At 47.5% G+C, this 57,671-nt stretch carries 38 protein-coding genes, 2 tRNA genes and 1 pseudogene (2 of these 41 cut by a window edge); 17 read left to right on the top strand and 24 right to left on the bottom strand.

All coding sequences use genetic code 11. From position 1 onward, the window contains the following. A protein-coding gene (locus ABCW45_RS04095) for an Ntn hydrolase family protein (protein WP_009009559.1) crosses the window boundary here: on the bottom strand, positions 1 to 360 show its 5' portion. The gene continues 336 nt to the left of window position 1, outside the view; only the first 360 of its 696 coding nucleotides appear in the window; it begins with the start codon at positions 358 to 360; the stop codon falls past the left edge of the window. A 179-nt stretch (positions 361 to 539) separates the two neighbouring features. Between ABCW45_RS04095 and ABCW45_RS04090 the strand changes: the two genes are divergently transcribed. Next, entirely contained in the window at positions 540 to 1,100 is a 561-nt protein-coding gene (locus ABCW45_RS04090; protein ID WP_020994406.1) for a TetR/AcrR family transcriptional regulator, read from the top strand. A gap of 75 nt (positions 1,101 to 1,175) precedes the next feature. Here ABCW45_RS04090 and ABCW45_RS04085 read toward each other — a convergent pair whose 3' ends face one another. From ABCW45_RS04085 to ABCW45_RS04030, 12 genes are all read right to left on the bottom strand, one after another. Further along, positions 1,176 to 2,084, bottom strand: a complete 909-nt coding sequence (locus tag ABCW45_RS04085; RefSeq protein WP_343220337.1) for a conjugal transfer protein — start codon at positions 2,082 to 2,084, stop codon at positions 1,176 to 1,178. A 16-nt stretch (positions 2,085 to 2,100) separates the two neighbouring features. Next, entirely contained in the window at positions 2,101 to 3,105 is a 1,005-nt protein-coding gene (locus ABCW45_RS04080) for a bifunctional lytic transglycosylase/C40 family peptidase (protein ID WP_343220336.1), read from the bottom strand. Beyond that, on the bottom strand, positions 3,102 to 5,357 hold the full coding sequence (locus ABCW45_RS04075; protein ID WP_343220335.1) for a CD3337/EF1877 family mobilome membrane protein: 2,256 nt from the start codon (positions 5,355 to 5,357) through the stop codon (positions 3,102 to 3,104). Before ABCW45_RS04075 ends, ABCW45_RS04080 begins: the two co-directional genes overlap by 4 nt. A gap of 74 nt (positions 5,358 to 5,431) precedes the next feature. Beyond that, positions 5,432 to 7,882 (bottom strand): conjugal transfer ATPase TcpF, encoded by a 2,451-nt coding sequence (gene tcpF, locus ABCW45_RS04070; RefSeq protein WP_343220334.1) that lies wholly within the window; start codon positions 7,880 to 7,882, stop codon positions 5,432 to 5,434. Further along, a complete protein-coding gene (locus tag ABCW45_RS04065) occupies positions 7,866 to 8,258 on the bottom strand; it encodes a conjugal transfer protein (RefSeq protein ID WP_005427021.1) in 393 nt (130 codons plus the stop codon). Before ABCW45_RS04065 ends, tcpF begins: the two co-directional genes overlap by 17 nt. Positions 8,259 to 8,350: 92 nt before the next feature. After that, on the bottom strand, positions 8,351 to 8,839 hold the full coding sequence (locus tag ABCW45_RS04060; protein ID WP_181984805.1) for an antirestriction protein ArdA: 489 nt from the start codon (positions 8,837 to 8,839) through the stop codon (positions 8,351 to 8,353). A gap of 25 nt (positions 8,840 to 8,864) precedes the next feature. Further along, positions 8,865 to 9,377, bottom strand: a complete 513-nt coding sequence (locus tag ABCW45_RS04055; protein ID WP_343220333.1) for an antirestriction protein ArdA — start codon at positions 9,375 to 9,377, stop codon at positions 8,865 to 8,867. Between the two features lie 110 nt (positions 9,378 to 9,487). Continuing rightward, positions 9,488 to 9,709 (bottom strand): hypothetical protein, encoded by a 222-nt coding sequence (locus ABCW45_RS04050; protein WP_002570387.1) that lies wholly within the window; start codon positions 9,707 to 9,709, stop codon positions 9,488 to 9,490. A 51-nt stretch (positions 9,710 to 9,760) separates the two neighbouring features. Next, positions 9,761 to 10,942 carry a MobT family relaxase gene (gene mobT, locus ABCW45_RS04045; RefSeq protein ID WP_425518588.1) on the bottom strand — a complete coding sequence of 394 codons (1,182 nt, stop codon included), beginning with the start codon at positions 10,940 to 10,942 and terminating at the stop codon, positions 9,761 to 9,763. Positions 10,943 to 11,135: 193 nt separating this feature from the next. Beyond that, positions 11,136 to 12,533, bottom strand: coding sequence for an FtsK/SpoIIIE domain-containing protein (locus ABCW45_RS04040; protein WP_343220332.1), 1,398 nt, complete (start codon positions 12,531 to 12,533; stop codon positions 11,136 to 11,138). A gap of 35 nt (positions 12,534 to 12,568) precedes the next feature. Beyond that, a complete protein-coding gene (locus ABCW45_RS04035) occupies positions 12,569 to 12,946 on the bottom strand; it encodes a YdcP family protein (protein ID WP_343220331.1) in 378 nt (125 codons plus the stop codon). A gap of 21 nt (positions 12,947 to 12,967) precedes the next feature. Further along, on the bottom strand, positions 12,968 to 13,282 hold the full coding sequence (locus tag ABCW45_RS04030; protein WP_343220330.1) for a YdcP family protein: 315 nt from the start codon (positions 13,280 to 13,282) through the stop codon (positions 12,968 to 12,970). A gap of 229 nt (positions 13,283 to 13,511) precedes the next feature. Between ABCW45_RS04030 and ABCW45_RS04025 the strand changes: the two are divergent. After that, positions 13,512 to 13,739: pseudogene (locus ABCW45_RS04025) on the top strand (manganese catalase family protein); the annotation flags it as partial. A gap of 84 nt (positions 13,740 to 13,823) precedes the next feature. Here the strand turns inward: ABCW45_RS04025 and ABCW45_RS04020 are convergent. From ABCW45_RS04020 to ABCW45_RS04000, 5 genes are all read right to left on the bottom strand, one after another. Next, complete coding sequence (locus tag ABCW45_RS04020; protein WP_021903995.1) at positions 13,824 to 13,994, bottom strand: DUF1540 domain-containing protein; 171 nt, start codon at positions 13,992 to 13,994, stop codon at positions 13,824 to 13,826. 123 nt (positions 13,995 to 14,117) lie between these two features. Further along, positions 14,118 to 14,534, bottom strand: coding sequence for a CBS domain-containing protein (locus ABCW45_RS04015; protein ID WP_015553710.1), 417 nt, complete (start codon positions 14,532 to 14,534; stop codon positions 14,118 to 14,120). Positions 14,535 to 14,545: 11 nt separating this feature from the next. Further along, complete coding sequence (locus ABCW45_RS04010; RefSeq protein ID WP_117484350.1) at positions 14,546 to 15,142, bottom strand: lactate utilization protein; 597 nt, start codon at positions 15,140 to 15,142, stop codon at positions 14,546 to 14,548. Between the two features lie 650 nt (positions 15,143 to 15,792). Then, a tRNA-Glu gene (locus tag ABCW45_RS04005) sits at positions 15,793 to 15,864 on the bottom strand. A 4-nt stretch (positions 15,865 to 15,868) separates the two neighbouring features. Further along, a tRNA-Pro gene (locus ABCW45_RS04000) sits at positions 15,869 to 15,942 on the bottom strand. A 957-nt stretch (positions 15,943 to 16,899) separates the two neighbouring features. Between ABCW45_RS04000 and gpmI the strand changes: the two genes are divergently transcribed. Then, entirely contained in the window at positions 16,900 to 18,444 is a 1,545-nt protein-coding gene (gpmI, locus tag ABCW45_RS03995) for a 2,3-bisphosphoglycerate-independent phosphoglycerate mutase (RefSeq protein WP_343220329.1), read from the top strand. Positions 18,445 to 18,670: 226 nt separating this feature from the next. Beyond that, positions 18,671 to 18,928: a TM1266 family iron-only hydrogenase system putative regulator gene (locus ABCW45_RS03990; protein WP_117470367.1), complete on the top strand. Its 258-nt coding sequence runs from the start codon at positions 18,671 to 18,673 to the stop codon at positions 18,926 to 18,928. 202 nt (positions 18,929 to 19,130) lie between these two features. On the opposite strand, the gene ABCW45_RS03985 is transcribed toward ABCW45_RS03990, so the two are convergent. Further along, positions 19,131 to 19,889, bottom strand: coding sequence for a LytR/AlgR family response regulator transcription factor (locus ABCW45_RS03985; RefSeq protein WP_343220328.1), 759 nt, complete (start codon positions 19,887 to 19,889; stop codon positions 19,131 to 19,133). 230 nt (positions 19,890 to 20,119) lie between these two features. On the opposite strand from ABCW45_RS03985, the gene ABCW45_RS03980 reads away from it, so the two are divergent. Continuing rightward, on the top strand, positions 20,120 to 26,947 hold the full coding sequence (locus tag ABCW45_RS03980; RefSeq protein WP_343220327.1) for a YDG domain-containing protein: 6,828 nt from the start codon (positions 20,120 to 20,122) through the stop codon (positions 26,945 to 26,947). Positions 26,948 to 27,263: 316 nt separating this feature from the next. Continuing rightward, on the top strand, positions 27,264 to 31,343 hold the full coding sequence (locus ABCW45_RS03975; protein ID WP_343220326.1) for a hypothetical protein: 4,080 nt from the start codon (positions 27,264 to 27,266) through the stop codon (positions 31,341 to 31,343). A 233-nt stretch (positions 31,344 to 31,576) separates the two neighbouring features. On the opposite strand, the gene ABCW45_RS03970 is transcribed toward ABCW45_RS03975, so the two are convergent. The 3 genes from ABCW45_RS03970 to ABCW45_RS03960 are packed head-to-tail and all read right to left on the bottom strand — an operon-like array spanning position 31,577 to position 36,333. Then, positions 31,577 to 33,505, bottom strand: coding sequence for a sensor histidine kinase (locus ABCW45_RS03970; RefSeq protein WP_343220325.1), 1,929 nt, complete (start codon positions 33,503 to 33,505; stop codon positions 31,577 to 31,579). A 3-nt stretch (positions 33,506 to 33,508) separates the two neighbouring features. Continuing rightward, complete coding sequence (locus ABCW45_RS03965; protein WP_343220324.1) at positions 33,509 to 35,608, bottom strand: hypothetical protein; 2,100 nt, start codon at positions 35,606 to 35,608, stop codon at positions 33,509 to 33,511. Further along, a complete protein-coding gene (locus ABCW45_RS03960; protein WP_343220323.1) occupies positions 35,605 to 36,333 on the bottom strand; it encodes a LytR/AlgR family response regulator transcription factor in 729 nt (242 codons plus the stop codon). Before ABCW45_RS03960 ends, ABCW45_RS03965 begins: the two co-directional genes overlap by 4 nt. Before the next feature lie 330 nt (positions 36,334 to 36,663). On the opposite strand from ABCW45_RS03960, the gene ABCW45_RS03955 reads away from it, so the two are divergent. From ABCW45_RS03955 to nspC, 7 genes are all read left to right on the top strand, one after another. Further along, entirely contained in the window at positions 36,664 to 37,053 is a 390-nt protein-coding gene (locus ABCW45_RS03955) for a hypothetical protein (protein ID WP_343220322.1), read from the top strand. Continuing rightward, positions 37,022 to 37,408 carry a response regulator transcription factor gene (locus tag ABCW45_RS03950; protein WP_343220321.1) on the top strand — a complete coding sequence of 129 codons (387 nt, stop codon included), beginning with the start codon at positions 37,022 to 37,024 and terminating at the stop codon, positions 37,406 to 37,408. Before ABCW45_RS03955 ends, ABCW45_RS03950 begins: the two co-directional genes overlap by 32 nt. A 68-nt stretch (positions 37,409 to 37,476) precedes the next feature. Next, positions 37,477 to 44,541, top strand: a complete 7,065-nt coding sequence (locus tag ABCW45_RS03945; RefSeq protein WP_343220320.1) for a YDG domain-containing protein — start codon at positions 37,477 to 37,479, stop codon at positions 44,539 to 44,541. A gap of 527 nt (positions 44,542 to 45,068) precedes the next feature. Further along, positions 45,069 to 46,523: an aminotransferase class I/II-fold pyridoxal phosphate-dependent enzyme gene (locus tag ABCW45_RS03940; RefSeq protein ID WP_343220319.1), complete on the top strand. Its 1,455-nt coding sequence runs from the start codon at positions 45,069 to 45,071 to the stop codon at positions 46,521 to 46,523. Between the two features lie 94 nt (positions 46,524 to 46,617). Further along, complete coding sequence (speE, locus tag ABCW45_RS03935) at positions 46,618 to 47,472, top strand: polyamine aminopropyltransferase (protein ID WP_015553676.1); 855 nt, start codon at positions 46,618 to 46,620, stop codon at positions 47,470 to 47,472. Between the two features lie 2 nt (positions 47,473 to 47,474). Next, on the top strand, positions 47,475 to 48,734 hold the full coding sequence (locus ABCW45_RS03930) for a saccharopine dehydrogenase family protein (protein WP_118606946.1): 1,260 nt from the start codon (positions 47,475 to 47,477) through the stop codon (positions 48,732 to 48,734). A 207-nt stretch (positions 48,735 to 48,941) separates the two neighbouring features. Next, positions 48,942 to 50,075: a carboxynorspermidine decarboxylase gene (gene nspC, locus ABCW45_RS03925; protein WP_343220318.1), complete on the top strand. Its 1,134-nt coding sequence runs from the start codon at positions 48,942 to 48,944 to the stop codon at positions 50,073 to 50,075. 66 nt (positions 50,076 to 50,141) lie between these two features. On the opposite strand, the gene ABCW45_RS03920 is transcribed toward nspC, so the two are convergent. Further along, complete coding sequence (locus ABCW45_RS03920) at positions 50,142 to 51,953, bottom strand: AAA family ATPase (protein WP_343220317.1); 1,812 nt, start codon at positions 51,951 to 51,953, stop codon at positions 50,142 to 50,144. Between the two features lie 172 nt (positions 51,954 to 52,125). After that, complete coding sequence (locus ABCW45_RS03915) at positions 52,126 to 52,905, bottom strand: type III pantothenate kinase (RefSeq protein WP_117470381.1); 780 nt, start codon at positions 52,903 to 52,905, stop codon at positions 52,126 to 52,128. 195 nt (positions 52,906 to 53,100) lie between these two features. On the opposite strand from ABCW45_RS03915, the gene coaBC reads away from it, so the two are divergent. From coaBC to pepV, 4 genes are all read left to right on the top strand, one after another. Continuing rightward, positions 53,101 to 54,294: a bifunctional phosphopantothenoylcysteine decarboxylase/phosphopantothenate--cysteine ligase CoaBC gene (gene coaBC, locus ABCW45_RS03910; RefSeq protein ID WP_343220315.1), complete on the top strand. Its 1,194-nt coding sequence runs from the start codon at positions 53,101 to 53,103 to the stop codon at positions 54,292 to 54,294. A 275-nt stretch (positions 54,295 to 54,569) separates the two neighbouring features. Beyond that, on the top strand, positions 54,570 to 56,195 hold the full coding sequence (locus ABCW45_RS03905) for a peptide chain release factor 3 (protein ID WP_120040281.1): 1,626 nt from the start codon (positions 54,570 to 54,572) through the stop codon (positions 56,193 to 56,195). An 85-nt stretch (positions 56,196 to 56,280) separates the two neighbouring features. After that, positions 56,281 to 56,730 (top strand): GatB/YqeY domain-containing protein, encoded by a 450-nt coding sequence (locus ABCW45_RS03900; protein WP_117484362.1) that lies wholly within the window; start codon positions 56,281 to 56,283, stop codon positions 56,728 to 56,730. Positions 56,731 to 56,933: 203 nt separating this feature from the next. Next, positions 56,934 to 57,671 carry the 5' portion of a dipeptidase PepV gene (pepV, locus tag ABCW45_RS03895; protein ID WP_343220314.1) on the top strand. It continues 666 nt past the right edge of the window, so only the first 738 of its 1,404 coding nucleotides appear in the window; its start codon is at positions 56,934 to 56,936; its stop codon lies beyond the right edge, outside the window.

Below are 57,671 nucleotides of genomic sequence, written 5' to 3'. Positions count from 1 at the left end.
AAACATAGCCTGCATAGTAGTGTCAGGTGCATAAGTAATTTTCTTTTTTTTCACTATTTCCAATGAATCGTCAAAAGAGAGATTGCCTTTTATAAAGTTTTCTGTCAAATCAGCTATTGTATAGCATGATTCATTACCGCAAAATTGTGCATTGTCATTTCCATGTACATACAACAATGTGCCAACATTCCCATTTCTATTGATTCCGTGAAAAGAGTGGTACTTATTATCGGACATTTTTATCCCTATAAAAAAACGGTCTTTTTCGGCAATTACAGTATGTTCCCATTCAGAAAGGTCAATATCAAAATTGAACCCAACAATGGTTTCTTTTCCATTATACACAAATCTTGTACACATATTTGTATTTCCTTTCGTAAACTAATTTGAATAGCATAAAAACTAATTACATTAGTAATTTTAAATATTATAAGACTGTTTGTCAATACAAGAGTTCATTTTTTCTAACCAAATTATTGACTTCATTAATTTGATTACTTAAAATGAAGTAAATGATGTGTAGAAAGAGGAAAATGAATATGCGAGTTACAAAAGCCGAAGTTATAAAAACTGCTTCTGATATGGCTGATAGAAATGGACTTCATAATGTTTCTTTGAAAGCTATTGCTGAAAATTTAGGGATTCGTACCCCCTCCTTATATAATCATATAGGAAGTTTGGATGAACTTCTTAGGGAGATAGCACATAGTGGTATGCGTACTATGAATGAAAAAATGATTCGTGCAGCAATCGGTAAGACAGGGGATTCAGCATTAAAATTAGTGGCAGTTGAATATCTTAATTATATGATTGAACATCCCGGTGTTTATGAAATAATTCAATGGGCTAGTTGGAATGGAACAGAGGAAACAGCAATCATTTTTAATGATTATCTATCTTTACTTAAAACACTTATTTGCTCATGTGGCTTTAATCCAGATAAGACCACTGAAATTTTGAACATGGTAACAGGTATGCTTCATGGTTATACAACTTTACAATTAAGATATGCTTTTTCTAATCCTGATAAAGTAAGAAAAGAATTATCCGAAGCAATTGACACACTACTATTGGGAGCTAATCAAAAATATAAAGACTAATGATAAATTTTAAAAAGAAATACTTTATAAGAGAAACGTGCAAATCTCAAATGAGAAATGCACGTTTTTCTATAACTATTTCATAATCTTCCAGTTTTCCCCGTTCTTTTCCAGCACAAGGTCAAACTGCGATACCTGTGTTGTCATGGTCTGGTTATCCAGATATTTCACTGCAAGGGAAGCTGTCACCTGATTTCCGCTTCGATTGTAAACTGGATTCACCAGTTCCGAGAAAATGTATTCTTTCCCCACAGGTTTCAGTACGCCCTCATTCACATAATAGGTCAGCTCCTTTGCGGTTGCCGTAGGGTACAGCTTGAAAAAAGTGGTGAGAAATTCGTTGATTTCTTCCGTAGTAATGGAATCCACCGTACCGTCACTTTGTACCGCTTTTGGAGTGTAGCCGGATTTTATGGGAACGCTGGTGATGGTAGGATTTTGAACAATCGTCAGGTTTCCAGAGCCGTCCACATAGACCGTCACCTGATAGGCGGAACGGACAGTTTTACTGGATTCTCCCTCTGTGATACGCTGTTCCACCGTATAGGTCACTTGATAATGCTGCTCCTTTTCTTCTGTGATTTCCCATATCTGAAAATCAGTCAGGGCAGACGATACGGGGATGTCCTTTCGGACAGTATCTACATTCAGGGCTTGCAGTTCTCCGGTGAGATACCCTTTTAAAGCATTTGTCCGGTTATCAATGGAAGCGGCGGACTGTTCCCATGAATAGTAGACTTCTGCGAAATTCTTCACAAAATTCTCTATCTTGTGGGTGTCGAGGATTTGTTCCTCAATTACTTTGGTTTCATGGATAGTATGAATGTCTATCGCCGTGAAATTTTTATAGACGGCAAACAGGAAACTCACTGCCAGCAGCACCCACAGGGCAATCACGGTTTTTTTGCGGGTATTGACTTTGTAGACTTTCAGTTTCTTTTCTTTCTGCTTTTTCTGGTTTTCCTCTTTTCTAATCTGAATCATATCGGTTCATCCTTTCTTATTTTTTGATTCGTCCGGCTCCGGCAAGGTGCTGTTGCCAGTAGGAGCCTGTCAGGTCTGCGTAACCAATGGGATTTCCGGCATGGTACATCTGGTTATTTCCCACATATAGCCCCACATGGGTGATGTAGGTTCCGGCATTGTAGGTGGAGTGGAAAAAGACCAAATCCCCTGCTTTTGCTTCGGACAGGGGGATGTGCTGCGTCACATTGTACTGTTCCTGTGCTGTCCGTGGCAGGGCGATTCCTGCCTTGCTATAGCACCACTGCACCAGTCCCGAACAGTCAAAGGAAGTGGAGGGAGAATCGCCCCCGTACACATACGTCCAGCCCTCATACTTTAAGGCTTCCTCCATGATAGCCTGCACTGTTTCATCATCAAACTGTGCCACGGTCAGGTATTGCGATACCAAGAGGACATAGAACATATTCCCATAGGAATACCGCCAGCCCCCGTTTTTCTCTACCGCAACAGGGTTGGTGTAGGTGACTTTCTTTCCGCCGGATTTGTCCCTTGCGAAGCTCTCTGCCAGTTCAAAAGTGTACTTTTTCCCACGTCCTGCCACATAGTCTAGGAAACCGCCGCCGTAGTTATAGGACTGAATCACGCTGTTTAAGTCACAGCCCTTTGTTTCTGCCGTTGTGAGCAGTTCCGAGAAATACTTGCAGCCCTGTTTGATGGATTCCTCTGTGCTAAGGGAGTTCGGGGGAAGCCCCAGAGATTCCGAGGACTGCATAACGTCTTCCAGTGTGCCGCCGGATTCCACCTGAATGATGGCGAGCAGTACATTTAAGTATTCCTCTATGCCATATTCCCTTGCATACTTTTCCAGCATAGGCTTATGGGCGAGGACTTCCTGTGATACGCTCACGCCCCCATAGATAAGGTTTCCGCCGCTTCCTCCGTCTTCCTCATCCGAGAAGACAATCACCACCAAAAGGAGCAGGGAGAATATCATCACGAACACGCCGGAACAGGCAAAGAAAAGGTGTCTTAACTTCATGGTTTCTCCCCTGTCTTTTGTTTGGCAGCCGCTGTTATCGTTTTTGTCCACTCCTTTCTGGCGGTGGTACGCCGGATGGTAAAGTTCGATTCTTTTACCGCAGGGGCAGCCCGTTTTCTTTCCGGTATCACAGGAGCCGTATTTGTCTTTTGTCTTTCCTCTGGTTTGTCTGGGGAAGCCGGAGGGACTATCTGGCGTTCTGTCCTTACAGGCGGTGTCTGTTCATGGTGGATGGAAGCTGCTTTTACCACCGGAACCGAAGCCCGTTCCGCCACAGTTCCCCCATAAGGAACCTGTCCCCGTTCCCTGATGGATGGGGAAGCTGGCTGCATGGCTGGTTTTCCTGCATGAGTGGTATCTGCATGATGTCGAAAATCTTCTGGTTGCTTTGTAGTAATAGGGCGTTCATGGACAGGAGCCGCCCCTTTGGGTATTTCGGAAGCTGTCTTTTGCGGCTGTTTTACCTGTTCCAGTTCCGCCCTGCGTTCTGCAATGGTCTGTCTGCGGCTTTCTGCCTGTGCGTTCCGCTGTTCGGCTCTGGCAGTTCGGGTCTGGGTCACGCTGGAAGTAAAGTCCCGTACTCCCTCTGATACCTGTGTTTTCCCGTGGTAAAGGGCATACTTTGCATTGACGGGCAAATCCTTTGCCTGCTCCCGAAGCTGTCCGGCAGTATCGGCTATCTTATCTTTGGTATCTGCCACCGCACCTACCGCAGAGCCAGCCCGTTTCCATGCGGATTCCTTTTCCGGTGCTGCCTGCCCGTCTGGTCTGCTGTGGTCTGCCTGTGTCCGTTTGGAAGAACCGGATGTTGAAACAGTTCTCTGGTCTGAGCCAGCCTGCTTCCCTGCGTGGTATGCAGCCGTACCAGCCCCAAGAGCTGCCACAGAACGTCCCAACTTATGCTGTAAACGGTGCATATGGGCGTGCATGAGCATACGGGGTCTTCGCATGATACGGCTTCCCATGCTTTGGGAATCCCCACTCTGTAAGGAGAACATCCCCATCAAATCCCCCAGCTTGAAATAAATTCCGGCAAAGGTCACTATCTGCAAGAACGCCGTCAGGAAGAACGGATATTCCCCAGACAGGTTGTAGAGCATGGTGGAAATACTGAACGCTACCGTGATAATCAGGGTGATTCCGGCTCTGGTAAGGATGGTATTGAACAGTTTCGTAATGGCACGTTTGGACATCCCCTCAAAAGAGGGAACCATGCTGAGGAGAAAGCTCACAGGCAGGAACATGGCGTAAATGATAAAAAGCACCTGTGAAAAAATCATTATTCCCGTGAGCAGGAATACAAAAACGGAGATACCGATATTGAACATGAACAGGAAGAAGACGGTTCCCAAGCGGTTAATGGTCTTTGTGATGGTAAGGTTGGTATTTTCTTTGTCTTCGATTTCCTCCACCACGATTTCTTCCCTGTCCTGCCCGTTGTTTTCGTCTGGGCTGGTTGAGAGCAGGCGTTCCACACGGTCAGCCCCAAGGCTCTCCACATCCGAGTTGCCGTATTGCAGCAGGAGCCACGGCTGCTTGACCTGTATGGAAAACAGGCTGTCCCGTATCAAATCCACGCTGTCTTTTCCTTGACTTTCCGAGTTCGGCAGCACAATCTTTGTGCCAAGGGTCAGGCTGGCATTGCTGATGTCTGCGGAAAATTCATTGATTTTCCCGATATAATCAGGAGCATAAGCGATAAAGGCAGCGGACAGCACGAACACCACCACGAAATTCACAACGGCATGGATGGCTTTTGTGGTTTCCCGTTTGATAAGCCCTGTGTAGGCAACGTAAAGCCCCACCACCAGAATGAGAATCAGAAGGAACCCGATATAAAATCCCTCCGAGGACAAGCCGCCTGTGGTAACGCCTGCAAGGGTCTGCATATTTTTCCCAATGGAATCCGCCGTAGAGGAAATGAAGTCCAGCGAGTAGGATTCCTGAATCAGATACCCCGTGGCGTTGGAAAGGTACAGGCTGATTGTCCAGATAAAATTTGTGATGGCATACAGTCCGTACATCACCTGTTTTCCGATACCGTCCAGCCAGTTCCACGGGAGCCAGTCCCATCCGCTGTCCACATAAAAATCAAGCTGGTAGTTGTCCAGAGGGTATTTGCTGTATTCGTTGGCAGCGTCCACCGTATCATCCACCAGTCCGGCAGCGTGGGCGGCTGTGCCGAAGACTGCAAGCAACAGGAGGATGAGCAGGAGTGCCAGAAGCACCCTGCCAATCACTTTTCCTGCCATTTTCCAAGACAACCCCTTTTTGACTGAATAGGGAACAGGGAGTTGCTGCCCGTTGGAAGTTCTATGTATCACCATCATTCCACCTCTTTTCTCACGGGTGGTCTGGTATCAAAGGCATGGAACAGGTCTTCAAAGATAGGATGGAACTGTATCACGCCCACACGCCCGTACAAATCACTGATAAGGCACTGTCCGTTTTCCAAGTCACGGAGCCGCTTCTGGTTGTTTTCATCTTCGGAATCCACCCCGAAAAAGGCGAGGGTCTTCTTGATTTCGTTGATGTCTGTGGAACGGAACGCAAATTTCAAGCCCAGATTGTTTTTCAGCTTTTCATCCAGCAAATCGTCCGTGTTCTGGGTGACAAAGTAAACGCCTGCGTTCATGGCACGTCCGGCACGAACCAGCTTCATAGAGAGAGTCTTGCCCTGTGCCACCTGTAAGAAGCTCCATGCTTCATCCAAATCCACAATCTTAAACACGCTGCGGTCTGTATGGATGAAGTCGAGGGCAAAGGTACTGATTACAATGAGCATTGCTACGGAAAGCAATTCCATTGTGGTGTATTCTTCAAACGAGGTTTCCTTATCCGGCAGCACCAAATCCGCTACCTGAATGATGTTGAGCTGCTTTTCAAGGCTGATGGACTGTGTGACATCCCCATCCGAAAAGAGCAGGTGTGCAAAGTCATAGTCCGTAAAGGATTCGATATGGTCGGCTATGCTGGTGCTGATGGCGGTTCCCTCCGCCCGTAGTTCCTCAATCACTTTGAAAAGCCCCCGTTCTTCACTGTTTGTCACCGCACGGATGGCTTTCCGAAGAACAGGGAACTTTTCCCCGTCACGGCTGGAAATGCCCGTTAAAAAAGTCAGGATGTCGATTGCCAGTGATTCGGAATCCTTTGGGTTCTCCATAATCACATACGGGTCGAGTAAGCCCCTGTTCTGTTCCTCCGAGGTCAGGTTTACGATATTGATTTCATGGGCGATTTCCGGCAGGGTTTCTTTCCAGCGTCCCCGTTCTGCTTTCGGGTCAACAATGAGTGCCTGTGCCCCAAATAAAACGGAATAATAAACAATCATGTTGTTGCTGAATGATTTTCCGCCGCCGAGGGAGCCGACAAAAGCGGCAGCAAGGGCGTTGGTGACGGAGCCTTTTACTCCTTGACTGGCAAGGGCAGGCTTTAAGTACACGTTTCTTCCCGTATCAAGGCTGTACCCGATATAAATACCCTCCGGTTCCCCCAACATCTGGGTTGCCCCGAAGCCAAGACCAGCGAGGAAGTCACTGGTGACATACTGGATGTAATCGTTCAGATACCGTTTGCTGGCAGGGAGAAATTCCCCATGCAGCCCCAGCATATCCCCAAAGGGGCGAACCAGCTTCACGTTCAAATCATCATAGAAATCTTTCACCTCATTGCAGCAGCGTTTCAGTTCCTCTAAGTCGGGAGCCGTCACACGCACCACATAGGACAGCTTATACATGGATTCCTTGCTCTGGTCTAAGGTGGATTCCAGCTCATTCACGCTGTCTAAAGCGTCCACCACGTTTGTACTGGTTTCACTGTCATTCTGCCATGCGTGGTTGTCCAAATCTTTCAGCTCTTTTTTCTTGTTCCGCACCGTGGAGAGGGCTTTCCGGTTTGTCACAATCTCCACATTCATAGAGGTATCAATGGGAAAGGTAAATTGCTGCTGCTGATAGTAAAAGATTTCAGAGGATGGAAAGTCCAGTTCCCCCACAATGCTGTTGATGGTGAAGTAGGCGGCATAGACCGTCCCGTCTTCCTGTTCGATTTTCAGATACCGCTGGTTTTCCTCTATCAGACAACGGGTGGGTTTGATAAGGTCATAGTATTTCACCAGCGTTTCCTCCTGAAACCGTTTTTTCGGAAGATAATACTCATAATCTTCGTAGGCGGTTCCGGTCTGCCCGTATAAATGCTCAATCAGATAGCCAAAATCGTCCTTGTTAAGCCGCCGGACTTTGAAGCGGCGTGAGATTTTATTCTCTAACAGTTTTTCCATCTTCTGAAACCGCCAGATTTCTTCATTGCTCATGGAAACAAAATCTCCCATGAGTTTGTGGTTGACTTCATGGAGAAAATCGGAAACGGCGGTCTTTGCTTCCCTGCGAAACTGCTTCATGGTGACTTCCTGCTCATTGACAAGCAGCTTGAAGCCGATAAAAAAGCGGTAGTCCACCTGATTTTCCCCTATCATGGAAATCAGGGCTTCGGTCTGTGCGTCAATCTTTGCACAGGCAATATCTTTTAACTTGCCTGTTACTTCCTGTTTGGAGCGTTCCTGTGCTGCCCGTATGCTGGATTCGGTGCTGATTTGCAGGGCGTGAATCTTCCCGTCCCTGTTCTGGGCGATAAGCTGCCGGAACGAATCGTGTACCTGATATTTCTGTTCAGGGCTTAAAAAGGAATAGTTGTAGGGAAGCAGCTCATAGTAAGCGAAGCACTCCCCGTCATGGTTGAACACAAGGTTATTTTCGATATATTTAATCGGATATGCCATAAATATCACTCCTTACTGCCGTGATGGGCTGTGCCGGATATTCCTTTTCCAGCTTCACGGGCTTTCCTGCATAGGTCAGTTTCGGGCGTACCAGATATGCCAGTACGGATTTCAGGAAGCCGTAAGGCTTCTTCCCGTCAAAGGTCTTCTGGCACATGAACCAAGTGAGGGCAAAAGGTACGCCGAAATATTTCAAAAATGCCCCGTCAATGAACGAAAGGGGAGGGAGGTTCCCCAAGAGCATAACTGCAAACACCGATACCACGAACCACGCCATCTGTGTGAACGTGATGGGGAATGGCAGCTTAAAATCATTGATGGAATAGAGTACCTTTTCCACCGACCAGATACTGGTATAGCTTCGTATTTTCTTCATGTTGTCCGTCCTTTCTAAAAGATGGGGACAGCAAAAGAGCCGCCCCTGAATAAAAAATCCGCCTGCATTTCCTGAAAGAGATACAGACGGGTCTACCGTAAGATTTCATATACGCCGTGGTTCGTGACAACAAAGGTTCCCTCCAATTCCATGTCACGCCCATAGGCAGCATAGTCGATATAGTTTTGTAAGTGTGCCGGAAGTTCCCCAAGCTGTCCGCTTTCTTCCAGATAGTAACGAGCCACATCCGCCATATCGTCACAGCCGGAATGGCAGATAATATCGTCTTCATGCTCACAGAGTTCTTCGATACTGCCAAAATAGGATTGCAGCTCTGATAGTTCCTCCTGAATGTACTCCGGTAAGTCCTCCACCATTTCACACAGGCGGTTGACTTCCTCAATGGGGGTATATTCGTCAATCGCAAAGGGCAGCTCATAATCATGGATGGCATATTCCTCATATTCATCATTCAAACCGATACGTTCCTTGACTTCCTCAAAGTCCACAGGCGGCGTGAACCATGCCCCGACCAGTTCGCCCTCATTGTATTTGCCTAAGTTGGCAATGTAAATCCGCATTTCTTCCAAGTTCCTCCACCTCCTTTTATCGGTAAGAAAAGATACCATTGTCTGTAAACAGGTAGTTTTCGCTGGCTTCCAGTTCCCGACCAATGGCAGCGTAGTCGATATGGTTCAACAGGTCTGGATGTACTTCTCCAAATAGCTGTACCTCCTGTACCAGATAACGGGCGAGGGATTCCCCGTCCTGCACCGGATAGCAGCGTATTTGGTCTTTGTGGTCGATAAATTCCGTAAAGCTGGAAAACCACCGCTTTTGTACCACATCCATTTCATAATAGAGGGGCGTTCCCTGCATTTCCTGTACCATCCGGCAAAGGGCGTTGATTTCCCAGAGCCTTGTGTTGCCCTCCAATGGAAACGGCAGCTCATAGTCTTCAATTTCGATTTCTTCCTCACTCTGAACCCCAAGACGTTCCCTGATTTCTTCAAAATCCACGGGGCAGGAAAACCATGCCCCCGGATATTCCTCAAAATCCTCATGGTAAAACCGTGTGGTGTTCAGGATGTAGATTTTCATTTCCTCAATCTGTATCACGTCCTTTCTCTGTCAGGTTTTTGGGGAGTTACGCTCCCCAAGCCCCTAGTGGACTTCCGCCATGAAGCAATCAGAGCTTGCTCCATAACGGAAGTGTAAAATGGGTTTTTCTATGCACCGATAATCTTATTGAACAGTTCCAGTAAGATGTCCTTTACACCGTCCGCATTGAAGACCAGCCCAACCGCTACAAGGGAAACTACCAGAAAACCGATAAGTTTGGAAAATTCCCTCTTAAATCCGAGGTACAGTCCAATTACCACGATTGCCAGCAGCACAAGGGACTGGGCGTTGGATAAAAACCAGTTGTAAAGATTCTGTCCGAAATTCATAAAAGCTCCTTTCTTTCCTGTAAGAGTTCTTAGGTTCCAAAATTGCCGCCGTTAAAGCACCACCTCCTTTGCAGCGGCGGCTTGCTGCTTCAGGATTTTTTCGTGCTTCTCCGTCAGCTTTGCATGGGTGATGATGTCATGGACAATCTGGGTGTGGTTCATCTTATCCAGACGGAGAGCCAGCTTTAATGTGGGGGCTACCTGATGGGAGAGCCAGTGCAGAGTACGTTCAAAGGAATAGGGTTCCGGTTTGGTTGTCAGCTTCATGCTGCCCCTGTGTTCCCCAATGAACCACGCCCATTCCTCACTGATACGCCAGTCAGAACGGGGTTTCGTATCGTCCCTGTCCACGAACCGGACATAGCGGTTGATGATTTGAAAGGCTGTCCGTTCTGGATTGTCATGTTCTAACAGGTCACGGATGGCGTAAAAGGCACGCTCATTTTTCAGCCGGATTTCAAAGCGGTTCTTTACCTCTGCGTCTTCAATGGGAATATCGTGCTTTTTGTACTGCTCATAGTCCTTTTCGTAAATGCAGAAATATACCTCACTTTGGAGGGAGCCGATATACAGGGTATTCCCCATACATTCTTTTTCCTCACGCCGTACCAGTTCACCGCTGCGGTAGCTTTTGAAGCTGCGGAAGACCGAGATACATTCCTCATTCCGGCACTTCTCTGTCAGATGGGGAATGTTCAGGATTCCCGTTTTATCATTGATGGCAAGGTCAAGCCGCTTCATCAAGCCGTCTTCCATGAGAACATCCATGAAAAATTCATACCAGCTCCGTTCCTGTGCCAGCAGATAGCTTTCAAACTGGCGGCAGCCACGCCCTTTCAGTTCCAGCAGTACCCCTTTTTCCAGTTCCGGCGATACCAGAACGAAAATATCCCCCAGATAGTAATGCTCTGTGTAAGAATAGAAGCCGTAGTCTTCATGGATAAAGTAGGGGAGCTTTAGCCGAAGCACGTCTTCCACGATATGCTTCACATCCGTAGTGGGAAAACGAATCCGAACATAATCAAAGAGCATTTCAAGAGGAGCGTCTGGATTGAAGCGTTCCAGAGCTTCCGTGATGGCTTCCTGTAATGCTTCGGATGGGTGAGCCTTGCCCGTTTCAATATCGCTCAGGTACGGACGGGTGATTCCGGCAGCTAGGGCAAGTTTTTGTTGTGAGATACCGTAAACTTCCCGTTTTTCTTTGATGTCCCGTACCCATGTTTCTTCATTCAGTGAAAATCCCTCCTGTCTAAAAAAGCGTATGTCAACTTTCAGAGCCTTGTTGACACACGCCGGATATGGGAAAATCCCTTGTGTACCGTGGGATTCTGCCCTGTTGTTTGGTTGTTGCCTGTCGATTTGTACCCCTCTGTTAGATACGAGGGGTTTATGCTGGCGTGCCTTACGGCACACCAGCCACAGCAGGTCAGTCCGTTTCTGCGGCTTTCGCTTCGCACGCCGCCTGCACTCCCTGCCTGCTGTCTGTCAGTTTTTTTATTTCTTTGAGGAAATCGTGTCCTTTTGGTACAAGGGGCGTGTAAAACTCCGAGATAACGCTGGTTCCCACATCCACATAGCCACGCCCTTTTATCTGCTTTAGGAAGAAATCCTTTGTGGTTTCCCCGAACATCATCCCATAGCCCATTTCCGACATCCGCCCCAGAGCCACACGGAAATTGAACTGGTCACGAATTCCATCTCCCAGATACTTTGCGTCCGGACGCTGGCAGGCGAGAATCAGGAAGAAGCCTGCCTGCCGCCCAAGCATAACGATTTGTTTTAACTTGTTGAGGACGGCGGCATTTTCCTTTGTGCCGAGCATTTCCATAAATGCCACATATTCATCAAAGATAAGGAAATGTGCCGGAAGTCCCAAGTAAGCGTAGTTTTCCCCTGTCCGGTAATTCTCCATGAGCTTCATGTCTTCGCTGCGTTTCATCATTTCCTCATAGAAACGGTCAATACAGGCGAGCATATCTTCCTTTTTGTAGTACACATCCGGCATAACCGCCTGTAAATCTGCAAGGTCGGCGTTTTTGGGGTCTAATACGAACAGGACGGCGTTGGTGCGGAGCAGGGCTTCAATGAGGGTCAGGATAAAGTAGGTCTTTCCGCCGCCGGTTCCTCCGGCAATGAGCATATGGGGGAGCTTGTCATACTCCCACCAGACATTTTTCATAAGCCGGAGCCTGCCGTCCTTTGCCTGTACGTCCTCAATGGAAATACGGTTGGCAATGGTATCATAGAGCAGGGTGTATTCCACATAGGAATCTTTTAATTCCTTATCCGTCAGCTCACAGTACAAGCCGCTTTCCAGCTTTTTCTCCAAGTTTAAAAGCTGCTCCTGATATTTCCCCAAGGTGATTTCCACACGGATATGGAGCAAGCCCTGTTTCATCCGGTAGTAGATTTTTGGAAAGTAAGTGATGGCTTCTTTGGAACGGCTGGAAGACAAGTCCTTGAAAAAAGTGCCTTCCTTTCTCTGTTCCGATTCATACCACTTGTTTTCCAACACCATCCTTGCCAGCTTTTGGCGATGGATGAGCTGTTTTACTTCGTCCCTGCGGTATCGCCAGAACAGAAGAACGGCTGCAAGACACACCAGCCCTGCCACGCCCATACTGAATAATAGGTAAGGGAGATTTACATCCTGTATTATCTGGGAAAGGGACACTTCCTGCCAGTTGGTTCCGGCAATCTGCCGGATATGAAACAGCAGGACAACCAGCAGGAAGACAGGGAACAGGGCGGCAAGGGCAGTATGGAACACAAGGTCTTTATCCGTGGGGCGGATACGTTTTCCACGGGGGAAAAGCTGCTTCATGGGAATAATCCTCCTTTCGTTTTTTTATGTTCCTGTTATTTTACAGGGGGAGCGTCTTTCTTCGGTGGCTGCGGATTCATGGCAGCCCCTTTTTTCAGGACAATATCCTCTGCCTTGATGTACCAGTCCACCTCTGCTCCCTGAAAGGTAGCCGTTGCCACGGTATCTGCCACTGGATGGATAAGTTCCACCTCTGCGTTGTAATCGAACTCCTTTAACGGCACGCTGGCAGGGATGGAAACCTGAATCATACGCCCCTGTCCTCTGGATTTTAAGTCATAGGTACGCTCCTTGATTTCTTCTGATACCGAGCCGTCTTCATTCTGGAGGTGAACCTCACGGCGGAGGGCAGAAAATTTCAATGCACCGAATGTTGCTTCCTTGTCAATCACGATTCCGTTTGCTAATCTCATAGTCTGATGTCCTCCTTTTCCTTACGCTTTTACCATATCGTCAGCGTGCAAAATGTAGTTGGTAAAGCCCCTTGTGCCGATTTTATAGCCCTCTGCGGTGATACGGGGATTGACGAGCTTCACACGTTCCTCAAAGTCAAAATGTTTTTCTCCGGCTTCGGCAGGGAGGATAACCACAATATCATCCGCCCTCTGTACGTCTGAATACAGATTGAAGCTGCGGGAGAATACCGCCATGCGTCCGTTGATTCTTCTCTGTTCTGTTTTGTCTTCTCCGGCAAACTCCAAGTTGCCGAATGTCTTTTCCATGTTGGGGATAACAAATTTTAATTCCATATAGATGTACCTGTCCTTTCTGAATGTTGTGTTTGATGGTAGGTTTCGGGTTCCGGTCTGAAAGCCGGAGGGGAACGCTCCGGCGGTGGTGATTTCTTCGTGGTATCACGTCCTTTCTGATTTTAGGGTAAAAAAATAGACGCTCATTTCTGAACGTCTGAATTGATACACTGGAAAGGCGGAATATCTGCTTTACCCTCTATATTTTTGTATATGTTGTACTTACAAGGTCGCCCCAGAACAGAAAGCCCGGAGCACCTACGACAACATTCTTCGTGTCGTGACAGATCCCGATGTCTGCGAACCGATCCGTTTCTTAAGGAAGCGTGAGATCGTCCACTTCCAGCGTTTCGGAGAAGCTCTTCGCGGTCTTCAGGAGAAGCTGGACTCCAGAAACTTCTACGCCTTCAACCCGAGCTTCGATCCGCAGCCGGCTGCGGTGGGAAATTCACGGTAGAAGAATAGAAAAAGAGATCCCGTTCCTTTTCCATAAAATTTATGGGAGGAAGGGATCTCTTTTCTCGTCAAACATCAGACCGGACTACATCTTGCACTGGAAGGAATCACAGTCGGTACATTCCTTTTTTGTAGGATTGAGTTCATGCGTTCCTACATGGATACGGTCTAAGGTGCAGTAATCCACATTTTCCGCATGATGCACGCAGTTATGGATCGAGCACTGGATGCTGTCGTTCTTTTCCTGATTCATCATTTCTCACCACCTTTTTCTGGGATGGTATCAGTATAACCGGACGGCAGAAAATGATGCTGGAAGAAAATGACAGGAACTTATGCGACGGTCTGAAAAAAGCCATTTCACCCGGAATCCAATAACTTAAGCATTTCCTGTTTTCTTATAGGAACCGGAAAAATATTTCATGATATCACGTCTCGTGATAATTCCGATAAAGGATTTATTGTCATCGAGTACCGGGACGAAGTTCTGCTGCATCGCCTTATCCAGCAGATCTTCCATCTTTGCTCCGGCGTTTACCGGGCTGTTGTCCTGACGGCGCTTTACCTCCATGACGGAGATCAGCTCCATATCCTTTAAACTCTGGTTCAGATGGCTCTTCATGTACCAGAGCAGATCACCTTCTGTCAGCGTTCCCGCATACCGTCCCTGCTTTGTGAGAATCGGCAGGGCGGAATAGCCGTGCGCCTCCATCAGGTCGATCGCTTCTCTGAGGTTCGCGTCGGAATAAATAAATGCCACATCATTCTTTGGTGTTAGAAAAAACAGAATATTCATGTGTCTCTCCTTTAATATCCAAGATCTTCATTGATAAATACCATTTCAACTTCCATTCCGGTACAGGGGCGTTCTAAGATCAGGATCGCGTTACAGATCCGCTCCGGACTGTTGCAGTCATAGCACTTTTTGCCATCGGACACGACGCATGGAGTCTTCTTATTAAAACGCGCCGCGTTCTTTGGACAGGCGATATTTCTCGCGCGGTCCATTGCGGAGGACAGATCCGGCGCGATCTTATTTTTTCCGATCACATAGTATACTCGTTTCGGTCCAAATAAGCTCTCGGAAAGACGGTTTCCGCTTCCGTCAATGTTGATGATCTGACCGGTCTCTGCAGCGGCATTTGCGCTCAGTATGTATACGGTAGATTCTTTTTTTGCCCGGATCCTTGCATCCGGTCCCTGTTCCCAGTGCCAGATCACTTCGTTGTTTTTTTTGAGGATCTCAAAGAGATCCATCTCTTTTGCGGTCATACAGCCACCGAAGCCAACGGTCTCACCTTTGATCTGCTCAGCAAGATAAGCTGCAGCTTCCTCCTTTGTCTCAAAATATGATGTATGGAAACGATGGTTTTCGAAGTTCTTTTTTAATACAGGGTAATCCATAAGTTCGCGATGTTCCTCCTTCTGGTACAGACGGCAGCAGCCGCCGGGTCAGTGACGCAAAAACCGGTCCCAAAGCAGCAGCGGATCAGCTTTTTCTTGCGTAAATAGAGTCATGATACTTTACCATGACTCATTCATAGATATTATAGCATAAATTGTAACAAAAAGAGGAAAGAAAACATGAATTATTTGTGAAAAAAATTGAAATAAGTCATAGCGTATGGAAATAGGTTTCGGTCTGGAGTTCTTTGGATGGGTGATTTTGATATCATATTGACATTTAAAAAAAAATAGAATATGATGTAGGCAGCTAAGAAATGTGGTGAACTTTTCTCATGCGACGCAAAAACCCCAGAGGCTGCCACCTCTGGGGTTTTCTTGTTCGTTACGGTGAACCACTCCGCATAGGCTGTTGCTGCCTATTTATCTCTGTCCAGCCATTTGCATATGTAGCAGCTAACTACACCTGCTATAACAGAGACAAGAAATGTGGTGAACAATTCTGTCATGGACGCACACCTCCTTTCTGCTGGAGGTTCGGCAGCGTTTACAGCATATCACATTTTATATTGATATTCTACAATTTTCTATTAATGAAAACTATGATAGATATAAAAAAAGAAGCTGTATGGAAGTTCCATACAGCTTCATGACCTGTCCGGGAATCGAACCCGGGTTTACGCCGTGAGAGGGCGTCGTCTTGACCGCTTGACCAACAGGCCAGAATCGAGGCGACAAGATTCGAACTTGCGACCTCTGCGTCCCGAACGCAGCGCTCTACCAAACTGAGCCACGCCTCGATGTCTTTAAGGCTTTGCGTTTTGTGCTGTTCACCAGCGACTCGTATATAATAGCATGACCTTGAAAAAAATGCAAGCGTTTTTTTGGGAAATTTCAATTTTTTGAAAAAAAGTTATTTCGGAGAATCTTCCGGGTTCGGGGAATCCCCACAAAGCCTTATTTTATAAGGAAAAACAGCGATTGAAGAGCATTGGCATCGCGTCTTACAATCGGGAAGAAAAATACCCGGAAAGTTCACAGAAACCGAAAAAATGAAAAGAAACATGAAAATTTAATTCAAAGATCGATAAGAACACTATGATCCTGACGGCAGATCCTAAATGCAAGCATTTGCAAGCAATATGAAGATGCAAAAATCATATTTCAGTACAGTCTGTTATACAGAACTGTAGTTCAAGCGATTGATGGAACGAATAAAAAGGCTGCCGCATTTCTACTCCTGCGGCAGCCTCAAAAAGAGGAGATTTATATTGTAAATGTTTTTGAAACAAAAGGGAGGGACCGACAGAACGCTCTGCCGGTCAAGTATGAAAAAGTATATTTTGTTCCAGGCTTGCTGTCCTGTTACGCTTTACAGGATACTGGAAAAATGTGTCGAAATATTGTGTTTGATGTGAAAAAATTGTGAAATCGCTGTAGGATAGAATGCTCACCTGGAAGGAAGCTCCTTTTTTCGGGTATGAGTTTTCTGGAGTGGAAATTCCGGAGAGAACGAAGGCGGGGAGGATCGTGTAGATCAAGACTGATAAATTTATAACAATTTCTCCCTCCAAAACAGTTGCAGGAACGATATAATTGGTATAAAATATAGGTGTTTCTGCGATGATAGTACCAATATCAAAGCGTTAGACGGAAAGCTCCGTTCCGACCGCAGAAAATGATTGCATTTATAAAGAACGCAGGAAGCTTCCGTTTGGAGCTGGCTCCTGCAGTCACGCAATAAAGGAGAAAAAATCATGAGCAAAAAGCCAGTAGTGTTAATGATCCTCGATGGTTACGGACTGAATAAAACACATGAAGGAAATGCGGTATATGAGGCGAAGAAGCCGGTGATGGACCGCTTAATGAAGGAGTGCCCGTTTGTGGAAGGTCAGGCCAGCGGACTTGCTGTCGGACTTCCGGACGGACAGATGGGAAACTCTGAGGTCGGACACCTGAACATGGGCGCAGGCCGCATTGTTTATCAGGAACTGACAAGAATCACAAAGTCTATCCAGGACGGCGATTTCTTCAAGAACGAAGAGTTCCTTGCAGCTGTTGAGAACTGCAAGAAGAATAACTCCGCGCTTCACCTGTTCGGACTCTTATCCGACGGCGGCGTACACAGCCATATCACCCATGTTTACGGACTCTTAGAGCTCGCAAAGAGAAACGGTCTCGACAAGGTATTCGTTCACTGCTTCTTAGACGGCCGTGACACTCCGCCGGCATCCGGAAAGGATTTCGTCGCAGCGTTAGAGGAGAAGATGAAAGAGCTCGGTGTCGGCAAGGTGGCATCTGTTATGGGACGTTACTATGCGATGGACCGTGATAACCGCTGGGACCGTGTGGAGCTTGCGTATAAGGCACTGACAGCAGGCGAGGGCAATAAGGGAACATCCGCGACGGAACTGATTCAGGCGTCCTACGATGACGGAAAGACGGATGAGTTCGTTGTTCCGGCTGTCGTGACAGGAGAAGATGGAAATGCGATCGGAACCATTAAGGACAACGATTCCGTGGTCTTCTTCAACTTCCGTCCGGACCGCGCAAGAGAGATGACCCGCGCATTCTGTGATGACGAGTTTACAGGATTTGCGAGAGCGAAGAGGATCAAGACCACCTATGTATGCTTTGTTGATTACGATGAGACGATCCCGAACAAACTTGTCGCATTCAAGAAAGAGACGATCAAGAATACTCTCGGTGAGTTCCTTGCTGCCCACGGGAAGACTCAGGCGAGAATTGCCGAGACAGAGAAATATGCCCACGTTACCTTCTTCTTCAACGGCGGCGTTGAGGAGCCGAATCCGGGTGAGGACCGTATCCTTGTGAAGTCCCCGAAGGTCGCAACATATGACCTTCAGCCGGAGATGAGCGCACCGGCCGTTTGTGAGAAACTGACAGACGCGATCCGCTCCGGAAAATATGATGTTATCATCGTAAACTTTGCAAATCCGGATATGGTAGGCCACACAGGCGTTGAGAACGCGGCGGTCAAGGCCATCGAGGCTGTCGACGAGTGCGTTGGAAAAGCAGTTGAGGCAATCAAAGAGGTTGATGGCGTGATGTTCATCTGTGCTGACCACGGAAACGCAGAGCAGCTGATCGACTACAAGACAGGAGAGCCGTGGACCGCTCACACAACAAACCCGGTTCCGTTCATTCTTGTAAACGCGGGCGAGGGCTACGGCCTCAGAGAGGGCGGCTGCCTCGCGGATATCGCTCCGACCCTGATCGAGCTTATGGGAATGGAACAGCCGAAGGAGATGACTGGTAAGTCACTTTTAATAAGAAAGTAAGAGAACTTTACCGCGATAAGATCATGTAAAAATAAAAACAGTTCCGGCGATATGGACAGAAGAGTCTGTATGCCGGAACTGTTTTTATGTAACAGAAAATTCCTACCCGTGTGCAGTAACGCCAAAGATGTGTTATAAGAACAATTTCACAGTGTATACTTGACATAGAGAATTCTCTGACATTAAGATAAAAGAAATATTTTCGGCAGGACAAAAGGAGAAGGTTATGGAACAGGAAACAAGAATCGCAGTAGTGGGAATCATTGTAGAAAATAAAGAGGCTGTGGGGGAGGTCAACCAGATCCTTCACGATTACAGCCCCTATATTATCGGAAGAATGGGACTTCCATATGAAAAGAAACATGTGAACATCATCAGCGTTATCGTAGACGCTCCGGCCGACCGGATCAGCGCGCTTTCCGGGAAGCTTGGAAAGATCAGGGGGATCAGTGCGAAAGTGATGTATTCGAAGAATGGGCAGTAGGTGGAGAATCGCATGCTCCAAAGCTTCCCTGCATGGCATTATTCCCGTATGATATCAAGCAGGGTATCATCTCTGGTTTCGAACCATTTCATAAAGGCATACCATTTTTTGCCATAAGACGTATGCTTCCGAACAAAAAATGCATAGACGATCATGATCACCGCTATCTCGATTAATAGTGGTATGTAGAAATAAGCCCGCCTTACTCATCGGTTATCATTCCCTTCCGCATACAGGTAAACAGGTATTCCATAAATGCTTCCTTTGTCTCTTTTTTCTTTCGACGGCTGCAGAAAAGGCAGGAACCATTTTTCAGACGGACAGAACCATCCTCCTCCACAGAGATCACCTGTGAAAAATTGAGGAGGAGACTGCGGCCGCTCATATAAAAACGTCCGCCTTTCGGCAGCAGCTCCATTAGATCCGAAAAGGAGAGACGTGTGGCAACATCCCCCTTTAACGTGTGGATGATCAGGCGGTGATTCTGCGTTTCCGCGTATAAAAAATCATCCAGAAGAATCCGCTGGCAGGATGACTGCCCCTGTCCAAGGACAGCCTGAATCTCAATGTAAGCCGGTTCGGAAAGAAAGGTGCGGATCTCATTGAGGCACCAGTCCAGAGCGTCTGCATCCACCGGCTTTAAGAGATAGTCAAGCGGATGTACCCGGTATCCCTCAAGGGAATAATCCCGCTCATTGCTCACAAAGATAAGAGGGATCCGTGCGGCAACAGTTCGAAGCTTTTCGGCTGTTTCAATCCCGTTCAGACCGTTTTTTGCAAGCATAATATCCATAAATACAGCGTTGAAAAGACCGGGGCGGAAAGCCTTTAAAAAGGCTTCACCGCTCTCATAGCAGGTAAAATCAGCCATTTCTCCATGTTTCTCGAAATCCTTCTGTATTAAATCGATCAGATGCTCCTGATCGAAAACGAAATCTTCCACAATAGCAATATGCATCATCACTGCAGCACTCCCTTCACCACGATGCTTCTGAACCAATTAGGTCGAGGTTTGACCATTTGCGTCGAGGTGGTTTTCAGAAAAACACGTAATTGATATACTATTAGTATAGAAGATTATGCGAAAAATGTAAATATTGCGGGAATCTGATGTTTATCACAGTCGAGAAGACTCCCGCCTCTTTCGGGTGGTGAGTAATAGCAAATTTGTCTCAGTGGGAGGAAAATGGTATGAGAAAAAAATCAAAACGAATTTTAGCAGCTGCATTGTCAGCTATATTAATATGGAATACATGTGAATGGCAGCCGCAGGCATTGGCGGCCGGTTCGCTGCAGCGGATCGGGGCTGAAACGGGAGCAGATGATACTGCGGAAACAGCAGAAAAAGAAGCTGCATTAAAAAAATCTGCATTAAAAGCCTCTCCGTCGGATGCTTCTCCGTCGAATGCGGAAGTAAAAGATAACCGTGGCGAGTCAGGTACAAACAAAGCAGAAGCAGGGGCAAACGGAGCAATAACAGGAACCGAGGCCGGAATAAACGGAGCACCAAACGGAACAGCAACAGGAGCAAAGATAGAAGCGTTTCTGGGGCTGGATGAGGCTATTGCGGTACAGAAGCTCTCTCTGGGTGCCAAAGAAAGCGATATCATCCTTCCGGATACTCTGGAGGTTCGGATGAAGCAGGAAACCTCAGAGGATGCTCAAAAAGCAGAAGGCGAACAGCAGATAGATGCGAAAGCTGACACCGAAAAAGAAAGTGCAGAAACGGAAGCAGATGAGGATATCAGCAGGATTTCCGGCGTGACCTGGAAGCTGGATATTGGTGAAAGCGACTACCCGGAATTTCACGGTGGGATCTCCCCGCAGGAATATTTTGAAGAATTTAACGAGGACGGAGAGCCTATCGAAACCTCCGATAAGACTTGGAATGGCTATTATGAGGCGAATCAGGACTACAACGGCTGTGCCTATGTCTACACACCGGTTCTGCCGGAGGAATATTCACTGGGAGAGGAGGCAGAGCTTCCGGAAATCTGCGTTCTCGTAGGAGAGATGCAGCTGATGACTCTGGCAAGTGGAGAGCATAAGCTGAATAATAGCCCTCTGCTCATTAATAGCGGTAATGTAAATCAGCTTAATGGAATAACCATAATCGGTTCCTATTGCCCTACCACGCGGCCGGATAATTCTCAAGACATCAAGGGCGGTATCACAATTGATAATGTTACGGTCGATCTGACGATTAAAGATGTAACGATCCAATCTGATGGAGCCAGTGGATGGAATCTGGCCGGTATTTACTTGAAAGGCAATGCCCAGCTGAATCTGACCTTAGAAGGAACCAATACACTTGTGGGACTGGATGAAGGAGCCGGAATTGAGGTGGAAAAAGATGCAACACTGGTTATTACGGAGAATAGTACCGGAAGACTGAAGGCAGTGGGAGGTGCCTATGGAGCTGCCGGTATCGGAGGAAGTGCCGGATCAACAGGTTACGAAGGCAGAAAACTTGAGACAGGAACGATTATAATCAAGGGCGGAACTATCGAAGCTGAAGGTGGAGCTTATTGGGTTTCCTATTCGAGGGATTATCATGGAGGAGCCGGAATCGGAACCGGTCGGTATGGAATCGGCGGAACCATTGAAATACTGGGTGGAACGATAACCGCAGAAGGAGGAAAGCAGACAGGAGCCGGAATCGGAGGCGGAATGGGTGGAAGTGTAGACACGATCGTGATCGGCGGGGCGGAGGGCAAAGCTCCCAATATAACCGTATCTTCTTATAATGATGGCAAATCAGGATACCTGGGAGCTGCCATCGGCAGCGGATGGAATGGAGTGACTGATTTAAAATTATCCTGTGGCGATATCCGGATATTAAGTGGATCTGTGAAGGTAACGGGTGGAAATATTGGTTATGGAGTGTTAAAGCCTCTTGATGGAAATGGCATGGAAGGCGGCAGTATCACTATTTCCGAGAAGGTGCAGCTGAAGCTGCCGCTTGAAAGCAAAATTGAGCCCCGGGGAGAATGTACCTACGGGAAGAAAACATTCCGGATTGCCGCTTATGATAACCAGCTACCAGAAGGAACCTATCAGGCGGACATATTCCTGTATCGGGGAAATGATACAGGAAAAGCCTCTCCGGTTTATCAGACAAAGGCAGAAATGACCGTCTCCGGATTCAGGGGAACGATATCGGATATAACCCAGTGGATAGGCTATTCCGGGAATATGCAGATGGTTGTAGCGCTGAAGTCTTCCGGTGGCGGGACAGTTAAGACGATGGAGGGAGCAGTTGTTCTAAACAAAGGAATGGATGAAACCATCTCCGTCACGCTTGGAGAAACCGCCTACCAGAAGACAATGGATCTGACTATCCATGATGGCCGGTTGAGAGATGGTAAGAAATATACACTGACAGCTCAAATCGGGGTAGAAGCAAGCGAAGGCGGCACTGCACCGGATGTAGTAACCTATTCATCTCAAAAAGCTTCCGGTTATCAGATAAAGACTGGTAATGTCAGCTGGTATACGCCTCTGTCCGGAGAGGTTCCGGTATCGGTTCAGATACAGGAAGAAGGAGGGGAAGGAGAAAATACAAATAGCTTTACAGTAACAGGATCCCTCTCGATGGAGTCAAAGGAGGAAACGAATCTTTCCCTTACCATCGGAGAACCTCTGTATCCTGTCCGGTTCCACTTCTATTCATCCAAGGTGCGGGCGGCAGAGAATGTATCCCTGACAGCCGGACGGCAGGATGGAGCTGCTCCAGAAACTCCGGTGGAATTAAGGCAGGACAAAGGCCAGTTTGCCTTTGACGGGAAGCTGACAATCGATGCAGAAGCAGGCAATCATGCACATGCTCTGGCATATCTTCCGGCCGGAAATTACCGGTTTGTGATAAATACAGGCATCACAGAATTAGGCAGCTCCGGCGGAAGATTTATTCTGGACAGCGAAACGGTAAAGGCAGCGGCTGCAGGAACGGATATCATCGTATTAAATGCGGCAGAGGCACTGGAGGGAGAGCTGGATCTTTCCCTTGGAGATATATCTTTTTACGTGGATAATGGTCAGTTGGCGATTTCCTATTCTAAAAAAGCAGCCGATTCTGATCAGGTGGTTAGTGAGAAGTTAATAGACCAGTCCTATGATAAATGCTATCGGATCACTTCATCTGGGAATAATGTGGAGAATTATCATCTCTCTGTGAATACTCCAGCCTCCATGGAACTAAAGCTCGTATTAAAGAACCTTACGATTACACCGGCAAAGGCTATCGCACCGATTCAGATAAACGGAGCGTCCCAGGTGATCACCTATCTGGAAGGGAAAAACAAGATTTCGATTAATACATCAGAGAATTCTTCTTCATCTGCCGGCATCAGCGTGGCAAAAGGTGCGAAGCTTACGATTGACAGTGAACCGGAACAGCAGGGCTCCATAGAGGTGCTCAATAACACAAAGGTAAGCAAGACGGGTGCAGCAATTGGAGGAAATGTAGGACAGGATACAGGAATCATTCACATCAAGGGGGGAACTGTAATTGCAAAAATGACGGATTACAATCCTAGGGGAGCTGCCATCGGTGCTTCGGCAGGAAAAAGTGTAGAAGAAATACGGATTAGCGGAGGAGTTGTAACTGCAGAAGGTAGTTGGGGTGCCGGAATCGGAACAGGAAGTGCTGATAGCCAGGAAAGAACCGGTAAAATCGTGATAGAAGGCGGAACGGTGAATGCAAGCTCGGAGAACGGTGCCGGAATTGGAAGTGGTATTGGATATGCCCGTAGTAAACCGGCGATAACTGCCGAGATTGAGATTCATGGCGGAATGATTACAGCCTATTCTGAACGGGGAGCCTGCATCGGAAGTGGTTTGGATAGTTCGTCGAAGGTGCTGATTGACGGTGGTACCATATGTCTGGATAAAAAAACGACAGGGTATAGGAAAGTAGCACATATTGGGATGGGAGAAAGTAGTAATACACAGGTACAAACTGATGTGACGATTACGGGTGGAACGATCTGTTTGAAGGAGGCGGATGGATATATACCGCGACCGATCATTTATGGTTGGGAAAAGACTGCAGATGGAGCATGGCAGAAGAATACACCAAAAAATGCGAAGGGTAACCCGGTTTATTACACCACAGCGGATCTGACCGGTATCTATGAGAATAATACACTGGTTGAAAAAGCAGGTATTGAAGGAAGCTCCTACGGCTTTAAGGATGTCCGGACAGATTCCAGCGGAAAGCTCTATATGTACCTTCCGGCTTCGGAGGCAGTGAAAGCCTCCTTTGGCGGTGTGGAATTTACCGGAAAGGTTGAGGCAGGCAAGGATGAGAATGTATTAGAGCGTGAACAGACTTCTATTGATTATCAACGGGAAGTCCTGAAAAATACGGCTCTGTATGAGCTCGAATATGCACAATCCAGGGATTCTGAATTTTGGACAAAGATCCCGGCAGGTGACGAGGCGTCTCTGACGGAAATTCTGGACAATCAGCCGGTGAGTGCGACAGAGATTACTTTGTATGTGCGAAAAGCAGCTACAGGTTCCACAGCAGGAGGTTCCGCAGCAGGCGAAGCAGCCGCAATAACGATTCCGGTAAGACCGGCAAAACCGGATAAGATAACAAAGGTAACGAAAACCAGCTACTCTATCAAAATTGTCGAGCTGATTGATGCCAAGTATGAGTATGGAATTGCTGAATCTGAGTCGGGTGCGCTTCAATGGCAGATGGAGAGGACGTTTACGTCACCGAAGCCGACTAACACCTATTATATAACCCGTCGTGTGAAAGCAACAGACAGCAGCTTTGCATCGAAGCCGGCTGATCGCTTGTCGGTGACAACACCGGATACATTACTGATCGACGGTCCCGCCGGCAAAGTATCCTTTGAAACGAAAGGAACCTATGGGCAGACTCTTGCGGAGATTCCGGTACAGCTGGCAGCGGGATTTCAGGTTGTTAATTATAGCAGATCACCGGTTTCTGGAACATGGAGCTTCAGTAAGGATCAGAAAGGAACGCTCGCTTCATCCATTTATCCGGAGGTAAAGGGAACAACTGCATATCAGGTAGAATTTATCCCGGATGGAGCGTCAGAAGGGCAGTATGGAGAAACTTTGACCCAAAGTGTGATTCCGGAGATATCTCCGATAGAGTTGCAGGCAGTTGTTAAGACACCCATTGAAAAGTCCTATGACGGAAGTACCGATATCACATTAAAGGCGACGGTAGAGATAGGAACTCCGGGTCAGATGTATACCATCAGTGGCCTGAAAGGAAGCTTTGCAGATGCCAATGCCGGAACCGGTAAGACGATAACCGTTGATTCCTCAGAGGCAAGGGTTGAGACGGGCGAGAGTGCAGTGAATCTGCAGAATTACCTTATCACATATCCAGCCCAGACCGGAACGATCCATCAGATACAGGGTTCGGTTTCGATCGATCCGCAAACATGGACCGGAGAAAAAACCTATGGAGACGACAGCTTTCCACTGACAGGTGTGAAGAGAGTGGGAGATGGAGTTCTGAACTATACAAGCTCTGATGAAAATGTTCTCACCGTGGACGCACAGGGACAGGTGACCATTAAAGGTACCGGTTCTGCAGATGTAAGCATCACCATGGCAGAGGGAACGAATTACCTTGGCGCAAGCACACCGGTAAAGGGAAGGATAACCATTGAAAAAGGGACACTCACCCTTACCTTAACCGCTGTGAACCGGAATACCGGAGCGCAGCAGTCGGAAGGGATTCTCGGAACCTACGAGGATGATTTTGATATCATTGCAGGTATTCAGGGAGCGTATGGTGACAGACTGCAGGGTAAGATCCGCTTCTATGATAATGGAAATCAGGTTCCGGATACGATCCCTGTAGGGGAAACTGGAACTGCGGTTCTCAACCTGACGAAGCCGGGAGTCGCATCCGTAGGAACGCACCGGATGACAGCCGAGTTTGATTTTGACACTTATGATGAGTGGGCGGCCAAATACGACACGCCTGCTCCGGCTGCGTATACCTTCGCGATCGGAAAGGTGGCTGCACCGCAGATCACCTGGCCGACGGCAGCGTCGGTGAAGGCGGGAAGTCCTCTGAGTGGCTCTGTCTTATCAGGAGGAAGCACCGAATACGGAAGCTTTGCCTGGAAGAATCCGGCCTTAACGGCACAGGCGGGCACCCATAGCTACGAGGTGGTATTTACACCGAATGAATGGGCATCCGCTCGTTATGAGATCGCAGCGATGACCGGTATGGCAGAAGTGACAGCAACGGAAGAAAAGCCGGGCGAAACAGGCAAACCGGGCGAAACGGAAAAGCCGGGAGAAACGGAAAAACCGGGTGAAACGGAAAAGCCGGGAGAAACGGAAAAACCGGGTGAAACGGAAAAGCCGGGTGAAACGGAAAAGCCGGGCGAAACAGGAAAGCCGGGTGAAGCAGGCAAGCCGGGAGAAACGGGAAAACCAGGCGAAACAGGCAAGCCGAATGAATCGAACAGAACGGATGATTCAGATGCTTCGGATGAGCCGGAAATACCAAGTCGCAACAACCCGTCCTCCGGTAAGGATAAAACCTTCGGCAGCGGTGCAGTCAGCCACGATTCAGTCAAAGGAACGATCGACAGTATAACAGGAATTATCACAGGAGAAACAAACAGCTTTGCCAATGACGGAAAGAGCCATTGGATGCTGAATGAGCATGGCTGGTGGTTACGCTTTGCAGATAATACCTATCCGAAGGGCATTGTACGTGATTCCGGTGATATTTCGCATAGCTGGGAGCAGATCAACGGAAATTGGTGGGCCTTTGATGAAGCTGGCTATGCCAAGACAGGCTGGTTAAGAGATGAAGATTACAGCGGGTGGTTCTATATGGACCTGGAACGCGGCATGCAGACCGGCTGGGTGCTTCTCGATGGAGCATGGTACTATTTTAACCCGAATTCCGATGGAAAGAGAGGGATTATGTACGCCGGACAAAGGACACCGGATGGATACTATGTAGATAAAAACGGTGTCTGGGACGGAAGAAGCAAGCAGTAAAGCGAGTTTCAAGCCGAACCTCCGTGAGACTTGGCGCGTGATTCTGGTCATCGAAGCTGACATGCTTCTATCAGAATCACTGCGCATCTTCGCGGAGAGATGCTCTTGCACTAAGTATAGAATAATCCGGAATGGATCCGCAGGCTTTGGGAATACTTCCGGATTTCTATTTATTTTTTTCGTGCCAAAAAACAACAATTCGTGTGCATTTGCTTGACAAGTTGCTCTGATTATTAAATAATGAAAGTAGAGCAATAGGCTGACTATATGAGCGTATATTAAGTATGAAAAGAAATCAGAAAGGGGCGTTGTGTTAATGAAAAATACACGAAAAGCAGCGGCGGTCTGGCTGGCCATGTCGTTGGCAATATCGACAGCTTTTGGGAATACAGCATGGGGAGAGATTCGGCCGGATACAGGGAATAACCGGTGTGTCCATGTGCATACGGCAGAGTGCTACAAAGATGCAGACGAAACAGCAACTCCATCCCAGATCGGAAAGGAGCCTACGGAATGTACCCACATTTGTAGCGTAGAAAGTGGCTGTATACGGGATACAGAGAAGGAAAATAATGAGAATGCCGACACGTTGGATGCTGTTGCTTCCAATACAGGCAAGAATGATTCTAAGAAAGAGCAAGCTGGAGAAAAAGCCGCAGACCGGAAGGATTCTTCTGGTAATACAGATGAAAATAAAAACTTAAACGATGTGCCTGCTCAGAACGGGGCAGCACTTTCTGTTAGCACGCCATCCAATGCGGAAGATACCACAACCACAGGTGGAACCGTCACACCGGTTTCACAGACGAAGATCTTGTCATGGTCATGGTTTGATCCGGAGGAAAATCTGCTTGATGGCAGACTGGAGCTCACCGGAATCACTGAGGAAGCGCAGCCATCCTTTACAGAGATCATCGAGTATTTACCAACGGCCATTATTGCTCAGGTAGGAGAAGGTGAAGACAGGGAAGAAAAGAATCTGCTGATCACCAACTGGAGCTGCCCGGAGTATGTGCAGGACGAAGAAGGCCGCTGGCCACTGGAAGGCACCTATGAGTTTAAAGCAGAGCTGCCGGGGGGGTATGAGCTGGCAGAGGGCGTGGATGCGCTGGTGGTGGAAGTGTCCGTGGTGGGAGACCAGGCAGCGGTGACGGCAGAAACGCCGTTAATGACAGTAGTGAAGGATGGAACTGAAAAATCTATTTATTGGAGGGAAAATAACTATTCAGTTTCGGATAATGAACTAGCGAATATGGGAATCCGTCTTAGTTACGCAAATGAATGTCATTATTTAACTTTGAAAAATGTAAACATGAATAGTTTATATTTGGGTAATTGGTCAAACTGGGTCATTACGTTAGAAGGGACAAATACCTTAGATGTAACAACTTTAAGAGCTAACGGCTCTTATGCGCTCATGATCACTGAAGGAACGACAGTAACGATTAAAGGGAATGGTACTTTAAATGCGCGTGGAAGGAATACGGGATCTGGTATCAATCTTGGAGGAACTTTAATCATTGAGAGTGGCACTATTAATGCAAGTGCATCAAAGTCACTTGGAGAGGAGGATGATGGAAAAACATCGGGAATTCTGATTGGGTCGACAGGAACGTTACTGGTTAAGGGTGGAGATATTACTGCAAGCGGAACCAAGGCTGGGGGAAAGATTAGGTATGGCATGTATGTAAAAGGCCGGTTTAGCATGACTGGTGGTGAGATGAAAGTAATTGGAAACGATTGTCAGGGATTGTATACAAGCGGCTATTTTGAATTATCCGGAGGCGATATGGCCGTTTCTTCAGAAGCTGGTCTCTTAGGGTTTGTTGCTAATGGAAATTCTACAGTGATTAATGCTCCAGGAACGTTAACGGTGGATATTCTTGATATTGCTCCTGGAAAAACGGTGACGGTAAAGGAGAACGCAACTCTGACTGTGGATGGAGTAAAGCTTGAAAAAGGAAGTACGCTGATAAATAATGGAAATTTAACTGTAAATCGGGAAGTGGATGATCGGGACGGTGGAACATTAGAAAACAATGGCACAATTAGTGGAAATGGACGTATACCAGATTCTGCAAAGCAGGAACCGACAAAAATAGCAGATTTTGAAGAGAATATACGTGATGTATATAGCGAAAACACATCGATCAATGTTCAAAAGCTTGCAAACATTCAGAAACCGGCTAAAGCCGGAAATCTGCAATATGAACTTGTTGAATATACAGGAAGTGAATCTAAGGGTGAAGGAACGATTGACGAGTCAACAGGTCTGCTGACGGTAAAAAAGGCTGGTGTTTTTAAAATTAAGGTTAAGACACTGGCAAGTGGAATTTATCAAGAAGGTACTCCGGTTGAGATAACATTGACTGTTGATAAAGCAGATTTTCCTAATACATGGACAGTGAATGTAGATGCTGTTAGTGGTGTATATAATGGCACTGAGGGATATCCGGCAGCTACAATTACATCGACTCGTATACCAAAGGATGCGGAGTATAAATATCAACTGGCCGCAACATCGAAAAGTAGTAATTTACCAGATCAGTGGCAGTCAGAGTGCCCTAAGATTGTAAATGTAAATGAGTCTGGCCAGTATGTATTTGTAAAGGTGATAACAGATAATTATAAGTCGAAAGTATTTTGTTCCAATAATACAACGCATATTACTCAGCGAAGTTTTACGGAAAGCGTAGAAGTAGCGATTGATTCAAGTGTTTATAATAATAAACCACAGAATCCGAAGATTAAGGTGCTTGAAAATTGGAAAGGCACATTAGGAAGTGAATTAACAGAAGGTATTGATTATGAAATTTCTTTTTGGAAAAAGGAAGATAATAATCAATCAGTTACAAAATTAGAGGACGCTGGAACGTATATCGTTTATCTGTTGGGAAAGGGAAATTACGATGGTTCCCTGAAAACGGCTGCTTTTACAATCAACAAGTGTAAATTAAAAGCACAGATAACAGGAGATTCCTTCGATAAAGTCTATGATGGGACTACGGATATTACAGAGGAGCAGGGGCTGGCAATTCAGCTTTGCGACGACAATCATAAAACTCCTGAGCTTCAGGATGTTCGTGCAGACCAGATTGATTGGGCGTATCAGAGTGCAGATGTTGGAGAGCACGATATAGATGCGACGATCAGCTCGTTAGCAGGTGATCAGGCAAAGAATTATGAGCTGACAGAACAGACGATATCACAGAAAGGAACGATCAAGCCACGTGATTTCGCGTCCATGACCGTATCCGCAGCCCCGCTTACCTACAACGGTACCGAGCAGCAGCCGAAGATCAATGCTTCTGTGGAAACCGGTCTTGAAAATGTTAGCCCGGATGCGGTATTTACCTACTCGAAGGACGGTGTCGATTACCAGAGTGAGATCCCGGGCTTTACAGAGGCGGGAACGTATCTGGTATATGTGAAAGCATCTATGGCGAATTTCAATGACGAAACGAAAACAGTTGCTGTGACTGTGCAGAAAGCAGCTGCTCCAACCGTATCTGCTATGTCAGAATCATACAGCTACAAAGAGACTGGCGAGAGACAGGTGGCATTGCCAGGATTTCCGGAGAACTGCGGAACCATTGGGAGTATCACGGCGCAGATCATTTCCGATGAGGGACAGATCTTAGATAGTGCGGCAGTGGATGGCATGAATCTGGTACTTCGTCTGAAAGGCAGTTCTAAAAACATGGTTGGCAAGACTGCCCAGGTTGTCGTGAAGGTGGAGACTAAGAATTACGAGGATATTCAGATTCCTGTGATCGTGACTCTGACTGCAGATTCGTCTGACAGTAACTCCAACAACAACTCTGGAAATAATTCCGGCAACAATGGCTCCAATAATGGTAATTCCAATGGCAGCTCCAGTTCAGACGGGGACAGCTCCGATTATGATGATCCGAATGAAAGTAGTGTTAAAGTAACCCCGGATCCGTCCAACAAGGTTACGAAAGACAGTCAGAAGGGCTACAGGAATGTGGAACAGGGCGTCATCACCGGCACAGCCAATCAGACCGTGAACGATGGCTACAGCCATTGGATGAAAGACGCCAAAGGCTGGTGGCTCCGCTTTAGTGACGGTACATGGCCAATGGCCGATCGTACTGGTGCATATCACTGGGAGCATATCAACGGAAAATGGTGGGCCTTTAATGAAACGGGTTATGCTAAGACAGGCTGGTTAAGGGATGAGGATTACGGCGGCTGGTTCTATATGGATCTGGAACACGGCATGCAGACCGGCTGGGTGCTTCTCGATGGAGCCTGGTACTATTTTAACCCGAGTTCCGATGGAAAGAGAGGGATTATGTATGCCGGACAAAGGACACCGGATGGATACTATGTAGATAAAAACGGTGTCTGGGACGGAAGAAGCAAGCAGTAAAGCGAGTTTCAAGCCGAACCTCCGTCAGACTTGGCGCGTGATTCTGGTCAGAGAAGCTGACATATTCCTGCCAGAATCACTGCGCAGGAAAAAATCTGCTAAAATTAAGCTTGTCAAGCGTTTCGGTGAACGCTATAATAAAAAGCATTAATCGGCATCGGAAACAGAAAAGCAATTGAATTGAAAGGATTCGATTGCTTTTTTTAATTTGGCATCCCCATCCCATAATAAATTTATATTACACATTGACTTTTTGAGATAAAGGGACATTCTATTGTGATCCCGACAAGGAACGTTTCTTCCCCGGGTACGAGATCAAGGTCACCGCCATGGTTTTCAAGGATCCTTCGGACAGAGGAAAGCCCGATTCCATGATCTGCAGATGTGCCCTTTCGTGAGCGGAATGTTTTTTCCTCCGGAAGGATCAGACCATCGTATGTGTTTTCAATCTTTAAAAAGTACATATTGCCTCGAATCTCACCTACAACCAAAATGCGGCGTTTCCCTTTCGTTTGGCGGCTGCAGGCTTCTACTGCATTGTCTAAAAGATTGCCCAGCACCGTACACAGCTCCACGTCAGTAAGCGGCATCGGATCGGGAAGATCGAGCCGCACCTGAAATTCTGTCCCTTGTGTCTGCGCCATGCCGTAGTAGTATTCGATCAGGGCATTGACAACAGGATTTTTGCAGAATGCAACATGGGAGTAGGCTAAAGATGCGGCAACCTGTTCCTCTACCTGTAACAGGAAGTCACAGATCTCCGTCTGTCCATGCTCCGAGGCCATGCGGTCTATGGCACGCAGATGATGTTTGATGTCATGGATCAGCCTCCGGTTTTCCGCTGCGGCCTCAGAAAGCTGACGGCTGTATTCGGTCTGCATAGAAAGCTGACGGATGACCTGCTTACGCTCCTCCTGAAAGATCAGGCTGTTTCCGTATCCTTCCACCACATCGTGCCAGAGAGAGTAACCGATCGCTGCTGCGATAAAGAGGCTGCCCCACTCCACAAACCACCCGCCGATGACCGGCTCATATACCGGCAGAAGCCGATCCCATATAAGGGCGCAGGTGGCGGCGGCTGTGGCATAGAAGATCGGTCTGCGTCGCTTTTCTCCCCGGTGGATGGCAAGAATGGATATGATAAGAAGATAGAGTGCCGATGCCGCTTTATAGCAAAAGACGGCTGCCGAGAAGAAACGAATGGCTCCAAGGGAAAGGCGGGAAGCCATCATACCATATCCCAGTGCATATATAAGGAAGGCAGCGCCTGCTCCGTTACTGATGGCGGAAAGAAGGAAGCCCGGGCGGCAGATCCGGTTTTGCAGAATTATGATCAGCAAGGTGACCAGATAGATACAGAACAGCTCGAGCGTATACCAGGGGAAGACAGGAAGTGCCATCAGCATGTGGAGTGCAGGATAAGAGGACAGACCACACATAGCAAGGCAGATAAGTCCAAACAGAAAGGCATTTTTCTGTTTCATCTGGTGACTGAAGTAAAAAGACAGCAGGGCACAGACGAAGGTAACAGTGCAGCTGAACAGGCAGAATGCAAACCGGATCCCCCGGGAGGTATTTACTGCCAGCATCGTCCCAAAAGCAGGCGGATAAACGATCCCGCCATAAAAGTGGTCATAGTTGCTGACCGCTATGGTGAGTGTGACCGGCTTTCCTCCATAAAAAGTGACCATTCGGTTTTGAACCAAAGGGATCCTTTGCTCCGGATCTCCCAGCTGCAGGATCCGGTCATGGTCGAGATAAAGGGTATAGGAAGAAAATACTTCCGGGAGTTCAATGGCATACGCCTCTTTCCGTTCCGGCAAAAAGAAGGTCATCCGGTAAGTTCCGCAGCCGTAGGGAGAAGAATCTGCCGGACTGGAAAAATTGCTCATCTCGCCAATGGAAAGATAGCGCATATAGTGGTCGGAATCCTGTATTTCTTCCGGAGTCAAAAGAGCATCCGGATAAAATTCCCAGCCGGATACCAGAAATCGTACCGGTGACTTTTTCAGATCATTCTCGGAGAGAGCCAAAATGCCGTTTGCCGCCTGGATCGTATTCTGACTATATTTATTATCGAAATGATACAATCCAAGAAAAAACAGGGATGAACACAGGCAGACGATACATAAGGCAGCATATTTTCTTATAACAGAAGACATCAGCTATTTCCACCTCCTACGCAGAAAAAGTACACCGGCGGACAAAAGAAGCAGGGAAGCCGGGAGCAAAAAGAGCAGAGGGGATCTGCCGCGCTCGGCGTCCGCAGTCAGAGTCGGGGAAGCAGGATCCTTCCCGTCTGCCATAGCCGAGGAGGCAAAATCCTTCGTGGCTGTCTGGGTCGGGGAATCAGGATCCTTTTCGCCTGCCGGAGCCGAGGACTCGGAATCCTTAGCGGCAGTCCGGGTCGGGGAATCGGGATTCTTCCCGCCTGCCGGAGCCGAGGACTCGGAATCCTTAGCGGCGGTCAGAGTCGGGGAATCAGGATTCTTCCCGTCTGCCGGAGCCGAGGACTCGGAATCCTTAGCGGCAGTCCGGGCCGGGGAATCAGGATTCTTTTCGGCTGTCTGGGCCGGGGAAGCAGGATCCTTCGAGGCTGCCATGGTGTAGGTTCCGGTATGATCAATCGGAAAGAAAGCGGCTTTTGCTGCATCATCATAGTCGGAAACCGGGATTTTTATGCCGCTTTCGTCACAGAGATATAAGCTATCCGCTGCCGTCTCTTGCGGATAGGGCAGCATGACAGAGGCACCCGGCAGAGAGTCAAAGGAAACTCCGTTGATGCAAAAGGAAAAAGAAAAACTGCGGTCAGAGATTTTTTTGATGATGACCTCAATCTGATCGTTATTTTGGATGTCCTTTGGTAAAGAAGCTCTTGGGACGCGGATGGTGATGCCCTGTTTGGAAAAGCTTGCTTTTTGTCTTCCCGTTTGAAGCATCATCAATAAGCGCGTGCCGGAGATCCGGTCAGTGGTATCATCAAAAAATTCGGTAAAGGCTATTTCGGAGGAGGAAGGCTCTTCAGGATCTGAAGCCGCCTCTGCTTTAGAGAGCGGCTTCATAGAGGAGGCGTTCTCTGTCCGGTCGGTTGGATCGTTTTCCCGATCGGGATTCTTATCCTTGTTCTCGTCCCCGTTCTGTTCAACCTTCTGCTCGGGCGGAGGCTGTGTAATGCTGTCAGACGGATTTCCTTTTGCGTCCCCTCCATCGCGATCACCCTTATAATACCCCTCAAGGACAAGCTCATCTGAGTAAGTGAAGGACAGGATGCCGGTCTGTCCGCCATCGTAATCGACCTGAAGACGGTAGCTGTTACCCGATGTCAGCAGATACGTTTTGATCGAGAGCATTTCCTTCCCTGCATAAACGCCATCTTCCAGCTGTTTCCATGGTTCATCGTTTTCGGATAGCCATACGTTGATCTTATCCGGATCACCCGGCGGTGTGACCCATGGAAAGCATAGATTTCCTCTGGCAGCTATAACACAGTTGATATCCGGTCTGCCGGGGGCCTGTATAGAAACGGGGATCGATATTTCCGGGAAAACGATCCCGTCCGCAAATTCCGTATTTTCAGGTGCGGCAAGCCGTCCCTTTGCCTGATACAGTCCCACAGTATCGAAATCAATATCGGAAAGATCCCATTCCACCAAAGCGGAATAGCTGATTTTGTTTTCTGTATAGCATTCCAGATGATGCGGGGAAAAACGAAGCAGATGGTTCAGCGTTTCTTCTGTACTGCCCTGTGGAAGTGCAAAAGCGTCCGTATAAGGATACCATTGTTCTATGGAAATAATGACAGCAGGAGGTGTTTTTTCTACATGGACGGAAATCACAAGCTCCTTTAATACATTTTCGCCAAAGCAATATCCCTCTGGCAGCTCGATCCTGCCGGTAGCGGCGTAATCCCCCAAAGTGGTCTGGTCAATGGCCGAAAAATCCCAGCAGACGGAAAATCTTTCAGACCGGCTTTCATTATTTTCAATTACAGTGGCGGAAACCGTTTGGTATTTAAGGGCAAAGAGATAAATGGGTTCCATGTCATCGTCGGAGGGGCTGCTTTTAAGGGGCAGCGTAAAATCCGGCAGGGCGAGAAGCTCATCTTCATTTTGTATTTTTGTGATCCTGATCTTATCGGCATCTGATGGGGTGGCAGTCTGAAGAGCAAAGGCGGATATGCTGCCGATGAAACAGAAAAGGCAGGTCAGACAGCAGATCAGACAGAAGACGGGAAATCGTTTTTGTTGTGTCCGCTTTATTATCATACAATTCCCTCCATTCCGGAGAAAACATACTGGCGGTAGACCTCACGCAGCTGTTTTCTGTTTCGGAGGGAGATCGGAAGTTCCTCTCCGTTTATCAAACGGAAGGTCTGACTGTCAACCTGGCTGATGTAATCCATGTTGATTAAAATGCCCCGGTAGCAGGGCAAAAAACGCTTGTCCTTCTGCAATGCGGCAGTAACCTCCTGAAAGCCTCCGCTTACCGGTATCACGCGTTCCGCCGTATGAATCCGTGTCATACGGTTTTGATAATCTATGTATAGAATCTTCTCTGTGGGAAGTTCCAGCTTTTGACGGTCAGCCATAACCGAAAGTGTCATCACTTCATAGGGCGGTTTTAGCTGGCACAGCTCCATCGCTTCTTCAAATTCTGCCTGATGGAGCGAAAGCGGCTTCAGCAGATAATAGCTGGCGGACAGGCTGTACCCCATCCGGGCATAATCTTCTGTAATGGTCAGAAAAACGATCTTACAGAGCCTGTTTTTCTGGCGCAGCCTTCTGGCGGCCTCCATTCCATCCATGTTCTCCATATAGATGTCCATAAAGACAAGCTGAAAATTGACCTGGGCGGCAGCTTTCAGAAAATTCTCTCCGTCCTCAAATTCTGTCAGCGTATAGTCCAGCTGATGCTTTTTCATATAATTTTCCAGGCAGACAGACAGTTCTGCTCTGTCATGTGCTCTGTCATCCACAATCGCAATCTGCATCGCGCCATCTCCTTTGCACAATAATCCAATATTAGTATAACATAAAACCGCAGGAAAAAACTTGCGTCTTAAACAGGAAACCTGCGTCTTAAACAAAGTCGGTTGCATTTCCCTTGACAAGATGCTACCCTAATTATACTACATGACTTTTAGGTGAGAAGGTCTGATTTTTTGATTTCATAGGAAAGTTCGTCCTATGAAATCAAAAACGCTCCGCGAGGATCGCACTGCGGCGGAAAGGAAGAGTGCCGCTGTCGCGCCCCGCCGCAGGCGGAGAATCCTGCAAGCAGGATTCTTTTTCATTTTTCTTTTCGGGAAAGGAGGCCCGGCATGAAAATCGCACTTTGTACGGAATTAAGAAATGCAGAATGGTTTGAGAGCAGACTGCGCTCCCTTTTTGCTGGGGACGGACAGCTTGTCATCGACGAGCTATGGAATGAGAAGCAGCTATCTCAGGCACTGCGGCGGAGCCGATATCATGCGGTTGTCATCGCAATGACCGGGGCAAGGGGATTGGAGGCTGCCATTCAGGCAAAGCAGCTGGCACCGGAAGTACCACTTGTCTGGTGGAGTGATGATGAAAACTTCGCCCTGATTGCGTATCAGCTTCGTATCCCGGCATTCCTCTCCATAGATTGTAGTGATCAGGAGCTATATGAGGCGATGGAGCCCATCAGGAAACGGAGGTATGGAAATGCGAATTGCGCTATGCAGCTATAGTCAGAAGGAGAAAGAAACGGCGTTACTGATGAAGCTTGGCAAAGTAGACCGCTTTGACAATGGCGTATTCTGCGTCTATGCCATGCAGCGGGAGGGCCCTTATGACGCTGTGGTGATAATGGAGGATGGGGCCTGTGGAATGAATTTCTGCATGAGCATACGAGGCTACAGCAAGGATGTCCCGCTCCTTTGGATCAGCGATCAGGCAGAATTTGAACCCCAAAGCCGCAGGCTGCGGGTAGATGACTTTTGGGTGAAGCCCGTTGCAGAGCATCAGCTGGGGGAAGCAGTCTCCCGGCTTCTTCAGGGAAAAAGGGGAAGTAATGAATCAGGTGAGGAGGAAAAGTATGAATAAAAAATATTACCGGAGAGAACAAAACCGTCACGCTATATAGAAAATAATGACAACAGGAGGAAATGGATATGAGGTATAAAAAGAAGAAACGGCAGATCGTATCTGCGGCATTGGCGGCAATGATGGCGATGCAGTTATGCATACCGTCTGCAACGTTTGCTGCAGTTCCTACAAAAAAGTTGAAAGTGATCACGGGATTTACGGAATTACCGGAGGAGGTCGCGCATATTCAGATCCCTGCGGATGCCGGAGAAAACCTTGAGGATTATCTGGATTTCCCGGAGACGATCGAGGCTTCGGTGGTGGAATATAAGAACGTGGATCATCAGAAAAATAATGCGGATCGCGATAAGGGCGCGGAAGATGGGAAAGCGGCAGCAGACAACCGTGATAAGAAAGAAGAATCGGAAATTGCTACCGGCAGTAATGCAAAGAAAGAAAATCTGAATGAGGAGGAAACTCCGGAAACAGAAAATTCAGAAAACGTGCCGGATAGCAATGATGAGGAAGAAGCAGATAAACAGGAAGTCCAGGAGAAAGACCTGCAGGAAGAACAGCAGGGTAGGTATCGGATCGCGACCGACAGCAATGCCGGGGATTTTCTTGAGGATAATGAGTTTGAAGATGAGGAAATCTCAGAAGATATCCCGGTGCTGACGGATATCAGCGTTACTTGGGAGCCGGATGAGAACCGGGAAGATGAAAGTGGTTTCTATTATTATCTTCCGGTTCTTCCGAGTGAGTATATTTTGGCAGCGGGCGTGGAGCTTCCGGAGATCGAGGTCAGCATGGACGGCGGAATCGCTTTGCTGGCATCAACAGATACTTATGATATTGCGAATGGCGGTATCAGCATCAACAGCAAAACATTGGAACAGTATAATGATGCGACTATCACGGGAAGCAGTATGACCAATGTTATTCTGGTTAGTGGTGTGGAGGCTACAATCACGATTTCGGATCTGGATATCCAGATTCCGATCGATAAGAACGCTACGACAGCAAGTAACTGGATACCGGCGATCCGACTGGTGAATGATGCAAAACTGAATCTGATTCTGGAGGGAGAAAACACGCTCAAGGGCGGTGATATGTGTGCGGCTATTGATGTGCCGGAAGGCTGCACCCTGACGATCAGCGGAGAGGGAAGCTTAAAAGCAACCGGTGGAGAAGGCGCCGGAATTGGTGCGTCGAGCAGGAGAAATGGTTCCTTGGGGACGATTGTGATCGACGGAGGCGATATCAAAGCTTATGGCGGCGAGATGGCAGCAGGTATTGGCGGCAGTGCAGAGGGCGACAGCGGTACCATTATCATCAACAACGGAACTGTATATGCCAAGGGCGGACATGGAAGCTACTACAAGGATATTAAAAATGTATACGGTGGAGCAGGAATTGGCGGTGGAGCGAACGGCTGCGTGGATAAGATTGAGATCAATGGTGGCAATGTGACAGCCTATGGAGGATATGCTACGAACGCGGGAAGACACCCCGGAGCCGCAATCGGCTGCGGCGGTGGTGGAGCAAAAGCGGTAGAAGGCGGATACAAGTATGGTGAGATTGCGATCAAAGGTGGAACGGTTTTAGCCATTGCATATCAGAATGAAGTGTATGCCATTGGTATCGCAGTAAAGCCAGGTCAATCGTTGCCGGGTGGTACTTTGGATGGCTCTATTTCTATCAGTAATGAAGCCACAGTAAACTTAAATGGCGGCGATTATTTCCCGAAAAGTGAAAATTTCGAACTGAAAAAGTATACCATTCAGGGCACGATTGCGGATGTACGATTCATCGAAAGCACTTATCCGGTGACAATCAGCGTGGGAGAGATTACCTGGGATGCAGGGACGATGCAGGTGAGCGATTATCAAGGTACACTTAAGGCATCCAATTATCTGAAGCCATTAACGTCAGGGAAACCGGTAACGGTAACGGTGACGGTTGGAGACTATGTTTATCGGATGGAAGCTGACATTGCTGATGAGAATGCAACGATCACTTTGAAGGCCGCAACTCCTCTTTATGAGACAAGATTAAAATTTGTTTCCACGGCGATCACGAGCGATCAGATATTACAGGCAACCGATATCACGGTCAGGCAGGATGATGAACCGTTGATCAATCAAGAAGGTCAAAGTGCAGCTATGGTCATTCCTTCCATGCAGATTTCGTATGATGAAGCGAACACGGGACATCTGACGGTATATCTGCCGGAAAATAGGAATAACACAGAGATTTCGGTGACGGTACCGGGCTTAAATGACGGCAATCCGATCACAAAATCAGGTGAGACGATTTCGACAACAACACTAAATGAAATCGAGATGTTTCATGATGATACCGTTTGTAGTCATGAGTACTATAATGCAGATGGATTTTGTGAAGCATGTGGTGCATATCAGAAGGCAAACAAGTCGGGGGAATATTATGAGATTTATAATGCCGGTCAGCTTTTCTGGTTTGCGGAGCGGTTTAATAGCGGGATGATCCCTGATAACAGCAATCTGAAGCTGATGAAGGATATTGAGATTCCGGACGGTCATAACTGGACAAGCATTGGAAACATAACTGATAAGTTTTTCAAAGGGAATATTGAGGGAAATTATCATGTAATTTCCGGACTGCGACCTGCTAATGACAATACAAGTTATAAGCGGGGACTGGTGGCAAGGATTCAAGATGGGAAAGTACAAAATCTAGGGCTGGTGTTGGAAGATGGTTGGACTTTCGGGTTGTGTCATACCGCTGTTCGTACCAATATTCAGAATTGTTTTGTAGTAGGAACAAATTTTTTAAATAATTCTTCAAACGGAACGGTGACTAATTGCTTGGCTGTATCAGGAAAACTGGAAGGAACTAAGTCCTCGATGAATAATAGGGCTAGTTTTACGAACTGTTATGAGACAACAAAAGGCATATTTAGTAGTAATGGTGGAATTACTACTCTAGATAGCGAAGAAAAACGGAAATCACTGAAATCCGGCGAAATTGCCTATAAATTAAACGGTGAAAAATCAGATGGTACGTGGGGACAGGTGATCGGAACGGAGGATTACCCGCATTTCCGCAAGTACAGTAAGACGGTATATTATGATCCAGCTACTGGTACATATTCTAATAATAAGGCGGCAAGTATCACTTCCGCAGCTGTCACGGATATTAAGACGATTTCTGACGCAAAAGCGACTGCTACACTTAAGGCAACAGGAACTCCAGGAGCAGAGGTTAAGTTTTTATTAACCTCCGGCGAGGATGAGCAGACAGGGACATTAGATGAAATGTTCTCGAATGGAACGCCACTTACGGAAAGTTCTTCCGGAAACTATGAGTGTACTATTGAGAATTTAACTCCGGATACAGAATATCATGTCAGACTGATGATTAAAAAGGATGATAAATTATCTCTTGATGTAACCTATGTAAATTTCCGGACAGAAAAAATGCGGCAGGAGGCACCTAATGCTGCTGATGTTTCTATCAATTACGAACAGGAGACTTTAGAGAATAAAGCTTCCTGCGATCTGGAGTATGCTGCTTCTAAGGATGCACAGTCATGGACAACTATAAGACAGGGTGGTATGGTTCGTCTGACAAGGCTGCTGGATAACATTCGTGAAAGTGATGGGTCTGTACCATTCTATATTCGCAGGAAAGCATCCTCGTCCATGTCAGCCAGTGAAGCGGTTTTGGTGGCGAATTTGCAAACACAGGCGATTCCGGAAGAATCGAACAAGCCGAATATTGATTATCGGAAGGAAGAAATCACAATTTCCTCATCTTTACAGTATGTGATTGTAAACGGAACCAAGACCTCTCCAAACTGGACCTCTGCAAAAATGGGCAGTGGATCAGGAATTTCGATTACAGACATCATTTCTTCCGATCATGAGAGTACGGTTTATTATCGGTATGCTGCAAGCAACACGGATGAGAAATTTGCCGGAAAACCTAAAAGTATCACGATTCTTAAAAGAACGGCAGCACCGGCTGCAATAACTGAGGGTGAGGTGACTATAACCGGTACGACGATTACCATAAACAGAACGAATCCGGAAAATGACATTGAGTATGGATACCGTGATGTAGATTCAGACAGAGCATTTACATGGATTGACGGTACGAAAATTCAGGGATTATATCCGGCACATGGATATCAGGTAACCAGCAGAATAAAGGCGAAAGAGAATGCATTTGCTTCTGAGAGAACGGAACCGCTTCATGTGTCTACCAAGGATACACTGAGAATTGTAGGAAACGGAACACAAAAGTGGAATGCGAAGGGGACTTATGGGGTTTCACTTGCTCAGATTCCGGTTTCCCTGGCTTCCGGTTATGGTGTGTATAATGGTGCAAATCAACTGGTAGCCGGAACCTGGAGCTGGGAACCGGAAAATAGTAGTTCAGCATATGGTATTTATCCGAAGGTAAAAGGTAACAAGGCTTATACCGTGAAATTTACACCGACAGATTCAAGTGCTTCATACGATAGGACATTAACAGATTCCGTGGTACCGGAAATTTCTAAGTACCAACTGCAATTATCATCAGTTGCGGTAGAAGATAAGACCTATGATGGCACGACAACAGCAACTGTACAGCAGCTACTCATGATAGACACTGGTGTGAATACAGGTGCCGGAAATGAAAAACTGCAGATCACAGGCTTAACAGCCGCTTTTAAGGATGAAAATGCCGGAACCAATAAAGAGGTTGTGATCGATGCTTCGAAGGCAGTGATAACAGGAGCAGCAGCGAGCGGTGGCGGAGCAACAGCTGATCCGGATAACTACCAGGTCAACATTCCTTCCAGTGCAACCGCAACGATCGAAAAAGCAGCATCTTCGATCACGATCAATGATGCAGAGTGGCCGGGAACGAAAACATATGGCGATCCTGATTTTCCATTGACTGGAGTTACCACCGTTGGAGACGGAGCGGTGACCAAGACAAGCGACTCTGCGAATGTACTGACGGTTGATGCAGATGGCCGGGCAACGATCCATGGCGCGGGTACGGCAACGGTAACGATAAGTGTGGCAAGTGGCACCAATTACACGGCAGGTAATAATTCCAGACCGATCACCGTTCAGAAGGGAAGCATTTCCCTGAATTTGAAAGCCGGAAAGAAAACCGGTCTGATGCAGAGACTCCGGGCTGCTCTTGGAAATGTGAAAGATACTTATGTTCTGACTCTGGAAGCGAAGGGAGCTTATCAGGATGTTCTGACCGGAACGGTAATATTTTATGAAAATGGACAGCCGCTCAATCAGACGCCGATCCCATTGACCAATGGAACCGCATCCATGGAATATTCGGGTCCTTCTGTTGGTACGCATGAAATTTCGGCAGATTATGTGCTTCCGGCTGACGGCGCAGAGCAGCAGAATTACAATAAGCCTGCACTGGTAAGCTGCAGCTTCGAGGTCGGAAAGGTAGATGAGGATCAGATTCAGATCAAAGAAGTAGACGGGAAACTCTACGGAGATGATCCATTCGAACTGGAACTTACCGGACAGAAGGGAACCGGAGCTGTGAAATTCTCCGTTCCTGACGGAAATGGAGTTCTGGAGCTATCCGAAGTGAACGGAAAAACAGAGGCGAAGATCATCGGAGCCGGAACGGTCCTTGTGACGGCTGAGGTTGCCGGGGATAGCGACTACAATGGAACGACGGTGACCAGGGAAATTACTGTTGGAAAAGCACAGGCACCGGAGATCTCCGTGGCAGAGCCGAAGATTGCACCGGTTCCGGCAGATGCACCGGAGGAGGTAAAAGAGATTGCTAACCTCTTGGAAGAGAAGGCCCCGGAGATTACCGGACTGGATACTGTGGCAGCAGATCTGATCCGGGAAACAGAAAACGGGGATGTGATCGTAAAAACAGGAGAAGATCAGACGATTTCCGGAGTGGAAGCGAAGGAAAAACTTCAGAAGGAAGGAGTCGATACCGCAGGAAAGAAGGTAAGACTGGTGGTTGAGCCGTATATGTCGGTGGAAGTAAAGGGTGTGACCGAAAAACAGGGAGTGAATGTGATCACTTTTGAAATCACCGCATTATACAATGTAAAAGCCACAACAGCCGGAAAGAATGAGACCATGCAGGAGGAAGGAACCGGTAGAAATACCGTTCTGATCGGCTCAGCGATCCCGCAGAAGGTCGGAACCCCGGTTACGATCACACTGCCGCTCCCGGCAGATTATCCGACAGAAGATCTCTTTATCCGACATCTGTTACATAGCGGAAAAATTGCTTATTATCCGGTAACAGTAAAGAAAACGCAGGGAAGTGTCGTGGCTGAATTTGTCAATAAGGATGGCTTCAGTACTTTTGAGCTGCTCTCAGACAGCCGAAAGGGAACGGTTGTATTTGATCATGGAGTCGGAGAACGGAGCTATACCCTGGAGCAGATGGATGAAGCGCTTCCGACAGTCAGCAAGGATGGAGCTGTGTTCAAGGGCTGGAAGATCAACGGTACATTGTATACAACTGTGAACGAAGCACTTCTGGATGCGCTGGATCAGGCAGAAGGACATCGTGTGACGGCGCTGGCAGTTCTGGAAAGCAACAGTCTGGAAACTCCTGATGATCCGAAAGGTGACAGGAACACCGGTTCTGACAGTGACAGAGAGGATACTGACCGGAATGTGACCAGAAATGCATGGGAAACAAAGAAAGTCAATGGCGTAGTCAGATGGAGATACTATGATAGCGATGGACGTCGTGTATTCAATGCATGGAAACAGCTTTTGTATGAGGGAACCATGTTCTGGTATCACTTTGGTGCTGACGGGTACATGGATACCGGCTGGTTTAAAGATGCGGATGGAAACTGGTATTACCTGAATCCGGTATCTGATGGCACGCAGGGAACCATGAAGACCGGCTGGCTGAAAGACGCAGACGGAAACTGGTATTATCTGAATCCGGTTTCCGACGGTACGCGGGGAGCGATGAAGACTGGCTGGCTGAAAGATGCGGATGGAAGCTGGTATTATCTGAACCCGGTATCTGACGGTACCCAGGGAGCGATGAAGACCGGCTGGTTTACAGATCCGCAGGATGGACATCTCTATTATCTGGATCCAAAGACCGGTGCAATGGTGACCGGAAACATACAGAATGATAGCGTGTGATTCTGTTTCATGGGGATCCATCAACTTTTATGGTTGATGGATCCCTGCTTTTATCTTCTCATAGGACAAATGGAAATTTTTACTTGACAGTTCTATGTTTTTTCATGTATGATAAAAATAGTGTGAAGAGACATTTATCGTTTTCATGCAAATGTATGTAATGACCACTCCCGCAGAACAGACTACGGAAGTTAAGCCCATCGGACAGGCGGGTCAAGCGCCGCGTGGGGTTAAGCCCACATTATTGATTGAGTTAAAAGCTCAAATTTATAAGTTGATTACTTTATAATCAGTGTTTGAAAAACACATCATCTTGTGAATCGGTCAATAAGTGCAGGGACAATATATTTGCGATTGCAGACTTGGAGGAAAAAACGATAAAGGTCAGAGGCAGACGGGAGCGGAGTGACGCGCCCCAGACCCCAATGGAATAGAATCGTTTTGAGCAGATGATGGTTTTGGCGTCATCTGCTTTTTTTTATGATTCAGATGATGCGCAATCAATAAAATGCATGAGGAACAAAACCATGGACAGAGAGAGACAAAAGAAAGCCCCGATCTATGAAGCGCTCGAGGAATTTAAAAAGAAGAGAGTTGTCCCGTTTGATGTACCGGGACATAAGAGAGGACGCGGAAATCCGGAACTGGTACAGCTTTTAGGCGAAAAATGTGTATCTTTGGACGTAAACTCCATGAAGCCGCTTGACAACCTCTGTCATCCGGTCTCCGTGATCCGTGAGGCGGAAGAGCTTGCGGCGGAGGCATTCGGAGCGGCCAGCGCCTATCTGATGGTAGGCGGAACGACATCTGCGGTCCAGAGCATGATCCTCTCGGTGGTAAAAGCCGGAGATAAGATCATCCTGCCGCGAAACGTACATAAGAGCGTCATCAACGCTCTGGTGCTCTGCGGCGGAATCCCGATCTACGTAAATCCGGAGATGAACCAGAGACTCGGTATTTCGCTGGGAATGCAGGTCGAAAAAGTAAAACAGGCCATCGAGGACAATCCGGATGCGGTTGCGGTGTTCGTCAACAACCCGACCTATTACGGCATCTGCTCTGATATAAAAACGATCGTACAGCTTGCCCATGCGAGGGGCATGAGGGTTCTCGCGGACGAGGCTCATGGAACCCACCTGTATTTCGGAAAGAATCTTCCGATCTCCGCAATGGCAGTGGGAGCCGATATGGCGGCGGTATCCATGCACAAGTCCGGCGGAAGCCTGACCCAGAGTTCGCTTCTTCTTTTAAATAAGGGAGTGAACACCGATTATGTGCGCCAGATCATCAACCTGACCCAGACTACAAGCGCATCCTACCTGCTTCTTTCCAGTCTTGATATCTCAAGACGAAATCTGGCTCTCCGCGGTGAGGAATCCTTCGCGAAGGTCGTTGAGATGGCAGAATACGCGAGACGGGAGATCAACTCCATCGGCGGCTATTATGCTTATGGAAAAGAACTGGTGAACGGTGACAGCATTTTCGATTACGATGTAACGAAGCTCTCCGTATATACAAGAGACATCGGACTTGCAGGAATCGAGGTCTATGATCTTCTGCGCGACGAGTATGATATCCAGATCGAATTCGGTGACATCAGCAACATTCTGGCTTACATCTCCATCGGAGATCGTATCCAGGACATTGAGCGCCTTGTTGGTGCTCTGGATGATATCGAGCGTCTCTACAAAAAAGACAGTTCCGGACTGCTCTCTGGCGAGTACATTTCTCCAAAGGTTGTTATGTCCCCGCAGAAAGCGTTCTACTCCGAGAAGGTCTCCGTTCCGGTGGAAGCGTCTTCAGGAAGAGTCTGTGCGGAGTTTGTGATGTGTTATCCGCCGGGAATCCCGATCCTGGCGCCGGGGGAGATGATCACGGACGACGTGGTCCAGTATATCCTGTATGCGAAGAAAAAAGGATGCTCCATGCAGGGAACAGAGGATCCGGCAGTGGATCATCTGATGGTGCTGGCAAACATATAGCATGAATTTTTAAGGCGCCGGAGCTGGCTGCAGGCAAACAGGCTGTCTGCCCGCATACAGGCTTTGGCCAATACGATACAAGGAGTCACGAGATATGGAATTCTGGTTTTCAGAACTGCACACCGGAAATGTCAAGCTGTCCATCAAAATCGAAAAGCAGCTGTTTTCCGGGGAGAGTGAATATCAGCGGATCGATGTGTTCGATTCCGAGGAATTTGGAAAATTTATCTCTCTGGACGGGGAGATCGTATTCTCCGAGAAGGACGAGTTTATTTATGACGAGATGGTGACCCATGTGCCGATGGCGGTCCATCCGTGTGTGAAGGACGTACTGATCATCGGCGGCGGCGACGGCGGTGTCGCGAAAGAGCTTTTGCAGTATGACTGCGTGGAACATATCGATGTCGTGGAGACGGATGAGATGTTTGTGGAGGTTTCAAGAAAATTTTTCCCGGAGGTAGCCTGTGCCTTAGATGATCCGCGTGTCGAGGTCCACTATGATGACGGTCTGAGATTTTTAAGAAACAAGAAGGCAAAGTATGACCTTATCATCAACGATTCCACAGACCCCTTCGGCCATACTGAGGGACTGTTCACGAAGGAATTCTACGGTAGCTGCTACAGCGCCTTAAAGGAAGATGGAATCATGGTCTACCAGCACGGAAGCCCATTCTACGATGAGGACGAGCTGGCCTGCCGCAGCATGCACCGCAAGGCATTCCGCTCCTTCCCAATCAGCCGTGTGTATCAGGCGCATATTCCAACCTGTCCGTCCGGATACTGGCTCTTCGGCTTCGCTTCAAAGAAATATCATCCCATCAAGGATTTCAAACCCCGGGAATGGGATGCATTAAATATCGAAACCTGGTATTACACGACACATCTTCACATGGGAGCATTCATGCTGCCGAAGTATGTTGAGGATCTTTTAAAAGAGGAGGAAAAATAAACATGAGCAGATTAATGATCATCGGCTGCGGAGGTGTTGCGTCCGTAGCGATCCACAAGTGTTGTCAGAACAGTGATGTATTCACAGAAATTATGATCGCAAGCCGTACCGTATCCAAGTGCGATGCTTTAAAGGAGAAACTTCAGGGAACGACAAAGACGAAGATCACGACCGCGAAAGTGGATGCTGACAACGTGGACGAGCTGGTGGCTTTAATGGAAAGCTACAAGCCGGATGCAGTGTTAAACGTTGCACTCCCGTATCAGGACCTGACGATCATGGATGCATGCTTAAAGGCCGGCGTAAACTATATCGATACCGCAAACTACGAGCCGGAGGACACCGACGATCCGACATGGCGCGCAATCTATGAGAAACGCTGCAAGGAAGAGGGCTTTACCGCATACTTCGATTATTCCTGGCAGTGGGCATATCAGGAAAAATTCAAAGAGGCTGGACTTATGGCACTCTTAGGAACAGGTTTTGACCCGGGCGTCACAAGCGTCTTCTCCGCGTATGCGTTAAAGCACTATTTCGATGAGATCCACACCATCGACATCTTAGACTGCAACGGCGGCGATCACGGCTACCCGTTCGCAACAAACTTCAACCCGGAGATCAACCTCCGCGAGGTATCCGCAAACGGCTCCTACTGGGAGAACGGTCACTGGGTAGAGACAAAGCCGATGGAGATCAAGCGCGAGTACAACTTCCCGCAGGTCGGCGAGAAGGACATGTACCTTTTACATCATGAGGAGATCGAATCCCTTGCAAAGAATATTCCGGGCGTAAAGCGCATCCGCTTCTTCATGACCTTCGGACAGAGCTACCTGACCCACATGAAATGCTTAGAGAACGTTGGAATGCTTTCCACCTCCCCGATAAACTTTAACGGACAGGAGATCGTTCCGATCCAGTTCTTAAAGGCTCTTCTTCCGGATCCGGCATCCTTAGGTCCGAGAACCGTCGGAAAGACAAACATCGGCTGTATCTTTACCGGTGTGAAGGACGGAAAAGAGAAGACGATCTATATTTATAACGTATGTGACCATCAGGAGTGTTACAAGGAAGTCGGCTCCCAGGCCATCTCCTACACGACAGGTGTACCGGCAATGATCGGTTCCATGATGGTCGTTGACGGAACCTGGAAGGGCGCAGGTGTATTCAACGTTGAGGAGTTCGATCCGGATCCGTATATGGAAGCGCTGAACAAGTGGGGACTTCCGTGGGTTGTGGATGAAAATCCGGAGATCGTGAAATAAAAATTGAAAATGAATGACTGTTCGGCAGATTCGTGCTGTCCGTGGGAAAAATACGGAATGTGGAACAGTTTCAAGTACAGAAAACACCTCTGGCAGGAACGAGTTGTCAGGGGTGTTGCTGTATTGTGATACGGCAGTAAAAATGAACTTCGTTTTCTGGTAGGACTGAAATGTGTATCGGGAACGAGTCAGCAATTGGAGAACAAGATGAAGATTAATGAATTACCCACTCCATGTTATGTGATCGATGAAAAAAAACTTAGAGAAAATCTGGAAATCTTAAAGAAAGTCAAGGACGACACCGGTTGCAAGATCCTCCTTGCGCAGAAGGCATTTTCGAACTTTTTTGAGTACCCGCTGATCGGGCAGTATCTGGACGGTACCACAGCCAGCGGTCTTTTCGAGGCAAAGCTTGGATATGAAAAAATGGGAAAGGAGAATCATGTGTTCGCTCCGGCCTTCAAGGAATCGGAGATCGGGGAACTCACCGATATCTGCGAACATCTGGTATTCAATTCCTTTTCCCAGCTTGAAAAATACGCGGACTTCTGTAAGGAAAAAGGCGTCAGCATCGGCATCCGCGTAAACCCGGAGTGTTCTACTCAGGGTGACCACGCGATCTATGATCCATGCGCGCCCGGCTCCAGACTCGGCGTGACTCTGGCAAATTTCCGGGAAGATCTCGTGGAAAAGCTTGACGGGATCCACTTCCATACCCTCTGCGAGCAGAACTCGGATGATCTGGAGACGACTCTGAAGGCAGTGGAAGAAAAATTCGGAAAGTATCTGAAGCTTCCGAATATCAAATGGCTCAACATGGGCGGCGGACACCATATCACGAGAAACGATTACGACATCGACCGCTTAGAGCGCTGCATCCGCCATATGCAGGAGACATATGATGTCACTGTCTATGTGGAACCTGGGGAAGCCGTGGCGTTAAACGCGGGATATCTCGTGACGGAAGTCATGGACATTGTGGATAACGGGATCAAGACGCTGATCTTAGATGCCTCCGCAGCCTGCCATATGCCGGATGTGCTGGAGATGCCCTACCGTCCGCCGTTAAAAGACTCCGGCGAAGCAGACGAAAAGCAGTATACCTACCGCCTCTCCTCCATGACCTGTCTTGCGGGTGACGTGATCGGTGATTATTCTTTCGACCACGAGATCCGGATTGGTGACAGACTTTATTTCGAGGACATGGCGATCTACTCCATGGTAAAAAACAACACCTTCAACGGCATGTGCCTGCCGTCCATCGCGCGAATGGATGAGAAGGGGGAGTGCAGTGTGGTGAAAACCTTTGGATATGAGGAATTTGTGAGAAGACTGGGATAAAATAGAAACATGATTATAGAAAACGGGGCTGCCGCTTGCCAAAATTGGTGCGGCAGCCCCTTCTCATTATTTTCGTTTCACAACGGCTGTTTTTCCACGAAAAGCAATCCCGATTTTTATGATCGGCCGGACACCTGCATCCCGCAATTCCGTGTCATATTTTTTCACATCTATTTGTTGGAGGGCGCGATCTGCCAGCGCATCCAGATCCACATGATCATCATTTGTGTGTTTGAATTCAAACAGGAATCCCGGAATTCCTTTTACTAATGGATTCAGTTGAATATCAAATCGGCCAAGCCCCGATTCTCGATTGGAACGAATCTGGTACCTGTTTCCAAGGATCGCACATAATCCAAGCATCATGCCATGATAAAAACTTTCATTTGCCCCATCCATAGAAGAAATACTCTGCAGCATAAAACTCTCCAGCAAAGACTGAAGCTTTTTTGCATTTCCGGAGAATATCGCCTGATTGATAGAAATCGCGACGCTGTTCTGATTCGTCCGATTCAAAATTTCTTTTTCATAAACACAGGCAATCTCTTTATTTGGAATTGCAACATCGCACATGAAATTTCCATCATTCTGTGGATAAATTTCTGCAACTTTTAAGTAACCCGCAACAAGAAGAAAACTATAAATCGTGTATGGATTATTCTGGATCTCCGGATAGATCACGCTGGTATCTATATACGTAGTGATTTTTTCACCGCAGAGCAGTTTATGAAGTCCTTCCGTTATCTCGGGTGTAGCTGTCGCGATAATCTCACCAATGATTTCGTTGCTGCCGGTAGACTGCCAGAACGCCTTTGGGAAGCACTGATCGGTAATGTAATTGATCACAGACCATGGATTAAAGATTTCTGTATGACCAAATCGGTATCCGTCATACCAGTTGCAGATCTCCTGATATTTGTCCTCTTTCCCATAGTAGTGCAGAATATCTTTTACTTCTTCAGTTGTAAAGCCGAAATATTCACTGTAACTGTCGTCCAAAATCGAATTGGTTTTCAAATTATTCATGCCGCTGAAGATGCTTTCTTTTGCAACACGGAGAATGCCTGTGAGAAAGCCAAAAGCCAGATGTGGATTATCCTTCAGGCCGCCGGAAAAGAAATTACGCATGAAATTCACGATTTCAGGATAAAAATTGCAATGATGTCCCTGCTGGATCGGTGTATCGTATTCATCAATAATGATAATACATTCTTGTCCATAATGCTTGTGCAGCAACAGAGATAAGATTTGTAATCCCATCTGGCAGTCTACTTCATTCGCATTGTCACTGGCAAGGCGATGGTACTGTTCTTTTTCATAGATTCCAAGTGCAGTACTTTCCTCAAGTTCACTGTGCCGTATAAATTCCAGTGAAATCAGCTTACGGATCTTCTGAAATGTCTCCTGCCATGTCAGACATTTTACATCCTTAAATGTCAGGAATATGACCGGATACTTTCCCTGATGCCGGGTATAATCAGAACCACACTGCCATATCTGCTTATCCTTGAAATAAATGGAGGTGTCCTCCTGCGTTTTTTCAAAAAAGACCCGAACCATATCCATATTCAATGTTTTACCGAAACGTCTCGGACGGGTAAACAACGATACCATAGGTTTCGTATCCAGAAAATCACGGATCAGCAAGGTTTTATCTACATAATAATAGCTTGTGGTCGCCGTCTTGAAATCAGAAATCCCAATGGGCATCGGCTTTTTCTTTTCGCCTGGATCTGGCCAAACTGCATTTTCTGGAATCAGCCAGGAATGTCCCTTTTTCACAGCTCCGGAAATTTCGCCCTGCTTGCACATCTGCTGGACTCTGCGCACTGTGATTCCCATTACTTTTGCCGCTTCCATGCTGGATAAATAGTTCATTGAACACCTCCAAACGTAATTCTATCATAAGTATATCCCATTAAACGAAATATTACAACTCTGCATTTCGCTTATATTTCGTTTCAAACGAAATGTATAGACAGCAACAGTCGGGAGGACAATTCTGAATAAAAAAGCCGAATGAACGTTAATTTCATTCGGCAGTGAAGCTTTACGCATCTTTTGTTTCTGTATTTTGTCTGTACAGGATCATCAGTCCGCGGAGCAGAAGATCCGGATCATATGTAATCTTATGCGTACAAAGCGGGGTGATAAATCTTGCCATGCCGCCGGTTGCGATCAGTGTGGCTTCTTCGCCGAGCTCTGCGGTCATGCGGTCGATAAGACCGTCAAGCATTGCGGCATTGCCGAGCATGATACCATTTCTCATACATTCGATGGTGTTCTTTCCGATCGCACGTTTCGGAACATCGAAGCTGATCCTCGGAAGCTGGGCTGTATTGGAAACGAGGGAGTTTAAGGCAACCTTTACACCGGGGAGAATCACACCGCCGATGTAATTTCCATCGTGGTCCACCACATCGAGCGTTGTCGCGGTTCCCATGTCCGCGATGATGATCGGTCCTTTGTATTTGGCATTTGCAGCGACAGCGGCCACGATCCGGTCACCGCCGACGGTCTTGGGGTTATCCATTTTGATGTTTAAGCCTGTCTTCATTCCGGAACCGACAAGAAGCGGTTTCTTTCCGGTGATCTTCTTCACGGCGGAAGAGATCGGCGCGTTTAACGGCGGGACAACGGACGCCATAATGGAACCTTCGATATCATTTTTCTTTACTTTATGGATCTCCAGAATATTCTTTAAAAGGATCGCGTATTCGAGACTCGTTTTTCGGTCATCGGTGGTGATGCGCTCCTCAAAATATGTTTTATTGTCGTCAAGACCTCCGACAACGATATTGCTGTTTCCCATGTCGATTGCTAAAATCATTGAGAAAACTCCTTCCACAAATCTAAGTAACGTGTTATACTGTTTTTACGTGTGCAGTTGATTAAGGTTTCCGTATTTGCGGGATTTGTCAACCGTCACTGTGAATATGAGAAACGTGTGAGACAGGTTCCTCATAATTTTAAAGTTCGAATTATCTTACCATAAATTGACTAAAATTACAACGGAGGATTCCAAATGTTAGCAGGAAAAACCGTACTTTTATGCGTGAGCGGCAGTATCGCCGCCTATAAGATCGCATATCTCGCCAGCGCACTGAAAAAACTGAAGGCAGATGTCCATGTGCTTATGACCCGGAATGCGACAAATTTCATTAATCCGATTACATTTGAGACACTGACCGGAAATAAATGCCTGGTGGATACGTTTGACCGGAACTTTGAATTTTCCGTTGAACATGTTTCCCTTGCGAAGGCGGCGGACGTTGTCCTCGTTGCCCCGGCTTCCGCGAATGTGATCGCGAAGCTGTCCCATGGCCTTGCGGACGATATGCTGACGACCACGGTTCTCGCCTGTACCTGCAGGAAGATTATCAGCCCTGCGATGAATACGAGAATGTTCGAGAATCCGATCACACAGGACAACTTAAAGATCTGCGAACACTACGGAATGGAAGTGATCAGTCCGGCAAGCGGATACCTCGCCTGCGGCGATACCGGAGCCGGAAAGATGCCGGAGCCGGAGGTGCTGCTCCAGTATATCTTAAAGGAAGTCCAGTACGAGAAAGACTTAAAAGGGAAGAAGATCCTCGTGACCGCAGGCCCGACGAGAGAGGCCATCGACCCGGTGCGCTATATTACAAACCACAGTACCGGAAAGATGGGATATGCCATCGCGAAGACGGCAGCTCTCCGCGGCGCTGAGGTGACTCTTGTTTCCGGACCGGCAGAGGTGGAGCCGCCGATGTTCGTAAACTTTGTTCCGGTGGTTACTGCCAAAGATATGTTCGAGGCCGTGACAAGCCGCAGTGACGAGATGGACGCGGTGATCAAGGCCGCGGCTGTCGCTGACTACCGCCCGAAGTTCGTGAATACCGAGAAGACAAAGAAGAAAGACGGAGATATGGCGATCGAACTGGAGCGCACCGACGATATCTTAAAGTGGCTCGGAGAACATAAAAAAGACAGCCAGTTCCTCTGCGGATTTTCCATGGAGACGGAACATATGCTGGAGAATTCCAGGGCAAAATTAAAGAAGAAGAACCTCGATATGATCGTTGCCAACAATCTGAAGGTTGCCGGTGCCGGTTTCGGAACAGACACGAATGTAGTGACGATGATCCGCGAGAATAAGGAGACGGAGCTTCCGATCATGTCGAAGGAAGAGGTTGCAGGGGCGATCTTAGACGAGATCTTTGAAATTAAAAGATAGAAAATTCCAATTTTTACCAGAAAATAGAAGATTCGACTACTCAGGTGCCTTTACAGGTGAAAAACGCAAAGCAGGCACAGAGTGGTGAAGATTGCTATAAATGTAACGAATTTTAAGGCTTTCTTCTTGACGAAACTCTTAAATACTGGTAAAAATTAATTGGAATAAGAGCAGCAGAAAAAAACGGCAGTCAAGAAGGACCGCGGTTCTTTTGTGCTGTCAGCAGGAAAATATTGATAAACAGTAGCTGCCTCAACACAGGGCAGTTACGTTAGATGAAACACAAGATAGATTTGGAGGAAAATTTTTTGGCTTCATTAAATGATGAAATAAAGAGACGGCGGACATTCGCGATCATTTCCCACCCGGATGCCGGTAAAACGACACTGACTGAGAAATTCCTGTTATACGGAGGCGCGATCAACCTCGCCGGAACCGTAAAGGGACGCAAAGCGACAAAGCACGCAGTCTCCGACTGGATGGAGATCGAGAAAGAGAGAGGTATCTCCGTAACATCTTCCGTACTCCAGTTCAATTACGAGGGATACTGCATCAATATTCTTGATACCCCAGGACATCAGGACTTCTCCGAGGATACCTACCGTACCCTGATGGCAGCGGACTCCGCGGTCATGGTCATCGACGGATCAAAGGGTGTCGAGGCGCAGACCATCAAACTGTTCAAGGTCTGTGTGATGCGCCATATCCCGATTTTTACCTTTGTAAACAAGATGGATCGTGAGGCGAGAGACCCGTTCGAGCTCATGAGCGAGATCGAGGAGGTTCTCGGAATCCATACATGTCCGATCAACTGGCCGATCGGCTGCGGAAAGAGCTTCAAGGGCGTATATGACCGCCAGACAAAGAAGATCACGACCTTCACGGCTGCCATGGGCGGACAGAAGGAAGTTGCCACAGAGACTTTCGACGTGGAGGGAACAGACGTGGATTCCGTCATCGGTTCCGATTTCCACGCTCAGTTGAGGGACGATATCGAGCTCCTCGACGGGGCAAGCGATGAGTTTGATCAGGAGCTTGTAAGTGCCGGAAAGCTTTCACCGGTGTTCTTCGGATCTGCTCTCACAAACTTCGGTGTTGAGACATTTCTGGAGCATTTCTTAAATATGACGACTTCTCCGCTTCCGCGAAGAACGACAGACGGCGTGATCGATCCGTTCAGACCTGATTTCTCCGCCTTCGTATTTAAGATCCAGGCGAATATGAATAAGGCGCACCGTGACCGTATCGCTTTCATGCGTATTTGTTCCGGTAAGTTCGAGGCCGGAATGGAAGTAAACCATGTCCAGGGCGGAAAGAAGATCCGTCTGACCCAGCCGCAGCAGCTGATGGCTGAGAGCCGTAAAATCATTGACGAGGCTTATGCCGGAGATATCATCGGCGTTTTCGATCCGGGTATTTTCTCAATCGGTGACACGCTCTGTACGTCCAACGAGAAGTTCCAGTTTGAGGGTATCCCGACCTTTGCGCCGGAGCATTTCGCGAGAGTCCGCCAGATCGATACCATGAAGAGAAAACAGTTCTTAAAGGGGGTCAACCAGATCGCTCAGGAAGGTGCGATCCAGATCTTCCAGGAGTTCAATACCGGTATGGAGGAGATCATCGTCGGCGTTGTCGGTGTCCTGCAGTTTGAGGTTCTGACCTACCGCTTAAAGAATGAGTATAATGTAGACGTAAGACTGGAACAGCTTCCGTTTGAGTACATCCGCTGGGTTGAGAATCCGGAGGAAGTGGATGTGGCGAAGATCCAGGGCACATCCGATATGAAACGCATCTGTGACCTCAAGGGCAATCCGTTATTGTTATTCATCAACAGCTGGAGTGTCGGCATGGTCGAGGAGAGAAATCCGAACTTAAAACTCAGTGAGTTCGGAAAGAACTAATCAAGTTTACAAAATATATCATCACAGGAACATGCGGAACCAGTTGTTTCGACTGGGAATACCGCATAGACAGGAGGAATATAAGATGAGTAAGATCGATGTTGTAAGAGCAGCTATGGTCGAGGCGATGAAAGCAAAAGATAAAGAGAGAAAAGATTCCCTTTCCATGCTTCTCTCTGCGTTAAAGAACGCGCAGATCGACAAGCGCGAAGCTCCGCTCACAGAGGATGAGGAGAACGCGATCGTAAAGAAAGAGATCAAGCAGGTCAAGGAGACCATCGAGACAGCACCGGCAGACCGCACCGATATCATCGATGAGGCAAAGAAGAGACTTGCCGTATATCAGGAGTTCGCTCCGGCTGATATGACTGAAGACCAGATCAGGGAGACGATCGCAAAGGTTCTTGCAGAGCTTGGGATCGAAGCCCCGACAGCAAAGGACAAAGGAAAGATCATGAAATCCCTGATGCCGCTCGTAAAGGGGAAGGCAGACGGCAAGATCGTAAATGAGATCTTAGCTGGATTCATGAAATAAGGTAAACGAACGAAACGCCTGCGAAGCAGACAATAAAGCGCGTAAGTGCAGGTTTGTGATCAGGCATGCAGCCAATAACTGGCGCACAGAATAAGTATGGTATAAGCGGGGCTGGCTTTACGATCTCGGAAACGCCCGGGATGAGACGGTCCCGCCTGTCTGTAAAATGGGTTATAACAAAAGAAATATGGAGGCGGAAATTTATGTATAAAGAGAAGATCAGCCGGTATATTGACGCGCACAGGAAAGAAATGCTGGAGGACATCGGAGCTCTTTGCCGGATCAACAGTGTGAAGGGGTCTTACCGTATCGGAAAACCGTATGGGGAAGGGTGCTCCGAGGCACTGCGTACAGCTCTGCATATTGCGGAATGCTACGGTTTTTCCATCAACAACTATGACAACTATGTTGGAACCGTTGACATGAATGACAAAGAGGCACAGCTCGATATTCTGGCACATCTGGACGTTGTTCCGGCCGGAGACGGCTGGACCGTTACAGAACCTTTTGAGCCGGTAGTAAAAGACGGAAAGATCTATGGCCGCGGAACCGCGGACGATAAGGGACCAGCAATTGCTGCCCTCTACGCGATGCGTGCCGTAAATGAACTTGGAATCCCGATGAAAAAGAACGTCCGCCTGATCCTTGGCACTGACGAGGAGTGCGGAAGCTCCGATATCACCCACTACTACAGTGTGGAAAAGGAAGCTCCGATGACCTTCTCACCAGATGCGTCCTTCCCGGTGATCAATATCGAGAAAGGCCGGATCGGAGGTAATTTTACGGCAGAGTTCGAGCCGTCTGACCGTCTTCCGAAGATGGTATCCTTCCACAGCGGAACGAAGACGAATGTGGTTCCGGGCGCGGCAGAGGCATTATTTGAGGGTCTTGACGGAGATGAGACAGAAACTCTCGCAAAGAGCATGGAAGAGGAGCTTGGA

Origin of the sequence: Pilosibacter fragilis (assembly GCF_032490495.1) — a bacterium.
Classification (GTDB): Bacteria; Bacillota; Clostridia; order Lachnospirales; family Lachnospiraceae; genus Pilosibacter; species Pilosibacter fragilis.
The sequence above is the reverse complement of the archived record's forward strand: the minus strand, read 5'-3'. Positions and strand labels throughout refer to the sequence as shown.

Bases quoted from the DNA above. Each gene is read 5' to 3' on its own strand.
- ABCW45_RS04015 (WP_015553710.1), bottom strand. From the start codon at position 14,534: ATGAATATTCTGTTTTTTCTAACACCAAAGAATGATGTGGCATTTATT.
- ABCW45_RS04090 (WP_020994406.1), top strand. From the start codon at position 540: ATGCGAGTTACAAAAGCCGAAGTTATAAAAACTGCTTCTGATATGGCT.
- ABCW45_RS04050 (WP_002570387.1), bottom strand. From the start codon at position 9,709: ATGAATTTCGGACAGAATCTTTACAACTGGTTTTTATCCAACGCCCAG.
- ABCW45_RS04040 (WP_343220332.1), bottom strand. From the start codon at position 12,533: ATGAAGCAGCTTTTCCCCCGTGGAAAACGTATCCGCCCCACGGATAAA.
- ABCW45_RS03940 (WP_343220319.1), top strand. From the start codon at position 45,069: ATGGACAGAGAGAGACAAAAGAAAGCCCCGATCTATGAAGCGCTCGAG.
- ABCW45_RS04060 (WP_181984805.1), bottom strand. From the start codon at position 8,839: ATGCGGATTTACATTGCCAACTTAGGCAAATACAATGAGGGCGAACTG.
- ABCW45_RS03970 (WP_343220325.1), bottom strand. From the start codon at position 33,505: ATGTCTTCTGTTATAAGAAAATATGCTGCCTTATGTATCGTCTGCCTG.
- ABCW45_RS03920 (WP_343220317.1), bottom strand. From the start codon at position 51,953: ATGAACTATTTATCCAGCATGGAAGCGGCAAAAGTAATGGGAATCACA.
- ABCW45_RS03905 (WP_120040281.1), top strand. From the start codon at position 54,570: ATGAAACACAAGATAGATTTGGAGGAAAATTTTTTGGCTTCATTAAAT.
- ABCW45_RS04075 (WP_343220335.1), bottom strand. From the start codon at position 5,357: ATGGCAGGAAAAGTGATTGGCAGGGTGCTTCTGGCACTCCTGCTCATC.
- nspC (WP_343220318.1), top strand. From the start codon at position 48,942: ATGAAGATTAATGAATTACCCACTCCATGTTATGTGATCGATGAAAAA.
- ABCW45_RS04035 (WP_343220331.1), bottom strand. From the start codon at position 12,946: ATGAGATTAGCAAACGGAATCGTGATTGACAAGGAAGCAACATTCGGT.
- ABCW45_RS04085 (WP_343220337.1), bottom strand. From the start codon at position 2,084: ATGATTCAGATTAGAAAAGAGGAAAACCAGAAAAAGCAGAAAGAAAAG.
- ABCW45_RS03900 (WP_117484362.1), top strand. From the start codon at position 56,281: ATGAGTAAGATCGATGTTGTAAGAGCAGCTATGGTCGAGGCGATGAAA.
- ABCW45_RS03965 (WP_343220324.1), bottom strand. From the start codon at position 35,608: ATGATAATAAAGCGGACACAACAAAAACGATTTCCCGTCTTCTGTCTG.
- ABCW45_RS03985 (WP_343220328.1), bottom strand. From the start codon at position 19,889: ATGATGCATATTGCTATTGTGGAAGATTTCGTTTTCGATCAGGAGCAT.
- gpmI (WP_343220329.1), top strand. From the start codon at position 16,900: ATGAGCAAAAAGCCAGTAGTGTTAATGATCCTCGATGGTTACGGACTG.
- coaBC (WP_343220315.1), top strand. From the start codon at position 53,101: ATGTTAGCAGGAAAAACCGTACTTTTATGCGTGAGCGGCAGTATCGCC.
- ABCW45_RS04020 (WP_021903995.1), bottom strand. From the start codon at position 13,994: ATGATGAATCAGGAAAAGAACGACAGCATCCAGTGCTCGATCCATAAC.
- ABCW45_RS04010 (WP_117484350.1), bottom strand. From the start codon at position 15,142: ATGGATTACCCTGTATTAAAAAAGAACTTCGAAAACCATCGTTTCCAT.
- ABCW45_RS04030 (WP_343220330.1), bottom strand. From the start codon at position 13,282: ATGGAATTAAAATTTGTTATCCCCAACATGGAAAAGACATTCGGCAAC.
- ABCW45_RS03950 (WP_343220321.1), top strand. From the start codon at position 37,022: ATGGAAATGCGAATTGCGCTATGCAGCTATAGTCAGAAGGAGAAAGAA.
- speE (WP_015553676.1), top strand. From the start codon at position 46,618: ATGGAATTCTGGTTTTCAGAACTGCACACCGGAAATGTCAAGCTGTCC.
- ABCW45_RS03960 (WP_343220323.1), bottom strand. From the start codon at position 36,333: ATGCAGATTGCGATTGTGGATGACAGAGCACATGACAGAGCAGAACTG.
- ABCW45_RS03915 (WP_117470381.1), bottom strand. From the start codon at position 52,905: ATGATTTTAGCAATCGACATGGGAAACAGCAATATCGTTGTCGGAGGT.
- ABCW45_RS04080 (WP_343220336.1), bottom strand. From the start codon at position 3,105: ATGAAGTTAAGACACCTTTTCTTTGCCTGTTCCGGCGTGTTCGTGATG.
- ABCW45_RS03990 (WP_117470367.1), top strand. From the start codon at position 18,671: ATGGAACAGGAAACAAGAATCGCAGTAGTGGGAATCATTGTAGAAAAT.
- ABCW45_RS03975 (WP_343220326.1), top strand. From the start codon at position 27,264: ATGAAAAATACACGAAAAGCAGCGGCGGTCTGGCTGGCCATGTCGTTG.
- ABCW45_RS03930 (WP_118606946.1), top strand. From the start codon at position 47,475: ATGAGCAGATTAATGATCATCGGCTGCGGAGGTGTTGCGTCCGTAGCG.
- tcpF (WP_343220334.1), bottom strand. From the start codon at position 7,882: ATGGCATATCCGATTAAATATATCGAAAATAACCTTGTGTTCAACCAT.
- ABCW45_RS03945 (WP_343220320.1), top strand. From the start codon at position 37,477: ATGAGGTATAAAAAGAAGAAACGGCAGATCGTATCTGCGGCATTGGCG.
- ABCW45_RS03955 (WP_343220322.1), top strand. From the start codon at position 36,664: ATGAAAATCGCACTTTGTACGGAATTAAGAAATGCAGAATGGTTTGAG.
- ABCW45_RS04065 (WP_005427021.1), bottom strand. From the start codon at position 8,258: ATGAAGAAAATACGAAGCTATACCAGTATCTGGTCGGTGGAAAAGGTA.
- ABCW45_RS03980 (WP_343220327.1), top strand. From the start codon at position 20,120: ATGAGAAAAAAATCAAAACGAATTTTAGCAGCTGCATTGTCAGCTATA.